A 56,577-nucleotide genomic window follows, 5' to 3' on the forward strand; every position below is an offset into this window, starting at 1 on the left:
TTGCCGATCGGCGCGCCGCTGGAACTGGTCACGGCCGTGCTGATTGCGGGACCGCTGGTGCCGGCCCTGTATTCGCTGGCCTGCTACAAGCGCCTGGAGGCTGCCGGTGAGTGAGCCGATCCTTGACACCCGGCCCCAGCTGCGCGTAGCGCTGCTGCTGGCGCTGTGCGGCGCGCTGGCCACCCTGGCCGTGCTGCCCTACCTGTTCGCGATGCAGCCGGCGCTGGCGTCGCGCATCCCGGTGCCGCTGCCGGTCTTCGCGCTCGCGCAGTTCGTGCAGGGCGGCGCCTTGCTCATTCTGCTGTCCTGGATCGGCCTGCGCTGCGGGAGCGCCGCCGGCCTCGATGCGCCGGTCTTCCGGGCCCTGGCCTGCCGCACCGCGATGCCCGCCTTCAGGGCGCGCACCTGGCTGCTCGCCTGCGCCGCCGGCCTGCTGGCGGGTGCGCTGATCAGGGTGCTCGACCTGGGATTCCAGGATTACCTGCCGCCTTCGGCCGTGCCGGCGCCCGAGGCGATCGCTTCCTGGAAGCGGGCGCTCGCGACTCTGTATGGGGCGGTCTCGGAAGAACTGATCTGCCGCTTGTTCCTGATGACGCTGGTGGTCTGGGCGGCCCTGAAGCTGTCCGGGCGCCGGGGTGCGCCGGGTATCGGCATCATCCTGCTCGGCGTGCTCGCCGCCGCGCTGCTGTTCGGCCTGTTGCACCTGCCGGCGACGGCCCAGGTCTGGCCCCTGACCCCGGTGGTGGTCTCGCGCGCCTTGCTGCTCAACGCCATCGGCGGCATCGTTTTCGGCATCCTGTACTGGCGTTACGGACTCGAACATGCGATGGCTGCGCACCTGTTTGCGGACATTGCGATGCACGTGCTGCCTGCGCCGGGCTGAGCCGGACAGTACCTCCGTATCAACGTTTCAAAACGCGTGGAGTCCCGACTCCACGCGTTCGCCGTCCTTAGAACACCCGGCTCCACGTCACGGCCAGGGTACGCCCGCGGCCCGCATACGTATTACCTGCATCCGTCGCCGCCGCCGATTGCGAGTAATAGCCGACATACTGCTTGTCGAACAGGTTCTCGATGCTCACGCCCACGCGGCCGTACGCGGTGTCCATGCTCGATGCCAGGTCGACCAGGGTGTACCCTTGGAAGTGCTCCTCGAGCTTGGTGGCGCCCACGTCGCGCCCGATGTTGATGTCGCGGTCGAACAGGTGGGTGGCCTGCAGGCGCAACTGGGTGCCGGCGAGCGGGCGCCAGTCGGTGCCGAGGACGGCCTTGTTCGGGCCCTGCGCACGCGCGCCGAGCGCGAGGTCGAGCGGGGCGCCCTGGGTGGCGGCCGTCTTGCCGTCCGTGCGCGCGTAGTTGCCGAACACCGACCAGTCCTTCGCCGGACGCCAGTCGCCGCTCACTTCCCAGCCCTTGACGACGGTCGGCAGGCGCTCGACCCGGCCGATGCCCGCCGTGACGCGCAGCACGCTGCCGAGCTTGGAGCGGGAGTCGTAGCGCGACAGGCCGAGCTGGCCGCGCTGGCCGCGCCAGTTGATGCCGATTTCGTTGTTGCGGGTGACGATGGGCTGCAGGCTGATCAGGCTCGCGACCGACTGGTTCGGGACGTTCACGCCGCGCAGCACCAGGCCGGCGTCGGGCAGGCCGAAGCCTTCCGAGCTGCCGGCAAACACCGACCATTCGGGGGCGAGGCGCCAGACGGCGCCGATGTTCTTGACCGCCTTCGAGAACTCGGTCGAGCCGCCCTGGACCAGCTGTCCGCCGTTGTAGGCGGCCAGGGTGGTGTAGGTATCGACCTCGAGCTTGGCGTTCTCGTGGCGCACGCCGCCGCGCACCGTCACCGGGCCGAATTCGTATTCGAGCTGGGCGAAGGGCGCTTGCGACTCGAACTTCAGTTCCGGCACCCAGGTACGGTTGGTGGTCGCGAGGCGCTGCAGCGTGTGGTCGCGCAGCAGGTCGAGGCCGACGGTCACCTCGAGGCCGGGCACCAGGGTGTCCGGGCGCACGTAGGTAATGCGCGAGCCGAGCTTGTCGGCGACGATGTGCGACTGGTCCCAGAGCGTGCCGGGCGAAATGCGCTTGTCCTGGAAGGTGGCGACGCTGGTCGAGCCGTACAGGGCTTCGAAGTCCTGCTTGAAGAACTGGGCGGTGAAGGCGCCGCCGGCCAGGTCGGCATGGCGGTAATCGAGGCTGGCGCTGGTCACCTTGTTCTCCGGCGGCAGGCCTTCCGGCGTGCCGGGTACGGAGCTGGTCGGCACCCCTTCGACCACGACGCCCGGCGCGTTCCGGTAGTCGCCGTTGCCTTCCATATTGAAGCGGTTCAGGGTCAGCTGGATGCGCTGGTGTTGCCCTTCGCCGAAGTTCTTGCCCAGCTTGACGAACAGGTCGTGGCCGCGGGTGTCGAGGGTGTCGCCCTGGACGTTGTCGATGCCCAGGCGGCGCCCGCGGCCGTCGTAGCTCATGCCGCGGCGCTGCACGCTGGCGTAGCCGAGCATGTCGAAGCTGTCGTTCTTGTGGGTGACCGAGACGCCGGTCTTCCAGTCGAGGTTATCGGACCGGAACTGGGTCGAGGCGCGCGCGTTGACGCCGACCTGGGTGCCGTTCGCCTTGGGCGACTTGGTGATGTAGTTGATGATGCCGCCGGTCGCGCCCATGCCCTGGACGGCCGAAGCGCCGCTGATGACTTCGATGCGCTCGATGATGGCGCTGTCGGCAAAATAGCCTTCGCGCATGCCGGCGCGCAGCGGGTTCGACTGCGGAATGCCGTCGAGCAGGATCAGCGGCTGGCGCCCGCGCAGCGATTCGCCGGTCGAACTCATCTTCTGGCGGCTGGGCGCGTAGCCGGGCACGAAGGTGGCCAGCGCGGCCGACGGATCGTCGGCGATCTGGTACTGGGTCGAGAGGTCCTTCTGGCCGATCACCGTCACCGCGCCCGGGATCTTGTCGACCGCCTTGGCACCGCGGGTGGCGGTGACGACCACCGACGCGACGTTATCGGCTTCGGCTTCGGTGGTCGATTCGGCTTGTTGTGCGAATGCGGGCAGGGCCATCAGGGAGCAGGCGAGGGCGACGGCAAGGGGCAGCGGCTTCAGGTTTGTCATTATTGTTCCAGTGATTTTCGTCCAGGGATGCAGCGATTTGCTAGTTTGCAATGTACAATCGCAAATGATAACGATTAACATTCGCAAATACAAGTTGTTGCGAACGATTCTCATCTGGTCACTTGCTCCATGAAACCACTTTTACGCACCGTCCACCTCTGGACCGGCCTGGTCTTCGGCACCATCCTCGTCCTGCAAGGCCTCACCGGCGCTGCCTTGAGCTGGGTGCACGAACTCGACGCGCTGCTTAATCCCGGCCTGCTGCACGTGGCGCCGCCGCCCGCCATGCGCGCCGGCGAACCGCTGCGCGTGCAAGCCGCCGATGCCCAGGCCGTGCACGACCTGCTTGCCAGCGACCGGCGCTACGGCAAGCCCTCGATGCTGATGCTGCCCGAACGGGCTGGCGACGTGTACGTGGCCTGGTACCGGCCGGGCAAACCGTCGTCCGGCTGGGAACAGGCGGTAACGCGCCAGGTGATGGTCGATCCGGCCACACTGGCCGTGTTGGGCGAGCGCAACTGGGGCGAGGCGGGGCTGTCGCGCCCGCTGCTGATGCCGACCCTGTTCCACTTCCACCGCTACCTGCTGGCAGGCGAGACGGGCAAGGTGGTGATCGCGGTGCAGGGCGTGGCCCTGGTCCTGATGACGCTCACGGGCATCGTGATCTGGTGGCCGCGCATGACGCGGTCGGCGATCGCGAACGCGCTCTCGGTGCGCTTCGGCGGCAACTGGCCGCGCTTCAGCTTCCAGCTGCACCGGTCAAGCGGCGCCCTGTGCGCGCCGGTGCTGCTCTTCCTCGGCTTCTCGGGCGTGCACTTCAACATACCCACCTGGACCACGCCGCTGGTCGGGACGGTGGCACCCGTCACGCCGAATGTGAAACCCGTCAACCTGAGCGAGGCCGGCCTGGCGCCGCTGTCGCTGGCCGGGGCCATGGCGGCAGCCCAGGCGCGCTTCCCCGAGGCCAGGATCGGCCGCGTGAATTTCCCGGCCGGCGCGAACCAGCCCTGGGAAGTACGGGTGCGCCAGCCGGGCGAGCTGCGCCAGGGACCGGGCGCCACCCGCATCAGCATCGACGCGCGCGACGGCCGCATCCTGCGCGTGGCCGACCCGCTGCGCGGTCCGGGCGGCGACCGCTTCCTCGCGGCGCTGTTCCCGCTGCACAGCGGCGAGGCCTTCGGGGTGGCCGGCAAGGTCTTCATCAGCTTCATGGGCATCACGCCGCTGGCCTTCTTCGTCACCGGGATCGTGGTGTGGCTGAAGTTCCGGCGCAAACCGAAAAAGAAGCCCAAGGCGTCGAAGCCGGCGGTGAAGCGCGAGGGCGCGCCGGCCTGACCGGAGGGGGTAGGGTGGACGGGTTTCCCGTCCACGCGTACGACGCACGTGTGCTATTCGAAACCATGGATTTTCATAGAATGGTTGAACGCGTGGACGGCGGAGCCGTCCACCCTACGAAGCTCAGGCGGCCGCGACCGCCGTCACGCCCTGCGCCAGCAGCGCCATGCACGCATCGGCCGGCAGCGGCCTGCTGATGTAGTAGCCCTGGATCTCGTCGCAGCCGTAGGCTTCGAGCGCGCGCAGGTGGCCGGCCGTTTCGACGCCCTCGGCGACCACCTTCAGGTTCAGGCTGTGCGCCAGGCTGATCACGGCCTTGGTGATGGCCGCGTCCTCGCTGTCGGCCGGCAGGTCGCGGACAAACGTGCGGTCGATCTTGAGGGCGTCGAGCGGGAAGCGCTTGAGGTAGGCCAGGCTCGAGTAGCCGGTGCCGAAATCGTCGACGGACAGGCGCATGCCCTGCGCCTTCAGGCTGCGCAGGATCGTCACCGCCGCTTCCGGGTCCGCCATCAGCATCGATTCGGTCAGTTCGAATTCCAGCAGGCCGGGGTCGACGCCGGCGCCCTGCACGATCGCACGCACCGTCTCGGCAAACCCCGCCTGGCCCAGCTGGCGCGCCGACAGGTTGATCGCCACCGGCGGCACGGCGAGCTCGCCGCCTGCCTCGGCCGACCAGGCGCGCAGCTGGCGGCAGACTTCGCCGATGACCCATTCGCCGACCGCCAGGATCATCCCCGTCTCCTCCAGGATCGAGATGAATTCCGCCGGCGCCACCAGGCCGCGCTGGGGATGGCGCCAGCGCAGCAGCGCCTCGAAGCCCGTCACGGCCCGGCAGGTCAGGCGCAGCTTCGGCTGGTAGTGCAGCTCGAATTCGCCGCGCTTGAGCGCGAGGTGCAGCTGGTGCTCGGTCTGCAGGCGCAGCGCGGCGTCGGCGTTCATCGCCGGCACGTAGAACTGGTAGTTGTTGCGGCCGCTGTTCTTGGCGCTGTACATGGCCGTGTCGGCGCTTTTCAGCAGGGCGTCGGCATCCATGCCGTCGTCGGGCCAGGCGGCGATGCCGACGCTGGCCGAGACGAACAGCTGCTGGCCCTGCAGCGTGAAGGGCTGGGCCAGGGCGTCGACGATGCGCCGGGCGACCGGTTCGGCCTCGAGGCGGTAGTCCGGCTGCGCGCCAAGGCAGGGCAGCACCACCGCGAATTCGTCGCCGCCCAGGCGCGCCACCACGTCGTGCGCGCCGACGCAGGCCTGCAGGCGGCGCCCGGCCTCGACCAGCAGCTGGTCGCCGGCGCTGTGGCCGAGCATGTCGTTGACGCTCTTGAAGCGGTCGAGGTCGATGAACATGACGCCGGCGCGGGCGTCGCGGTCCGCGGCGCCGGCGATCGCGTCTTCCAGGCAGCCCGCCAGGCGGCGCCGGTTCGGCAGCCCGGTCAGGGTGTCGAACTGGGCCAGCCAGGTCAGGCGGCTCCTGGCGTCCTCGCGCTCGACGGCGCTGGCCAGGATGTTGGCCAGGCTGTTGAGGAAGGCTTCCTCGTCTTCCTGGAAGGTGCGTTGGGCCGGCGCGTAGACGCCGAGGGCGCCGTAGAGGCGGTCGCTGCAGACGACGAAGGCCTCGATGCCGCTGCCGGCCCGGGTGGCGCCGAGCACGCGCGCGCTCCAGGCGCCGAGGCGGTCGCCCGAGGCCGGGCCGGCGGCATGGGCGAAGGGGACGCCGACGGCGCTGGCCGGGAAGCCGACGGCCGCGTGCGGCGTCGCGCTGCCGGTTGCGAGGTCGAAGCCGAACAGCGCGGCGTAGTACACGCCCAGGCCGTCGCAGGCGAGGCGGGCGGCCATCGCGAACAGCTCTTCCAGCGGGCCGGCTTCCAGGGCCTTGCGCCCGAGGCGGGCGAGCAGGCCCTGGCGCATGGCGTTGCGCACGATGGCGTCCTCGAACTGCTTGCGTTCGCTGATATCGAAATCGATGCAGATGTATTTCTCGACCCCGCCCGCGTGGTCGACGATGGGCACGATGGTGCGGTACCACTGGCACTCGCCGGCGGCGGCCGGCAGCGCCACCTCGCCGCGCCAGACCGTGCTGCTCGGGCTCCAGCCGCCGCCGAGGCGGGCCAGCGTACGGCCGACCAGCTGCTCGCGCGGGTAGCCGGAGCGGCGCACGAACTGCTCGTTGACGGCGGTCACGCGGCCGTCGCGGTCGAGCTCGCAGACGATCGCGGCCTGGTCCAGCGCGCGCTTGTGCTGGACCAGGGAATGCATCAGGGTGTCGATGCGCTGGCCGTACTGGTCGCGCATGCTGGCCGCGCTGCGGTTGACGGCCAGGATCGCCTCGCGGATCTCGAGCGGGGTGTCCCTGCCGACGACGTCGGCGCCGTCCTCGAGCGCGCCCGCCGTGTAGAAGCGCAGGCTGTCGAGCCTGTGCAGCCAGCGCGCCAGCAGCCAGCGCGACAGGGCCAGGGCCAGCACCACCGCGATGGCGGCCAGGCTGGACGTCTGCAGCGCGAGCCCCCACAGCTCGGCGGCCAGCTTGCGCTCGTCGAAGGCCAGGCGCAGCACGCCGTAGTCCTTGCCGCCGGCGGCGACCGGCCGCCTGATGTCTTCGAGCTCGCTGCCGACGCGGCGCACCAGCCATTCCGGCGCGCTCTGGCCGGCTTCCGGCTCGGCGTCGACGCCGATCACGCCGCCATTGAGGTCGGTGAAGGTGGCGCGCTTGAAGGGCGAGCGGATCATCATCTTCGCCAGCGTGCGCTCGACGGTGTCGTAGTCGCCGATCAGGGCGCCGTCGTCGACCGCCTGCGAGGCCACCTCGACCAGGGTGGTCGCATTGTCCTGGGTGTCGGCGACGTGCTGCATGAATTGCAGGCGGTAGAACATGCCCAGGCCGGCGCAGGCGAACACGAGGATGGACAGGCCGAACAGGGCGCTCACCCGGCCGGCAAGCGTACGCGGGATCAGGCGCAGGCGGGGGCAGAGGCTGGGCATGCGAACAGGCTCAGCGCTGGGCGAGCGCCGCGCGCCCGTGCGCGGATTGCGCGGATTGCGCGCTGTAGAAGCGGCGGTAGTCGTCGTAGTCGGCCTCGCCGGCGGCCACGAACGACAGCGGCGTGCGTGCATGCACCAGCGCCGCGGCCTCGGCCAGTACCTTGCGTCCCTGCGGATCGCGGTGCATGCCGAGGAAGGCGTCGGCCACCGCCTGCAGCTGGGCGCGCGGCACGCGGCTCGACGCCATCAGCGGCAGGTCGTTGAACGGGGGCGAACTCCACAGCACGCGGAAGCGCTTGTTCTCGCGCCCGGCGTAATGCTCCACCAGCTGCGAATGCGCGCCCGCCGCCTGCGCCCGCCCGCTGAAGAGCTGGGTGAAGGCGGCGTCCATGTTGCCGGCGAAGACGGCCTTGACCGGCTGGCGTCGGCGCTGCAGTTCGGCGTAGGGGACCAGGTAGGAAAGCAGGGCTTCCCGGCCGGGGAAGGCGAAGGTGGCGCCGGCCAGCTGGTCGAGACTGGTGACCGTGGAGTCGGCCGGCACCACGATCTGGGCGTGCACCGGGGCGCCGTCGCGGCGCGCGAAGACGCTCCAGCCGAGTTTCACGCGGTCCGGTCCGAACAGGTGGTTGGTGAAGGCGAAATCGACCTGGTTGGCGAGGATGAAGCCGGTCGTATCGGCCGAGGTGCGGCCGATCTTGAGGTTCAGGCGCACGCCGCTTTTTTGCGACACGTACGCCAGGATGGGGTTCCAGTAGCCCGCCGTCACCTTCAGGTTGTACTGGTTGACGGGCGAAAACTGGTAGACCGGGCCAGACGCCGATGCTGGAGAAGCCCATGACAGGGCAAGGAGCAGGGCAAGGCCGGCCCGGATGGTCGAACGCATGTTGTTGGAGGCGAGCGGAGGCGCGGTATAAGCGCAGGGAATGCAACTATAACATAATAAATGTAAAACAATTCCTCAGAGAAAGTTTACCTTTTGCCAAGGGAGGGCTGTCGTAGGGCGGACGCGCGATCAGAACTGCTCGTCCGCCGCCAAATACCGCCACTGCCCCACCGGCAGGTCGCCCAGCTTCACGCGCCCGATGCGCACGCGCTTGAGGCCGATCACCTTCAAGCCGACCATGTCGCACATGCGGCGGATCTGGCGCTTCTTGCCTTCCTTCAGGGTAAAGCTGAGCTGATCCTCGTTCTGCCAGCGCACCTTGGCCGGCAGCAGGGGCTTGCCGTCCATCCAGAGGCCGTGGTTCAGCTTCTTCAGGTCGCTGTCGGGCAGCTTGCCCGGCTTGGTGTACTGCACCCGCACCAGGTATTCCTTGTCGACGTCGGTGGTTTCGCCGATCAGCTGCTTGGCGACGCGCCCGTCCTGGGTCAGCACCAGCAGGCCCACCGAGTCGATGTCGAGGCGGCCGGCCGGGACCAGCGAGCGCAGCTGGGTCGGGTGGAAGTGTTCGGGCGAGGGGTCTTCGGCCCAGCGGTTTTCGGGCTTGATCAGGGCCACCGCGGGCGTATAGCCGTCCTCGGCCTGGCCCGACACATAGCCCATCGGCTTGTTGATGAGGATGGTCACGCGCTTGCTCTGCTCGGCCGCGGCCTGGCGCTCGACCGTGATGCGCTGGGTCGGCAGCACCTTGCTGCCCAGTTCGGAGACGACCTTGCCGTCGACGCGCACCCAGCCGCGGGCGATCCATTCATCGGCTTCGCGGCGCGAGCACAGGCCGAGTTCGGACATACGTTTGGAGAGGCGGAGCGGTTCGGTCATAGGAATTCAGGAAATAAGACGATGTGTTTCAGATTGCCAGCGCATCGAGCAGCTCGGTCTCGAGCTGCACCAGCGTGCGCGGGTTGTTGAGGCTGGACCCCTCGACGAGGAAGACGTCTTCGACGCGCTCGCCCAGGGTCATGATCTTCGCCGTGTGCACGTTGATGCGGTAGCGCGCCAGGACGCTGGCGATCGCATACAGCAGGCCGGTGCGGTCGTTGGCGGCGATCGACAGCAGGTAGTGCTGGCCGCGCTCGTCGGGCCGCAGCTCGACGCTGGGCGCGACCGGGAAGTGGCGCGACAGGCGCGACAGGCGCGCACGCGACGCTGGCGGCAGCGGCGCCTGGGCCTCCAGCAGGCCGGTCAGTTCGTGCTCGATCAGGCTGATGATGTCGCGGTAGTGGCGCGCGAAGTTTTCCTCGGTGACGAGGAAGCTGTCGAGCGCATAGCCGTCGCGCGTGGTATGGATCTTGGCGTCGAGGATGCTGAAGTTCTTGCGGTCGAAATAGCTGCAGATGCGCGCGAACAGGTCGGGCTGGTCCTTCACGTAGACGGCCACCTGCAGGCCTTCGCCGATGGGCGCCAGGCGCGCCTTGACGACCGGCCTGGCGCTTTGCAGCTTGTCGTGCAGGAAGCGCGTCTGCCAGGCGATGTCGGAAGCGTCGTGGCGCAGGAAGTAGACCACGTCGAGCTGGTTCCAGAGCGCTTCGTGCGCGTTGGCGGGCAGGCCGAACAGGCGCAGCGTGGCCAGGGCTTCCTGCTGGCGCATGCGCAGCTCGCGGTCGGCCGAATGCGGCTCGCCGCCCAGCACGCGCAGCGTGATGCGGTACAGGTCCTCGAGCAGCTTCGCCTTCCACGCGTTCCACACCTTGGGGCTGGTGCCGCGGATGTCGGCGACCGTGAGCAGGTAGAGGGCGGTCAGGTGGCGCTCGTCCTTCACCAGCGCGGCGAAGGCCTGGACCACGTCCGGGTCGGACAGGTCCTGCTTCTGCGCGACCTGCGACATGGTCAGGTGCTGCGCGACCAGGAACACGACCAGTTCGGTGTCGGCGTCGGACAGGCCGTGGTCGCGGCAGAATTCGCGCGCGTCTTCCTGTCCCAGTTCGGAATGGTCGCCGCCGCGGCCCTTGGCGATGTCGTGGAAGAGGGCGGCCACATACAAGAGCCAGCGGTCGCGGAAGTTGGCGATCAACTGGCTGCAGAAGGGGTATTCGTGCGCGTGCTCGCTCATCGTGAAGCGGCGCAGGTTACGCACCACCATCATGATGTGCTGGTCGACCGTGTAGACGTGGAACAGGTCGTGCTGCATCTGGCCGACGATGCGGCGGAAGTTCGGCAGGTAGCGCCCGAGGATGCCCATGTCGTTCATGCGGCGCAGCGCGTGCACCAGCCCGACCGGGGCCTTCAAGACACGCAGGAAGTGGGCGCGGTTGACCGGGTCGCGCCGGTAGGCCTCGTCGATCAGGTTACGCGCATGCCACAGCGCGCGCGTGGTGCGCGCGGTCATGCCCTTGATGTCGGGACGCTCGGTCATGGCCACGAAGATCTCGAGCAGCGCCGAAGGCGTTTTCTCGAAGGTGTCGTCGTGGGCGATGTCGATGAAGCCGTTGACGTCGTTGAAGCAAGCGTTGATGGGCACGGGCACCGTCGGCTGCGGGAACAGGCGCGCTTCGATGTTCTGCAGCAGGATGGTGTTGAGCTGGGTGACGGTCTTGGCCGCCCAGTAGTAGCGCTGCATCAGGTATTCGGAAGCGCGGCGTGCGCCTTCGCCCGGCGCGTCGCTGGTCAGGCCGAAGGATTCGGCAATCGCCGTCTGCACGTCGAACAGCAGGCGGTCTTCGCGCCGGCCCGTGTGCAGGTGCAGGCGCACGCGGATGTCCTTGAAGGCGCGCTCCTTTTCCATCAGCTGGCGCGCTTCCTCGTGGGTGATCAGTTCGCGCGTGGCGAACTGGCCCCAGGAATTGGCGAGGCCCGCCGCCTTGGCCACCCACAGGATCACCTGCAGGTCGCGCAGCGCGCCCGGGCTTTCCTTGCAGTTCGGCTCCAGCGAAAAGGCGGTGTATTCGTATTTCGCATGGCGCAGGCGCATCTCGGCGGTCTTGGCCTGGAAGAAGGCGCGCGGGTCGAGCGCTTCCTGGTAGCGCTGCTGGAGCTGCTCGAAGAGCTGGGCGTCGCCGGTGACCAGGCGCGCTTCCAGCAGGCTCGTTTGCACCGTGATGTCGGCCGCGGATTCGCTCATGCACTCGTCGACGGTGCGGATGCTGTGCCCGATCTCGAGTCCGAGGTCCCACAGCAGCTGCACCAGGCTTTCCAGTTTGGCCTGGGTGATGGCGTCGGGCCGCGCGCCGAGCAGGATCAGGAGGTCGACGTCGGAATGGGGGAAGAGTTCGCCGCGGCCGTAGCCGCCGACGCCGACCAGGGCCGTATTGGCGGGCAGGCGCGCGGCCAGCCAGGCCTCGCCGAGGATGTCGTCGACGAGTTGGCGCAGGCCGCGCAGCAGCTTCTCCGGCTTGCCGTCCTCGCGGAAGGCGTGGAACAGGGCCTGGCGCTCGGCTTTCAGCCGGGCTTTCAGTTCGGGCCTGGCCTGGTCCAGGAGGGCGGCGGACACCACAGCTCCTTATGCCGGGACGGCGTCTTTGGCGGCGCTGATGAAGGCGGGCGGCGGCGGGGCGCCGGCGGACGTGGTCAGCACTTCGTAGCCGGTTTCGGTCACGAGGATCATGTGCTCCCACTGCGCCGACAGGCTGCGGTCCTTGGTCTTGATGGTCCAGCCGTCCGGCATTTCCTTGATCTCGCGGCGGCCGGCATTGATCATTGGCTCGATGGTGAAGATCATGCCCGGCTCCAGCTTTTCCAGGGTGCCCGGCTTGCCGTAGTGCAGCACCTGCGGTTCCTCGTGGAAGACGCGGCCGATGCCGTGGCCGCAGAATTCGCGCACCACACTGTAGCCGTTCTTCTCGGCGTGCTGCTGGATGGCGTGGCCAATGTCGCCCAGGTAGGCGCCCGGCTTGACCTTCGAGATGCCGAGCCACATGCACTCGTAGGTCACTTCGGTCAGCCGTTTCGCCAGGATCGAGGGCTCGCCGATGAAGAACATGCGGCTGTTGTCGCCATGGAAGCCATCCTTGGTGATGATGGTGACGTCGATGTTCATCACGTCGCCGTTTTTCAGAACCTTGTCGCCCGGGATGCCGTGGCAGATCACGTCGTTGAGCGAGGTGCAGACGGCTTTCGGGAAGGGCGGGTAGCCCGGCGGCGCGTAGTTCAGCGGGGCCGGCGTCGTGCCTTGCACGTTGACCATGTATTCGTGGCACAGACGGTCGAGTTCGCCCGTGGTCACGCCGGCCTTCACGAAGGGCGTGATGTAGTCGAGCACTTCGGCGCCGAGGCGGCCGGCCAGGCGCATGCCTTCGATTTCTTCCGGGGTTTTGATGGAAATGGACATAAAGGATCGGTTCGGTTAGGTGATGCGCGCCGGGCCCGCATTGCTGCCGCGTGGTGCCCTTTGCAATATTCCCTGCATTATAAGGGATAGCCAAAGCCGTTGCCGGGGCGCTGCCTGGGCAATGCCCCGGTAGCGAAAGCCCAGGCAGCGAAAACGAAAGCGCCCGGCTGGATTGCGAACGCGACACTTGAAAAGCGGGTGAAATCCCGCTAGAATCTCGGGTTGCTTGGACTGAGGTCCGGCAATGTTGCAAAAGTAGTCCATTTTTATTTTATTCAAATCGCGAAATCGGCCTCAAAGGGTGCCCTCGAGGTGACTGGCCGATATTCAAGACTTAACCCTGGAGAATTACATGTCCGTTACTATGCGCGAAATGCTGGAAGCCGGTATTCACTTCGGCCACCAGACCCGTTTCTGGAACCCAAAGATGGCACCGTTCATCTTCGGTCATCGCAACAAGATCCACATCATCAACCTGGAAAAGACCATGGCGATGTACCAGGATGCGATGAAGACCATCAAGCAGATCTCGGCCAACCGCGGCACCATCCTGATGGTCGGCACCAAGCGCCAGGCGCGCGACATCATCGCCGCTGAAGCCCAGCGCGCTGGTGTTCCTTACGTCGACCAGCGCTGGCTGGGCGGCATGCTGACCAACTTCAAGACCATCAAGACCTCGATCAAGCGCCTGAAGGACATGGAAGCGCAAGTGGAAGACGGTTCGGTCGAGAAGCTGTCGAAAAAAGAAGCGCTGATGTTCCAGCGCGAAATGGTCAAGCTGCAGAAGTCGATCGGCGGCATCAAGGACCTGGGCGGCGTGCCTGACGCGATCTTCGTCGTCGACGTCGGCTACCACAAGGGCACCATCACCGAAGCCGGCAAGCTGGGCATCCCGGTCATCGGCATCGTCGATACCAACCACTCGCCAGAAGGCGTGACCCACGTGATCCCAGGCAACGACGACTCGTCGAAGGCGATCACCCTGTACGCACGCGGCGTCGCCGATGCGATCCTGGAAGGCCGTGCCAACGCCACCAACGAAGTCGTTGAGATGGTCAAGGCCGGCGGCGACGACTTCGTCGAAGTGTCCGAGCAGGCGTAATGCCGAAAGGGTGGGCCGCCTGGTCTGCCGCACGAAAAAAGGGGTGCCGAGCCAAAGCTGAGCACCCCTTTTTTTAAGCAAAGAATTTCATTAAAAGCATTAAAAATTAATGCGTGGGCGATATGAATGTCGTCCATTTCATGAATCACATTTAGGAGAGAAACATGGCAGCAATTACTGCAGCGATGGTTGGCGAACTGCGCGCGAAGACCGATGCGCCTATGATGGAATGCAAGAAGGCCCTGACCGAAGCCGAAGGCGACATGGGTCGTGCCGAAGAGATCCTGCGCGTCAAGCTGGGCGGCAAGGCATCGAAGGCGTCGGCACGCGTGACCGCCGAAGGCGTGGTCGCTTCGTACATCGCCGGCAACGTCGGCGCGCTGGTCGAAATCAACAGCGAAACCGACTTCGTCGCCAAGAACGACGAGTTCCTGGCCATGGCCAACCTGGCAGCCAAGCTGGTCGCCGAGCAGAACCCTGCGGACGTCGCAGCCCTGTCGGCACTGGACGTCGGCGGCCAGACGTTTGACCAACTGCGTTCGGCACTGATCGGCAAAATCGGTGAGAATATGACCGTGCGCCGCTTCCAGCGTTTCGAAACCACCGGCAAGCTGGCTTCCTACCTGCACGGCACCCGTATCGGCGTCATGGTCGAGTACGAAGGCGCGGACGAGCAGGTCGGCAAGGACGTCGCGATGCACATCGCCGCGATGAAGCCGGTCGCCCTGTCGTCGGAAGGCGTGCCTGCTGAACTGATCGAGAAAGAGCGTTCGGTCGCCCAGCTGAAAGCCCAGGAAGATGCGGACGCAGCCGCTGCCGCAGGCAAGCCTGCACAGTCGCCGGAAATCCTGGCCAAGCGCCTCGAAGGTTCGGTCCAGAAGTACCTGAAGGAAGTGTCGCTGCTGAACCAGACGTTCGTGAAGAACGACAAGCAGTCGATCGAGCAGATGCTGAAGGCAACCAACACCACGGTGAAGGCGTTCACGATGTACGTCGTGGGCGAGGGCATCGAGAAGAAGGTCGACGACTTCGCAGCAGAAGTTGCAGCACAGATGGCTGCTAACAAGCAGTAATGTGAAAGCGGGCCGGAAGGCCCGTTTTTTTAACCTGACGGTTTACGCCGTCGGGTTTCCGGCCTGCCGGCGACGGCGGTTGGCAACCTTGGCGCTTGCGCGCCGGGTTTCGTAGGGTGGGCACTTGTGCCCACGCGGTGCCCCTTGTGCGCATTGCGCCATCCGCAGGAGGCCTCGAGCGTGGACACGCGTTGCGTGCATCCGGACGGCCGGTGCCGCAGGCCGGCACCAACGCAGAGGCGTTCAGGTGCCCGGCGGCGTGGGCACAAGTGCCCACCCTACAAGGGCGAAAGACGGCGGGCCGCTTCGGCCGTGCGCGCTCTTTCGCCCGCCATCTGTACATTGTTGCAGATGAGGCCCAGGCTTCCACCTGCGGCCGGACCCGAATTCGACACAATACATAGGAGAGCGCTTCATCATGACAAAACCAGCCTACCAACGAGTCCTCCTGAAACTGTCTGGCGAAGCGCTGATGGGCGACGATCAGTTCGGCATCAATCGCGCCACCATCGACCGCATGGTCGCCGACGTCGCGGAAGTGGCCAAGGCGGGTGTCGAGGTGGCGGTCGTGATTGGCGGCGGCAACATCTTCCGTGGCGTGGCCCCGGGTGCGCAAGGCATGGACCGCGCCACCGCCGACTACATGGGCATGCTGGCGACCGTCATGAACGCGCTGGCCCTGGCCGACGCCATGCGCCACGTCGGCATCACCGCCCGCGTGATGTCGGCCATCGGCATCGAGCAGGTGGTCGAGCCCTACGTGCGCCCGAAAGCGCTGCAATACCTGGAAGAAGGCAAGGTCGTCGTCTTTGCCGCCGGCACCGGCAACCCCTTCTTCACCACCGACACCGCCGCTGCCCTGCGCGGCTCGGAAATCTCGGCCGAGATCGTCCTGAAGGCCACCAAGGTCGATGGCGTCTATACTGCCGATCCGAAGAAAGACCCGAATGCGACCCGCTACGAGTCGATCTCGTTCGACGAGGCGATCTCGAAGCAGCTGCAGGTGATGGACGCCACCGCGTTCGCCCTGTGCCGCGACCAGAAGCTGCCGATCAAGGTGTTCTCCATCGTCAAGCCGGGCGCCCTGATGCGGGTGATCATGGGCGAAGACGAAGGCACCCTGGTCCACGTTTAATCACCACCACTCACATCCAATAACAGGAGAGCAGCATGTCCTTAGCTGACGTGAAGAAGAATGCGCAAGAGCGCATGAACAAGTCCATCGAAACCCTGCGCGCCGACCTGGCCAAGGTTCGTACCGGCCGTGCCCACACCGGCATCCTCGACCACATCATGGTCGATTACTACGGTTCGCCGACCCCGCTCTCCGGCGTGGCCAACCTGACCCTGCTCGACGCCCGCACCATCGGCGTGCAGCCTTACGAGAAGAAGATGCTGAGCACCATCGAAAAGGCGATCCGCGATTCCGACCTCGGCCTGAATCCGTCGACCTTCGGCGAACTGGTGCGCGTGCCGACCCCGCCGCTGACCGAAGAGCGCCGCAAGGAGATGGTCAAGCTGGTCAAGTCGGAAGCCGAAGACGCGAAGATTGCCGTGCGCAACATCCGCCGCGACGCCAACGAGCAGCTCAAGAAGATGGTCAAGGACAAGACCGCCTCGGAAGACGACGAGCGCCGCGCCTCGGACGACATCCAGAAGCTGACCGACAAATTCGTCGCCGACATCGACAAGATGGTCGCGGAAAAGGAAAAAGAAGTCCTGACCGTGTAATATGCTGGCGCGCCCGGCATTGCCGGGTGCGGTCGGAAGCAAGTAGTACATCGAACAGCCTGCGCGCTCCTGCCGCGGGCGGTTTCGTTTTTTCTTCGGTATTCGCCGTCAAGGCAATGGATTTATGATCTTCAAGAGTTCGACGACTGCAGTTCCCGATGTGCCGGCCGTCCCGCGCCATATCGCTGTCATCATGGACGGTAACGGCCGCTGGGCGACCAAGCGCCTGCTGCCGCGCGTGGCGGGCCACGTCAAGGGTGTCGAGGCCGTGCGCGGCGTGGTCGAGGCCTGCGTGTTGCGCGGGGTGGAATACCTGACCCTGTTCGCGTTCTCGTCGGAAAACTGGCGCCGCCCGGAAGAGGAAGTCTCGCTGCTGATGCGCCTGTTCGTCACGGCGCTCGAGCGCGAAGTCTCGAAAATGCACGCGAATAACATCCGGCTGAAGGTCGTCGGCGACCTGTCGCGCTTCGATGCGAAGCTGCGCGAGATGATCGCCAACGCCGAGCGCCGCACCGCCGGCAACACCCGCCTGACCGTCACCGTCTGCGCCAACTACGGCGGCCGCTGGGACATCATGCAGGCGACCAGCAAGATGGTCGCCGCCAACCCGGGCGTGACCGAATTTACGGAAGACATGCTGGCGCCGCACCTGGCGATGGCCTATGCGCCGGAACCGGACCTGTTCATCCGCACCGGCGGGGAAGAGCGCATCTCCAACTTCCTGCTGTGGCAGCTGGCCTATTCCGAGCTGTACTTCACCGACACCTACTGGCCCGACTTCTCGGTCGAGTCGCTGGACGCGGCGATCGCGTCCTACCAGAGCCGCGAGCGCCGTTTCGGCCGCACCGGCGAGCAAGTAGCCAACAAAGCCAATAAGACAAGCTGATGCTGAAAACCCGGATCATCACCGCGCTCGTGCTGCTGGCAGTCCTGCTGCCGGTCCTGTATTCCAACAACTACACAGCCTTTGCGGTGGTGGCCACTGCCTTCTTCGGAGCGGCAGTCTGGGAAACCTTCCGCCTGTTTAACCCGAAGTCCGGCAAGGCGGCGCTGGTCGCCCTGTTCTGGACGGCCGCCTTTGCCTGGACCTTCTTCGTTGCCGATACCGGCAGCAGCCGCACCTTCTGGTTCGTGATCAGCGTCATGGTCTGGGTGCTGCGCTTCGTGCCCTCGCTGAAGATCGGCCTGCCGGCCCTGGACAGCAGCGCCAACACGCTGCTCAGCCTGACCTATGCGGTCTCGCTGGTGGGCTGCTTCGCCGCCATCGTGACCCTGTACGCCTACTCGCCGCTCTACCTGCTGTCGGTGCTGGCCATCGTCTGGTGTGCCGACATCTTTGCCTACTTCTCGGGCAAGGCCTTCGGCAAGCGCAAGCTCGCACCCTCGATCTCGCCCGGCAAGTCCTGGGAAGGCGTGTATGGAGGCTGCATCGCCGTGCTGGTCGTGGCGACGCTCGTCGTCCTGTTCGGCGGCGAGTCCCTCGCGAATACCTTCCCGGTCCGCGTGCAGGCCAGCCTCGGCTGGGCCGCCCTGTACGTCACCCTGATCCTGATCGTCGCCGCCAGTGTCGTCGGCGACCTGTTCGAATCCCAGCTCAAGCGCCGTGCCGGCATGAAGGACAGCAGCAACCTGCTGCCTGGCCATGGCGGGGTGCTCGACCGGATCGACGCCCTGGTGCCCGTGCTGCCGCTGGCGGCCCTGATCGGCGCCTGGCTGTAAGGAGTTTCACATGCAACGCATCACCATTTTGGGCGCCACCGGCTCCATCGGCGTCTCGACCCTCGACGTGCTCGCGCGTCACCCCGGGCAGTACCAGGTGTACGCACTGTCGGCGCACAGCCGCGTCGAAGAGCTGGCCGCCCAATGCCGCCAATTCCGCCCGCAGCGCGCCGTCGTCGGCAGCGCCCGGGCCGCCGACGAATTGGCGCGCTTGCTGGCCGGCCTGCCGGTCGATATCGCCTGGGGCGAAGCGGCCCTGTGCGAGATCGCTTCCAGCCCGGACACCGACACCGTGATGGCCGCCATCGTCGGCGCGGCCGGCCTGGCGCCCACGCTGGCCGCCGCCAGGGCAGGGAAGAAGATCCTGCTGGCGAACAAGGAAGCCCTGGTCATGTCCGGCCAGCTCTTCATGGACGCCGTGCGCGAGCACAAGGCGACCCTGCTGCCGATCGACAGCGAACACAATGCGATCTTCCAGTCGCTGCCCGCCACGTATGCGCGTGAGCCAGGCGCGGCCGGCGTCGCCAAGATCCTGCTGACGGCCTCCGGCGGCCCCTTCCTGGCGCGCGCCGTCGAGAGCCTGGAAGACGTGACGCCCGAAGAAGCCTGCAAGCACCCGAACTGGTCGATGGGCCGCAAGATCTCGGTCGACTCCGCGACCATGATGAACAAGGGCCTGGAAGTGATCGAGGCGCACTGGCTGTTCGGCGCGCCGGCCGACCTGATCGAGGTCGTGATCCACCCGCAAAGCGTGATCCACTCGATGGTCTCCTACGTCGACGGCTCGGTGCTGGCCCAGCTCGGCAACCCCGACATGCGCACCCCGATCGCCCACGCGCTGGCCTTCCCGGAACGCATCGCTTCCGGCGTCGCCCAGCTCGACCTGACGACGATGGGCGCGCTGCAGTTCTACCAGCCCGACTTCGAGCGCTTCCCCTGCCTGGCATTGGCGTTCGATGCACTGCGCGCGGGCGGCACCGCGCCGGCCCTGCTGAACGCCGCCAACGAGATCGCGGTCGAGGCCTTCCTCGAGCGCCGCATCGGGTTCCGCGACATCGACCGCGTGGTGCGCCGCGTGATGGACGAGGTGCCGCACGGCGCCGCCAGCGACATCGCCGCCGTGATGGCACAGGATGCGCAGGCGCGCAGCGCCGCCCGGCAGATCGTCGCCGGCGTGGTCCGCTGACGTTGCGCTAACCTCCTGCTAATTTCCCCTCACAGGGTTCGAGACACGCCATGAGTTTCCTCTATACCGCGGTGGCCTTCCTGCTTGCGCTGGGGCCGCTGATCATCTTCCACGAGCTCGGTCACTACTGGGTGGCGCGCGCCTGCGGCGTCAAGGTGCTGCGCTTCTCGCTCGGCATGGGCAAGGTCGTGTGGTCGCGCCGCTTCGGCCCCGACCAGACCGAATGGGCCGTTTCCGCGCTGCCGCTGGGCGGCTACGTGCAGATGCTCGACAGCCGCGATCCGTCGACGGCGCCGATCGACCCGAAAGATGCGGCACGCGACTCGCATCGTGACTTTGCGCGCCAGAACGTCTGGAAGCGCATCGCCATTGTCGCCGCCGGCCCGACCGCCAACTTCCTGCTCGCGATCGCGCTGTTCGCCGCGCTCTTCGTGCACGGTACCGAGGAGCCGGCCACCAAGCTGCGCCCGATGGCCGAGAACACCCCGGCGTATGCCGCCGGCCTGCGCGGCGGCGACAGCATCGTCGCCGTCAACGGCGAGCCGGTCGCGTCCTGGGGCGACCTGCGCTGGCAGATGACCCACCTGGCCATCGACAAGGACGAGGCCCGTTTCGACGTGCGCGCCGCCAACGGCAGCAGCTACGCGGCCACCATCCCGCAGGCCGAGATCGCGAAGACCAACCCGGAAGCCGACGTCATGGCCACCCTGGGCCTGGACGTCTGGATCGGCATGCCCGTCGTCGGCAAGCTGGTCGAGGGCGGCGCCGGCGAGCGTGCCGGCCTGCGTCCGGGCGACATCGTCCTCGGCGCCGACGGCAAGTCCTTCGCGCACGCCGCCGACTTCGTGCAGGCGGTGCGCGCCGCGCCAGGGCGCACCATGCAGCTGCAGGTGCGCCGCGGCAGCCAGACCATCGCCTTGCCGCTGACCCCGGCACGCGACCCGAAAGGGCAGGGCATCGCCGCCGTCCAGCTCGAGCCCGCGCTCGAACGGGTGACGGTGCAGTCCGGCCCGCTGGAGGCGGTCGAGAAGGGCGCGCGCCGCACCTGGGAGATGACGGTGCTGACCTTCAAGATGATCGGCAAGATCGTCACCGGCCAGGCTTCGCTCAAGAACATCACCGGCCCGATCGCCATTGCCGACTACGCGGGACAGACCGCGCGCCTCGGTCTCGCGACCTTTTTGGGCTTCATCGCGGTCGTCAGCGTGAGCCTTGGTGTAATGAATCTGTTACCAATACCCGTGCTCGATGGTGGCCATTTGCTGTATTATTCGCTGGAAGTTTTGACCGGGCGCCCCCTGCCCGAGCGGATCACCGCATTCGCACAGCGTGCGGGGGTGGCCCTGCTGTTCATGCTGATGGCGCTCGCCGTCTTCAATGACCTGTCGCAGCGGCTTTAAGGACACTGCGATACCGGCAGAATAGAGGGGACCTCGAAAGCCGTAGCGAGCGGCAGCAATGTTGGCCGAGCCCCCAAGGGGGTTGTGCTCACTGTACGACAAGTACAGCGAGCTATCACCTTGGTGGCACAGGCCGACAGTGCAACGCGCAGTAGGCTAGCGAGGTCTCCAAGAATATGTACGTTGTCCAATGACTGACCATTGATTTAGCCAATGAAATCACAACAAGATCGTTTTGCCCTGCCGTTCGTTCGCCGCAGCCTGATCGGCGCGGCTGTGCTGGCCCTGTGCGCCGGCCCCGCGCTTGCCGTCAATCCGTTCGTCGTCAAGGACATCCGGATCGAAGGCATCCAGCGCACCGAGGCGGGCACCGTGTTCAGCTACCTGCCGGTGCGTGTGGGCGAGACCTTCAACGACGAGAAGAGCGTCGCCGCCATCAAGGCGCTGTACGCGACCGGCTTCTTCAAGGACATCCGCCTCGAAGAGGAAAACGGCGTGCTGGTGGTGCTGGTCGAGGAACGCCCGGCGATCGCCGCCGTCGATTTCACGGGCACCAAGGAATTCGAGAAGGACATGCTGATCAAGGCCCTGCGCGACATCGGCGTGGGCGAGACCAAGATCTACGACAAGGCCTCGGTCGACCGCGCCGAGCAGGAACTCAAGCGCCAGTACCTGTCGCACGGCCTGTACGGCGTGAAGATCACGACCACCATCACCCCGATCGAGCGTAACCGCGTCAACGTCATGTTCAACGTCGACGAAGGCGACGTCGCGCGCATCAAGGGCATCAACATCGTCGGCAACAAGGCCTTCTCGGACAAGGAACTGCGCGACGTGCTGCAGCTCTCGACCTCGGGCTGGCTGACCTGGTATTCGAAGGCCGACCAGTATTCCAAGACCAAGCTGACCGGCGACCTGGAAGCGATCAAGTCCTTCTACCTCGACCGCGGCTACCTCGAAGCGAACGTCGAATCGACCCAGGTGTCGATCACGCCGGACAAGAAGGACATCTACCTCACGATCAACATCACCGAAGGCGAGAAGTACACCGTCTCCAGCGTGGCCCTGGAAGGCGAGACCTTCGGGCGCGAGGAGGAACTGCGCCAGCTGATCGTGCTCCAGCCGGGCAAGCCGTATTCGGGCGCGCTGCAGGAACTGACCAACAAGCGGATCGCCGGCCGCCTGGCCACCTTCGGCTACGCCTTTGCCAACGTCAACGCCAACCCCGAGATCAACCGCGAGAAGCGCGAAGTCGCCTTCACCTTCATCGTCGATCCGGGCAAGCGCGCCTACGTGCGCCACATTAACATCGCCGGCAACACCGTCACCCGCGACGAGGTGATCCGCCGCGAATTCCGCCAGTTCGAAGGCGCCTGGTACGACGCCGACCGCGTCAAGCTCTCGCGCGACCGCGTCGACCGCCTCGGCTACTTCAAGGAAGTCAAGGTCGACACGCCGGAGTCCCCGGGCACCGGCGACCAGGTCGACGTCAACCTGACGGTCGAGGAAAAGCCGACCGGTAACTTCATGATCGGCGGTTCGTTCTCGCAGGCCGAGAAGTTCACCTTCACGGCGTCGATCCAGCAGGCCAACTTCGCGGGCAGCGGCCAGACCGTCGGCATCGACCTGAACACCTCGAAGTACAGCCGCACGATCGCGTTCTCGAACACCAACCCGTACTTCACCGACGACGGCATCTCGCGCGCCTTCCAGGTCTACCTGCGCACGACCCGTCCGCCGCTGTCGAACATCGGTTCCTACACGGTGCGCCAGGCCGGCGGCAACATGACCTTCGGCGTGCCGTTCTCGGAAACCGACACCGTCTACTTCGGCGCCGGCCTCGAGCGCACCACGCTGACCACCGACGAGACCAGCCCGACCCTGTACCGCCAGTACGTGGCGCAGAACGGCGGGCCGAGCGAGCCGGGCCCGAACTTCGGTATCGGCACCGGCAAGAGTCTGGCGATCCCGCTGACCGTGGCCTGGGGCCGCGACAGCCGCGACAGCGCGCTGACCCCGAGCATCGGCCGCTACCAGCGTGCGAACGTCGAGATCGACGCGATCGGCGACGCCAAGTACTACCGCCTGGTGTACGAACACCAGTGGTACCGTCCGCTGACTTCCTGGATGACGCTGGCCCTGCGCGGCGAGCTCGATTACGGCAAAGGCATCGGCGGCGACGCCTACCCGGTCTTCAAGAACTTCTACGCCGGCGGCATCGGCTCGGTGCGCGGCTACGAGAGCTCGACGCTGGGCGTGGTCGACCCGGTCTACGGCGACGCCATCGGCGGCTCGAAGCGCGTGATCGGCAACGTCGAACTGCAGTTCCCGTTCCCGGGCAGCAAGGACCGCAGCCTGCGCTGGTTCACCTTCGCCGACGGCGGCCAGGTGTTCCAGGAGAAGTCGAAGATTTACCTGGGCGAGCTGCGCTACTCGGCCGGTATCGGCCTGTCGTGGATTTCCCCGGTCGGACCGCTGCGCCTGAGTTATGCTAAGCCCCTGAACGCGAAACCGGGCGACCAGCTCGAGCGCTTCCAGTTCCAGATGGGCACGGGCTTCTGACCGGCCCCGGCATTACCTTTTTACTCGGAGAATTATGTTGAAAACCCTGATAGCCTTGCTGCCGCGCACTGTATTGCTGGCGGCGCTGTGCGCCAGCGCGCTGCCCGCCATGGCGCAGACGACGGGCCGTATCGGCTTCGTATTCACCGAGCGCCTGATGACCGAATCGAAGATGGCCAAGGCCGCCGACGCCAAGATCCAGGCCGAATTCTCGAAGCGCCAGAAGACGACCGACGAGATGGTCTCGAAGTTCAAGCAGATGAGCGAGAAGTTCGACGCCGACGCGCCGCGCCTGACCGACATCGAGCGCACCCGCCGCGCGCGCGAACTGTTCGACATGGAAAAGGACGTGACGCGCATGCAGCGCGAATTCACGGAAGACCTGATGCAGCGCAAGGGCGAGGAACGCGCCGCCATCGCCCAGAAGGCCTTCAAAATCATCGAACAGATCGCCGAGCAGGAAAAGCTCGACGCCGTGCTGCAGGAAGCGGCGTGGTCGAGCCCGCGCATCGACATCACCGACAAGATCCTGAAACTGCTGGACAAGTAATATTTTGGAATCACGCGAAATCAACCCCAAGGGCGTGCGCCTGGGCGACCTGGTCGAGCGTTTCGGCGGCCAGCTGGCCGGCGATCCCGACCTGGTCGTCGCCTCGATCGCACCGCTCGACAGCGCCGGCCCGACCCAGATCAGCTTCCTCTCCAACAGCAAGCTGCGCGCGCTGGCCGCCCAGAGCGAAGCCGCCGCGCTGATCCTGTCGCCGCTGGACAATACCTCGGTGAGCGCCACCTACGCCGGCGCACGCATCGTCACCACCAACCCCTACGCCTATTTCGCCCGCGCCGCGCAGTACTTCGTGTCGCTGGAAGAAGAAGCCCCGGCGCCCGGCATCCACCCGAGCGCGGTCGTCGACGCGTCGGCCCAGGTCGACCCCTCGGCCCACATCGGCCCGCACGTGACGGTCGAAGCCGGCGCGGTGGTCAAGGCGGGCGCGGTCATCGACCACGGCTGCTTCATCGGCCGTGAAGCGACTGTGGGCGAGGGCACGCATTTCTTCGCCAACGTCACCTTCCACCGCCGCTGCGTCATCGGCGCGCGCGGCATCGTCCACTCGGGCGCGGTGATCGGCGGCGACGGCTTCGGCTTCGCCAGCGAGGCGGGCGTCTACATCAAGATCCCGCAGACCGGGCGCGTGCTGATCGGCGACGACGTCGACATCGGCTCGAACACCTCGATCGACCGCGGCGCCCTGGCCGACACCGTCATCGAAGACGGCGTCAAGCTCGACAACCAGATCCAGATCGGCCACAACTGCCACATCGGCAAGCATACCGCCATGGCCGGCTGCGTCGGCGTGGCCGGCAGCGCGAAGATCGGCAGCCGCTGCACCTTCGGCGGCGCGGCGATGGTCCTGGGCCACCTCGAGATCGCCGACAACGTGCACATCTCCTCGGGCAGCATGGTCTCGCGCTCGGTGCTCGAGCCGGGCCAGTACACGGGCTTCTACCCGCTGGCGAAGAACGCCGAGTGGGAAAAGTCGGCCGCCATCGTGCGCAACCTGAACGGCATGCGCGACAAGATCCGCGCGCTGGAAAAAACAATCAAAACGATTACCGAACCAAGCAAACCCGAAAATGACTGATACCCAAGCCAAGCGTACCCTCGGCATCACCGAGATCAAGGAATACCTGCCGCACCGTTACCCGCTGCTGCTGGTCGACCGCGTGCTCGACGTCGAAGTCGGCAAGCGCATCACCGCCATCAAGAACGTGACCGTCAACGAAGAATTCTTCAACGGCCACTTCCCGCACCAGCCGGTCATGCCGGGCGTGCTGATGATCGAGGCGATGGCGCAGACCGCCGCCATCCTGTCCTTCATGACGATGGACGTGAAGCCGGACGAGAATTCGGTGGTGTATTTCGTCGGCATCGACAACGCGCGCTTCAAGCGCCCGGTGGGTCCTGGCGACCAGTTGGTGATGGACGTCGAGATCCTGCGCGTGGCGCGCGGCATCTGGAAGTACAAGGCGGTCGCCAGCGTCGACGGCAAGGTCGCGGTCGAGGGTGAGCTGATGTGCACCATCCGCGCTAACGAGAATGCGCCGGCGGCAGCCGCGGCGGCAACCACGGCAGCGGGGCAGTAATGAGCAAGATTCACGCGAGCGCGATCGTCGACCCGAAGGCCGAGCTCGACAGCTCGGTCGAGGTCGGCCCGTACTCGATCATCGGCCCGAACGTGCGCATCGGCGCCGGCACCGTCGTCGGCCCGCACGTGGTCATCGAAGGCCACACGACGATCGGCGAGAACAACAAGTTCTTCCAGTTCTGCTCGATCGGCGCCGCGCCCCAGGACAAGAAGTGGAAGGGCGAGCCGACCCGCCTCGAGATCGGCAGCGACAACACCATCCGCGAATTCGTCACCATGAACCTGGGCACGGCCCAGGACGAAGGCGTGACCCGCCTGGGCGACGACAACTGGATCTCGGCCTACGTGCACCTGGCGCACGACTGCCAGGTGGGCAGCCACACGATCTTCTCGAACAATGCGCAGCTGGCCGGCCACGTCCACGTCGGCGACCACGCGATCCTGTCCGGCTACGCCGGCGTGCACCAGTTCTGCAAGATCGGCGCCCATGCCTTCATCGGCATGTACACCAGTCTCACCCAGGACGTGCCGCCATTCGTCCTCGTCTCGGGCAACCCGGCCGGCGCGCGCGGCGTCAACATCGAAGGCCTCAAGCGCCGCGGCTTCACCCGTCCACAGATCGACGGCATCCGCGCCGCCTACAAGCACATCTACCGTTCGAACCTGACGCTGGAAGAAGCGAAGGCGGCCCTCGAGCAGAGCGAAAGCGAGATGCCGGAAGCGGCTGCGGATATCCGCGCCATGCGCGACTTCCTCGGCGCGGCCACCCGTGGCATCGTCCGCTGAAGCCGGGTCCCCGGGCGTCTCGCTGGCCATGGTGGCCGGCGAGGTGTCCGGCGACATGCTGGCCGCACGCCTGATCGCGGGCCTGCGTCCCGCCTTGCCGGAAGCGCGCTTCCACGGCATCGGCGGCCCGCGCATGATCGAGCAGGGTTTCGTCTCCGACGTGCCGCTCGAGACGCTCACCGTGCGCGGCCTCTTCGAGATCATTCCCCGCTACCGCGAGATCAAGGGCATCCAGAACCGCCTGCGCGACCGCCTGCTGGCCGAGCGCCCGGCCGCCTTCATCGGCGCCGACTATCCGGGTTTTAACCTCGGCCTGGAAGAGCAGCTGCGCGCGCAGGGCATCCCGACCGTCCACTTCGTCGGTCCCCAGATCTGGGCCTGGCGCGGCGGGCGCATCAAGAAGATCCAGCGCGCGGTCTCGCACATGCTGGTGATCTTCCCCTTCGAGGAGCAGATCTACCGGGACGCCGGTGTGCCGGTGACCTATATCGGCCATCCGCTGGCGGAAACCATCCCGCTGGTGCCGGACGTGGCGGCGGCGCGTGCAACCCTGGGCCTGGCGCCTGGTGCGCGCGTGGTCACCGTCATGCCCGGCAGCCGCATGGGCGAACTGAAATACCTGGCCGAGCCGTTCGTGCGCGCCGCCGGCCTCCTTGCGAAACGCGATCCCGGCCTGACATTCGTCGTGCCGATGGCGGGCGAGCGGCAGCGCGCCTACTTCAACGAGATCGTCGCGCGGGCCGGGCTGCAGGACGTGCCTGTGCGGCTGGTGGACGATTCGCACACCGCGATCGCGGCAGCCGATGCGGTGCTGGTGGCCTCGGGAACGGCGACGCTGGAAGTGGCGCTGTTCAAGAAGCCGATGACCATCGCCTACAAGGTCATGCGCGCCTCCTGGGAGATCATGCGCCACATGGGCTACCAGCCCTGGATCGGGCTGCCGAACATCCTGGCGCGCGAATTCCTGGTGCCGGAGCTGCTGCAGCACGCGGCCACGCCTGAGGCGATGGCGGAATCGGTGTGGGCGCAGTTGAACGATGCCGCGCTGCGCGATAAGCTGGCGGCACGCTTCCTCGACATGCACCACAGCCTGCTGCGCAACAGCGCCCAGGAAAGCGCCCAGGCGGTCCTGCGCGTGATTGGCAGGAACTGAGCGGCCGGGCCTGAGCGACCCTACGTAACCAACCAAGCAACACCCACGCAATGAGCAAAAAGCGCGTCAATTTCTATCCCGGCCTGCCGCCCCGGCTGCGTCCGTTCACCGACCTCGACATCGTCTGCGGCGTCGACGAGGCCGGCCGCGGCCCGCTGGCCGGGCCCGTGTTCGCGGCCGCCGTCATCCTCGACCCGAAGCGCCCGATCGAGGGCCTGCGCGACTCGAAAAAGCTGACCGAGGCGCGCCGCGACGAGCTCGCGCCCCAGATCCGCCAATACGCGCTGGCCTGGGCCGTCGCCGAAGCCTCGTGCGAGGAAATCGACACCCTGAACATCCTGCACGCGACCATGCTGGCCATGCGCCGCGCCGTCGAGGCGCTGCAGACCCTGCCGACGATCGCCCTGATCGACGGCAACCGCTGCCCGCCGATGGAGATCCGCGCCCACGCGGTCATCGAAGGCGACGACAAGTGCCACGCCATCTCGGCCGCATCGATCCTGGCCAAGACCGCGCGCGACGCCGAGCTGGTGCGCCTGCACGCGCAATATCCCGAATACTGCTTCGACCAGCACAAGGGCTATTCGACCGCGCTCCACCTCGAGCGCCTGCGCCTGCACGGCCCGTCGCCGGTGCACCGCCGCTCGTTCGCGCCGGTGCGCAACCTGCTGCAGGTCGATTTGTTTGCGCCGGCGGTGGAAGAGGGCGTTGTCCTGGCATGAAGACCGTCACCTCGCGCGATAACCCGTTTTACAAGGAACTCAAGGCGCTGGCCGCCAGCTCGCAGGCGCGCAGGAAAGCGGGCCGTACGCTGCTCGACGGCGTTCACCTGTGCCAGGCCTGGCTGGACCTGCGCGGCGCGCCCGGCCACTGCGTAGTCTCGGAAGACGCCCTGCACAATCCCGAAGTGGCCGACATCGTCGCCCGTTGCGAGAGCCTGCGCGCCCACGTGACCGTGCTGCCCGACGCCCTGTTCGGCGCGGTCAGCCAGGTCGAGCACGGGGTCAACCTGCTGTTCGTGGTCGAGACCCCGGCACCAAGCCAGCCGGCGGCGATGCAGGTTTCCGCCGTGCTGCTCGACGGCGTGCAGGATCCGGGCAACGTCGGCTCCATCCTGAGGAGCGCCGGCGCGGCCGGCATCACCCAGGTGTTCTGCAGCCCCGGCACCGCCTTCTGCTGGTCGCCCAAGGTCCTGCGCGCGGCCATGGGCGCCCACTTCGTGCTCGAGATCTTCGAGAACGTGGACCTGGCCGCGCTGGTCAAGGCATCCGATATCGCCGTGCTGGCGATGAGCGGCTACGCCGAGCAGAAGCTGTACGAGGTCGACCTGCGCCAGCCGGTCGCCTGGCTGCTCGGCCACGAAGGGCAGGGCGTGGCCGCCGATCTGATGGCCCTCGCCAGCCACCAGGTGGTCATTCCGCACGGCGGCCAGGTCGAGTCGCTCAACGTGGCCGCCGCGGCCGCGGTCTGCTTCTTCGAGCAGCTGCGCCAGCAGGGGACATAGACGGCGGCGCCGCATGTAGAGTAATCTGGGGTACACGGTTTTTTGGAGTCGAGATGGACATCGCGCATTTGCACTTTCTGGTAGCCGAATCCGACAACGCGCAGCGCGCGGCGGCGGTCGAGATGCTGGGCCGTCTAGGGGCCAGCCGCGTGACCGACGTGCCGGACGGGCACATGGCCCTGCGCACCTTCCAGGCCGGCTTCACGCCGCGCGTGCATGTGGCGATTATCGACCTGGCCCTGCCCGGCATGGACGGGCTGGAACTGATCCGCAACCTGGCCACCCTCGACGCCGGCATCAGCCTGATCGTCACCGGCGCCCAGCCGGCCAACCTGCTGTTCTCGGTGGAGACCCTGGCCCAGGTCTACGGCATCGACCTGCTCGGGTCGATCAGCAAGCCGGTCACCGCCGCCAAGCTCAAGCCCCTGCTCGACAACTACGTGCCGCAAGCGATGCACGCGGTAGTCGACGACACGCCGCGCTTTTCCTTCGCCGAGATCGGCACCGGCCTGCAGAAGCGCCAGTTCGAACCCTTCTTCCAGCCGAAGATCGAGCTGGCCACCGGGCAGGTCAAGGGCCTCGAGACCTTCGCGCGCTGGCGCCATCCCGAGCACGGCCTGCTCGGCCCTTCGGCCTTCATCGACGCGCTCGAGCAGAACAACCGCATCGACTTCCTCGACTGGAGCATGATCGAGCTGTCGGTCGAGCGCTGCCGCTGGTTCCACGATCAGGGCACGCCGATCTCCATCTCGATCAACCTGGCGCCCGAGACGCTCGCCCATCCGGCCTTCCTGCGCCAGATCACGGCCTGCCTGCAGCGCCACACGGTGCTGCCGGACTACATCACCTTCGAGATGCCGGAGTCCTCGGTCCTGAACACCGACCCCAACTTCATCGAACGCCTGGTGCGCCTGCGCATGATGGGCTTCGGCCTGGCGATCGACGACTACGGCACCGGCCGCTCGAACCTGCAGCTGCTGGCCCGCATCCCGTTCACGGAACTCAAGATCGACCGCAGCTTCGTCGACGGCGCCTCCAAGCGGCGCCCGCTCGGGACCGTACTGCGCTCGTGCATGAGCCTGGCCCACAGCCTGGACCGCATGTCGGTCGCCGTCGGCGTGGAGACGCGCCAGGACTGGGACTTCCTGCAGGGGCTGGGTTGCACGTATGCGCAGGGTTACCATATCGCCAATCCGATGGAAGCCACGGCGTTCCCGGGATGGCTCGAAGACTGGCGTCACTTCTTTTAAACAGCGCCGCGGGCATGTTAGTATAAATACATGGACCGCACAGATAGACGAAGCGACTACAAGACCGCACTGCTGATCGACGCAGCCATCCGCAGACCCGCTGCCGACAGCCGCGCCTCACCGGCGCGTGGAGTGGCACGTGAGCTGGCCGGTCTCGGCGTGCCATTCGATACCGCCAAACGCGTGCTGACCAAACCCGCCGAACGGCGCCATGCGCCGCCCACCGCGGCCGACCTCGCCGCCGTGCGCGTGCTCGACATCCCGGAGTAGGCCATGGCCCTGACGCTGCGCTGCGACTGCGGCAGACTGCAAGGGGAGGTCGACCCGGGCGGCGTTGCGGCGCGCGCCGTTTGCTATTGCCACGATTGCCAGGCCTTTGCCCGTTTCCTCGGCCGCGAAAGCGACGTGCTGGACGCCGCCGGCGGCACCGAGGTCGCGGCCACCCTGCCGTCGGCGGTGCGCTTCACATCCGGGCTCGAACACCTGGGCTGCATGTCGCTCAGCCCGCGCGGGCTGTACCGCTGGTATGCCACCTGCTGCCGCACGCCGATCGGCAACACGCCGCGCGAGCTGACCACGCCCTATGTCGGCCTGATCCGGGCCTGCCTCGATGCGCCCGACGAGGCCCTGGCCCGCCAGCTCGGCCGTTCCCCCATCATGGTGCAGACCGGCTCGGCCCTGGCGCCCGTCAAGTCCACCCCGCTGCGCACCGTGTGGGCGGTGGCGAAGATCGGCAGCAAGCTGCTGCGCGCGCGCCTCGGCGGTGGATACCGCGACAATCCCTTCTTCCAGCCCGGCGGCAGCGCACCCCTGCGCGAACCCCGCGTGCTCACGCGCGAAGAGCGTGCCGCGCTGACGCGCTGATCTTCAATTCCCAAAACCCGTGGGGTCAAGATTCCGGTGAAGCCGTGGAGGAGGCCACTGGCCTCCTCCACCCCTACGCACCGCGCCAGATGTAGGGTGGAGTCCCGACTCCACGCGTTTCTGCGCTCGCGGTACGGCTGCACATGCTTTCGGCTAGCTGCTCCAATTGCTAGGTATAAGCAATAAATGCTTCCGTTAAATATCTGCCTAGTGCTATCCTCCAGAACATGGTTGTTCCAACAACACGAATAATTCATTTCTGGAGACTAGCTTATGGTATCGCCGCGTCCTCGTTGTCTGTCCTTCCTCATCGCCACACTGTGCTCCCCGGCCTACGCCCAGGAGGTCCCACCCGCACCTATCCAGCAGGTAGAGGTACGAGCAAGCGCTGAAGCCTACAACCCGCGCCGCGACGACACTGCCAGCCGCATCGTCATCAAGCGCGAGGAAATCCTGCGCTACGGCGACACCTCCCTGCTCGACGTCGTCAAGCGCATCCCCGGCGTCACCGTGACCACCGGCGCCGGGCGCAGCCAGGAAATCCGCATGCGCGGCCTGGGCGCCGGCTATACCCAGATCCTGGTGAACGGCGAGCGCATGCCGGCCGGCTTCGCGCTCGACTCGCTGTCGCCGGAACTGATCGAGCGGATCGAGGTGCTGCGCGTCGCCACGGCGGACATGTCGACGCAGTCGGTCGCCGGCACCATCAACATCGTGCTGCGCAGCAGCGGGCCCAAGGCCGCACGCAAGCGCGAGCGCGAGGCCAAGCTGGGCTATCTCTACGGGGAGCTCGCGCGCGGGCCGTCGGTGAGCGTGCAGCTGGGAGACCGTGCGGACCGCTCGTCGTGGTCGGTCTCGGCCAGCGCCAGCGACGAGCGCTTCGACCGTACCGCGTCGGGCTTCGAGGAAAACCTGCGGCCCGACGGCGTGGTGGACCTGTTGCGCACGACGCGCATTCCGGAGAAGGGCGGCGACCGCCGCATCAGCCTCAGCCCGCGCCTGGGCTGGACGCTGGCCAATGGCGACACGCTGACCTGGGAAAACATGTTCACCGCCTTACAGTTCCGGAACCGCACGCACCTGCAGGTGAGCACCGCGCTCGGCGCCGCGCCGCCGGTGCCCGACCTGCGCACCATGGCCGAGATCGAGAATGCGACGCTCAAGTCCGACCTGCGCTGGACCCGCAGCCTGGCCTCGGGCGCGAAGCTCGATGCCAAGCTCGGCGTCGAGGGCAACCGTTCGGACGACCTGTATCCCCGGGTCGGTCTCGACAGCGCGGGGCGTCCCGCCACCGATGGCAGCGTGCGGGCCAGGGTGCGCGGCAAGGGCGCCAGCAGCACCGGCAAATACACGCGCAAGTTCGATGCCGGCCATGTGCTGGCGCTGGGCTGGGATGCGGGCGTCAACGCCAGCGATCAACGGCGCGTCGAGCGCGACGCCGTGCGCGTGTTCCCGGCCGGGCAGCTGCTCGACGAGACCTTCGACGCCACGATCGCGCGCCTGGCGGTGTATGCCCAGGACGAGTGGGAGCTGACGCCGCAGTGGTCGGTCTACCTGGGCGCCCGCTGGGAGGGCATCCGCACGCGCGTGCACGGCAACGCGGTCGAGGATACGCGGGTGGAGTCCAGCGTCCTCAGCCCGGTGTTCCAGACCCTGTACAAGCTGCCGGGGGCGAAGGGCGACCAGTTGCGCCTGGCCGTGAGCCGCACCTACAAGGCGCCCGGGCTGAACAGCATCGTGCCGCGGCGCCAGGCCTGGGAGAACAACAGCCCCACCGAGGCCGACTACCAGGGCAATCCGGCGCTCGAGCCGGAACTGGCCTGGGGGCTCGACGCGGGCTGGGAGCACTACTGGGCCGAGGGCGCGATGGTGTCGGTGGGCGGCTCGATGCGCCGCATCGACAACTACACCAGCGGGCGCGTCTATTTCGACGGCCTGCGCTGGATCTACATGCCCGCCAACGAAGACCGCGCCACGCTGCGCAGCCTGGAGCTGGAGACGAAGTTCCCCCTAAAGTCGCTGTTCGCGGGAGCGCCGGCGATCGACCTGCGCGCAAGCCTGAGCCGCAACTGGTCGCGCGTCGCCTCGGTGCCCGGGCCGGACAACCGGATGGAGCGGCAGACGCCGCTCAGCGCCAACCTCGGGATCGACTACAAGGCGGGCGCGCTCACGGCCGGCGCGAGCGTCGCGCACCGCAGCGGCGGTTTCGTGCGGGTCGCGGCCAACCGCAGCTACTACAGCCATGCGCGCACCGATCTCGAAACCTACGCGGTTTGGAAGTTCGGCCCACGCGTGCAGCTGCGGATGGCGGCGTCCAATCTGCTCAGCGAGGACAACCAATGGGAGATCAGCTACACCGACCCGGTCACCGGGCGCGAGAAGCGCGGCTGGAATTTCCGGGACGGCGCCAAGCTGCGCACGACCCTGGAGATGAAGTTCTGAGGGAAGGGCGGCCGGAGCGCCGGCCTTACAGCTCCGCTTTACAGCTCAATAATGAGGTCGGGCCGGAAGCCCTCCTGCTCGCCCTTGCTCAGGTAGCCCAGCGGATTGGCGACGACGCGGCACGACCAGGAACGCCCGTCCTCGACGCCGGTTACAAGGTAGTCGTTACGGCAGTGTAGATGGCCGTGCATCCAGATGTCGGCCAGCGGGAACAGCTCGTCGAGCGCGTTGCAGAAGCCCGCCGTGCCCGGCGTGACCCCGTAGCGCGGATCGGCGCTGCGCAAGCTGGGGGCGAAATGGGTGACCGCCACCGTGGGGCCGTCGAAGGGCACGGCCAGTGCGCCGCGCAGCCATTCCTGGCAGGCCAGCGACATCGCGCGCCAGCCGTCGGCCAGCACCGGTTTCCCATCGCGCAATGTGGTGTTCTTGCCGAGGTAGTAGTTGGCAGCGCGGATCGCCTTCTGGTGCAGCTGCTGCTGTTTCAGCGGGTCGTAGCCGGCGGCGAGGGCGTCGAAATCGGCCCACAGCGTGGTGCCGACGAAGCGCACGCCGTCGACGATGACCGTTTCGCGGTCGAGCCAGGCAATGCCCAGCCGCTCGCAGGTAGCGCGCAGGCGGGCATGGGCTTCGTCGAATTCAAGCCCGTCGTACTCGTGGTTGCCCGGCACGTAGAGCACCGTCGCATCGGTCGCGCCCAGCGCCGGCGCGAAGCGTTCGAGCCCGAAATCGGTGCCGCCGAGGCGCGAGCCTTCCTGGTAGGAGCCGATGTCGCCGGCCAGCACGATGAGATCGATGCCGGGCGCGATCCGCGGCTGGAAGGCCGGATAACGTTCGAGGTGGAGGTCGGAGAACAGCTGGATGCGCATGGTCTGCGCAGTATAGCCGCTCGCGCCGTCGAAGTGGCGGCCGGCCTCGCCGCCCATCGCCTGTCCCTGGAGTGACCCGAAAAGCTGTGTGAATCGATCCGCCTCTGTGCGCATGCGCACAGAGGCGCGGATTGCCGGACGCTAGGGTAGGCAATCCATGTCAGGGGAGGGCGCCATGAGCGAGGAAACACGGAAACTGCGGGTCGAGAAGCCCGACATGCCGGCCGGCGGCTGGGGTTCGGTGGGGGAAGTCGCCCACATCCTGTTCGACCAGCGGGCGGTCGCGAAGGACGCGGCGCTGCTGCTCAAGCAGAACAAGACCGACGGCTATGCCTGCGTCAGCTGCGCCTGGGCCAAGCCGGCCAACCCTCATCCTTTCGAATTCTGCGAGAGCGGCGCCAAGGCCACGGCCTGGGAGACCACCAGCAAGACGATCGGCGCCGACTTCTTCGAGCGCCATACCGTCACCGAGCTGGAATCCTGGAGCGACCACAGCCTGGAAGACCAGGGACGGTTGACGGTGCCGCTGCGCTGGGACGCCGCCAGCGACAAGTACCGCCCCGTGTCCTGGGAGACGGCATTCGCCGAGATCGGCGCCGCGCTGCGTGCGGCGGAGCGCGAGAACGTCGTGTTCTACAGCTCGGGACGAGCCTCGCTCGAGACCTCCTACATGTACGGCCTGCTGGCCCGCATGTACGGCAACAACAACCTGCCGGACAGCTCGAACATGTGCCACGAGAGCACCTCGGTGGCGCTGCAAAAGACCATCGGCGTGGGCGTCGGCACCGTGGTGCTGGACGACTTCGAACGTACCGACTGCATCTTCTTCTTCGGCCAGAACGTGGGCGTGAACAGCCCGCGCATGCTGCACCAGCTGCAGGAAGCGCGCCGGCGCGGCGTGCCGATCATCACCTTCAACCCGCTGCGCGAGCGCGGTTTGGTCAGCTTCACCAACCCGCAGTCGCCCGCCGAGATGCTGACCAAGTCCGAGACGCCGATCAGCACCCAGTACCACCAGCTGATGCCGGGCGGGGACACGGCCGCCATCATGGGCCTGTGCAAGGCGGTCTTCGACCTCGACGATGCTGCCGTCGCCGCCGGCCGGCCGCGCGCGCTCGATGCCGCCTTCATCGCCGGGCACACGGACGGCTTCGCGGAATTCGAGGCGGCGGTGCGCGCCTGCCCCTGGCGCGACATCGAACGGGAATCGGGCCTGGCGCGCGCCGAACTGGAACGCGCCGCCGGCGTCTATGCGCGATCCGAGGCCGTCCTCGGCGTCTACGGCATGGGCCTGACCCAGCACCGCAACGGCGTGCAGAACGTGGCCATGGTCGTCAACCTGCTGCTCCTGCGCGGGAACATCGGCAAGCCCGGCGCCGGAGTCTGCCCGGTGCGCGGCCACTCGAACGTGCAGGGCCAGCGCACGGTGGGCATCACCGAAAAACCGGAGCTGGCGCCGCTCGACAAACTGAAGGAACAATACGGCTTCGAGCCGCCGCGCAAGACCGGCATGAACACGGTCGAGGCCTGCGAAGCCATCCTGGCGCGCAAGGTGCCGGCCTTCGTCGCGCTGGGCGGGAACTTCCTGCGCGCCGTGCCCGAGACCGCGCTGATGGAGGCGGCCTGGCGCGAGATTCCGCTCACGGTGCAGGTGTCGACCAAGCTCAATCGCAACCACGTCATCCACGGCAAGGCTTCGTACATCCTGCCTTGCCTGGGGCGGATCGAGGTCGACCGCCAGCAGGGCGGCGAGCAGGCCGTCACCGTCGAGGACAGCACGGCCTGCATCCACGGCTCGCGCGGGATGGCGCAGCCGGCCTCGCCCGACCTGCTGTCCGAACCGGCGATCGTGGCCGGCATCGCCAAGGCCACGCTGGACCCGAACCCGCGCCTGGACTGGGACGCCTGGGTCGCCGACTATGGCCGCATCCGCGACGCCATCGAAGAGACCTATCCCGACATCTTCCATGACTTCAACGCCCGCCTGTGGACGCCGGGAGGTTTCCGCAAACCGATCGGCGCCGCGCAGCGCAAATGGGAGACCGAGAGCGGCAAGGCCGGATTCACGGTGCCCGAAGAATTGCCGGGTGATCCGGACCTCGCCGGGGGACCGGCCTCGCTCCGTTTGTTCACGGTGCGCAGCGATGGCCAGTTCAACACGACCATCTACAGCTTCGACGACCGCTTCCGCGGCGTGTACGGCTCGCGCATGGTTCTGTTTATGGGCGAGGCCGACATGGCGCGCCAGGGCCTCGCCGCCGGCGACACTGTCAGCCTGCGCTGCGCGACGGACGACGGCGTCGCGCGCCGCGTCGACGGACTGGTGATCGTCCCCTACGATATCCCCGAGGGCGCGGTGGCCGGCTACTTCCCCGAATGTAATCCGCTGATCCCGCTCTGGCACCACGCGAAGGAAAGCAAGGTGCCGGCGGCGAAGGCGATCGACGTGCTGGTCGAGCGCACCGGGAGCGCGCGATGAACGCGGCCGAACCCTTCCTGGGCACGGTCCCGGACGCGGCGGCCTTCGTAAGCGCCAGCCGCTGGGACGGCGTCCAGTGCGCCGAGGGCAGCGAGCTGGTGGCCGAGGAGGTGCCGGTGGCGCTTGCCTACAACGGCATCACCCACGCGGTGATGCTGGCCTCGCCCCTCGACCTGGAAGACTTCGCGCTCGGTTTTACCCTGAGCGAGCGCATCGTGCGCCAGCGGCGCGACGTCTACGACATCGAGGTGGAGCAGGGCTGCCGCGGAATCGTCGTCTCGCTGCGGATCGCGTCGGGCGCGATGGCGCGCCTGAAGGGGACGCGCGCCGCGCGCCTGGGCAAGACCGGCTGCGGCCTGTGCGGCGTCGACAGCCTCGATTATTTCGAGCGCGAAGCCTGCCTGCCGGATGCCGCGCCGGCCCCCGGCATCCGTATCGATCCGGCCGCGCTGCACCGGGCGATGGCGGCGATGGCCGCGCGCCAGCAGCTGCACCAGGCCACCGGCGCCGTGCACGCCGCCGCCTGGGCCGACCTCGAAGGCCGGATCGAATGCCTGCGCGAGGATGTCGGCCGTCACAACGCGCTCGACAAGCTGGTCGGCGCACTCGCTAGTGCCGGATCGGCGCCGCACCCGGGCTTCGCCGTGGTCACCAGCCGGGCCAGCTTCGAGATGGTGCAGAAGGCGGCGCGCGCCGGCTTCGGCCTGCTGGCGGCGATCTCGGCGCCGACCGCGCTGGCGGTGCGCATGGCCGAGGAATCCGGACTGACCCTGGCCGGCTTCGTGCGCGCGGGCAGGCACGTGGTGTACAGCCATCCGGAGCGCCTGCTGGCGTGAATGCTGCCACTCCCTCAACGAACACGAAAGGTCCCGCATGAACCGTTTTACCGACAAAACCGTCCTCGTCACCGGCGCCGCTTCCGGCATCGGCCTGGCCACCGCCCGCCGCTTCCTCTCCGAAGGCGCCCGCGTCGTGATGCTCGACATCGACGCAGCCGGCCTCGAAAAGGCCGCCGCCGGACTGCCGCAGGACCGTGTCCTGGTCCAGGTCGGCGACACCGCCGACAAGCAAACCGCCACCGCCGCAATCAAGGCGGCCATCGACCGCTTCGGCGGACTGCACATCCTGGTCAACAACGCCGGCATGGCGGTCGAGGGCGACATCATGCAGACCAGCGAAGACGACTTCGCACGCATCATGGCCGTCAATGTGGCCGGCTACTTCCACATGGCCAAGGCGGCGATGCCCGAACTGGTGAAAGCGGGCGGCTCCATCGTCATGACCTCCTCGGTGTCGGGACTGGGCGGCGACTGGAATACCTTCGCCTACAACACCTCGAAGGGCGCCGTCAGCAACATGGTGCGCGCGATGGCGCTGGACGCGGGCAAGGACGGCGTGCGGGTGAACGCGGTCAACCCGAGCTTCACGAAGACCAAGATGACCGAGGACATGCTGGCGGATCCCGAACTGGTCGCCAAGTTCAAGGAACGCATGCCGCTCGGCGCGCCCGAGGATGCGGACGGCGTCGCGGCGGCGATCGCCTTCCTGGCGAGCGAGGATGCGCGGCTGATCACGGGCGTCAATCTGCCGGTGGATGCGGGGGTAACGGCGTCGAATGGGCAGCCGCCGATGTAGGGCTTGTTGTCCGTCCCAGAACGGTTCTTCGCGATCGCCAGTGGCCGTCGCGTTGACGGTTTTGTTGAAGCATGGACGAGGGGGCGGTGCGATATCGGGTTTTGGGTGGAGTAGTGCGCCGGGAGACCTGCTGTTCGAACGGCCGCTCGCAGCCATTGCAACTTATTGCCGCGTCCGCTTACGACTTGAAGCAGACGTTCTCCCATCAATAGTGATCAGCGATTCTGTCTACAGCCGAAACCTTGCATCCCTTGGGACAAAATATCGTCAGAGTCTCCGAGTGGTGGTTCACCGACCCCCATTCGCGCGTTATTTTCCAGCTCGGTAGTTCATCGGAATCTTCGCTCCCCGGGCTGACAGCAAACGACCAATGTCCTGAATAAAATGCATGGAGCAGAAGAGCCGGTTCACCCTGAGCAGTTTGGATTTCTAACGTGGCTACATATCCTTGCTGTGCCAACTTTGGATGACTGGTGGTGTTGAACTCGTTCGTCTCCCCTCCAATGCCTTTGCAACAGATCATCCGGTCACTTGCCCCCCAGAAGACTGCCGCGACGGTATCGTTCGACGTTTCTACGCTCTTGCTTTTCTTAAAAAAACACGTCATTCCTCTCAAATTAGGCGCACTTGATGGATGTCCGCTTGTCGCCGGTAGCGGACCTATTGTAGCGTCCGCTAACGACCCAAAGCAGCCGTTGTCGGAGTTGGGCACAGGCCTAATTGTTGAGCCTGTAAATTCGCTCGATTTCTGCAGCAGAGAGTCTTGATAAGCTGGCCTCAACGACTGCAGGAGTGACACCGAGCGGGAAGTACATGGTGACAATTTCTCCACCGGGCCGCTCCCTGCTAATTCGATACTCGTACGACAAATCGCACTCCTCGCCAAGGAAGTCTTCAACGAAGTCGAAAAGCTCATAATCCGCAATAGCGACAATGCACCGATCTCCGTCGTCTAACCCAACGCTGATATGCGGAAGAATCTGCTTCACGAATGCCCCTTAGTACTACGCTGAGTGTCCGCTCCTGGCCGAAAGCAGACCTATTGTAGCGTCCGCTACCGACCCAAAGCAGACCTTGGAGAGCCAAAGGTCACTCGACGAGCTCCCCGATATATACCAGAGAATATTTTCCAGAGCTGGCTTCAAACTCGGCAACAACTTGTATGGTAGGACACGAAACGGACAGCATTGCTTTTATGTACCGCCCGTTTGCCGCCACTCTCAACGGAACCAAAACCCCAGTTTTCGACCATAAGCAATCCTCTATCTTTTTTTGATAAGCAGGACTGGAGAAGCCCGAGAGGCCACATTTTTCGATGTCATCTGGATAATTTTTGTTCTTTACGCACGCGAGCTTGGCACTTAAGTCTTCGCTCGCGCCGGGCAGCTTTTTCAGTAACTTCAATTGCGTCGTGCCAACTTCCGCAGCGGTCCATGCCGACACCGTAAAACACAGGAGAAAAACAAGCGATTTTATGCACTGCACGGGTTGCTCCATAGTTCGTTGGAGTGATAGCGTCCGCTTCTGGCCGATTGCAGACCTTCGGAACGGCTCAGTGTACGTCCTCAACGCTCCGGCGACAATAATAGGTTTTGTTAGGCGTATTAAGTCCGCAAAACAGTTTCCTAAGCAGACTAGGCCAATCCGCGCATCTGCTAAACAACCGCAGCACTGAACGATTCGGGCCGCCGCGCAAGTAGCTGAGACAACCGCTGCAACCCCGCCCGCAAGCGTCCACGGTCCTTGATGCTGCCCAGAGAGATCCGAATCGCATTGGCGGATCCGCTGCCAGTCGCGAATGCCTCCGCCGGCGTCACCGCGATGCCCTCGCTGTCCGCCGCACGCGCAAGCTGCGAGGAATTCCAATACGCCGGCAGTTCAAGCCATACATGCAGGCCGTCACCAGAGCCGCTGTACCGCCCCGCCAGGACATCCCGGGCCATCCGGTGGCGTAGGCGCGCTTCCTTGCGTACGCCTTCCAGCAGTCTGTCGGCCGAACCGTCGAGGATCCACTGGGTGGCCAGTGCGGCCGTCAGGGGAGCGGCCATGAGCGCAAACGATCTAAGCGCGGCCAGGAAACGTTCGCGTTCGTGCGGATCGCGTATCAGCACGAAGGCGACACGCAGGCCGGGCGTCAGGCATTTCGACAGGGTCGAGATGTAGTAGACATGGCTCGGGGCAAACGTGGCAATGGGCGGTGGCGGGGCATCGGCAAGCAGCCAGTAGGGATCGTCCTCGACGATGCGTACATTGCAGCGCGTCGCGATGCCGGCGAGCTCCTTGCGCCGGCGGTCCGGAATGGTAGTGGCGGTCGGGTTTTGCAAGGTCGGATTGAGGTAGACCAGCCCGGGCTTGTGCCGGCGGCAGGCTTCCTCGAGGCTCTCGGGCAGCATCCCGTGCCTGTCCGCTTCCACTGCAATGAGGTGCCGGCCGAACTGGGTCGCCGCGGCGCGCAAGCCGGGATACGTCGTCGGCTCGGCCAGGATGATGTCGCCGGGATTCGTCAGCGCAAGGATCAGTGCTGCGATCGCCGCTTGCGCACCCGGACAGACGACAACATCCCGCGAATCCGGTTGTCCAAACATCGGTGCGAGCCATGTGGCACCAGCCTTGCGGTCGGAGTCGCTTCCCCCGCCCAGGTGGTAAGTCATCAGCGATGCATTGTCTGCCCTCATCAGTACCTGGGACAAACCCTGTTTCAACAGGTCGTCGAAGTCCACGCCACCCGGCGGCGGCGGGGTATTCATGCTCAGGTCGAGGATCGAAGTCAGTTCGACTTTCGGCGCCGCGACATAGGTGCCACGCGCGCCGCGGCCCTCCAGCAGGTTGCGGCGCCTGGCTTCGTCGTATGCGCGCGTAACCGTCGTCAGGTCGACATCCAGCTGTGCCGCCAGCCGGCGCTGCGGAGGCAGGCGGTCGCCCGGCCTCAAGGATCCGTCCGCCACCGCCGCCTGCAAGGCATCCGCAATTTGCAGGAAACGCGGCCCCTTATTCCCGGCCAGGCGCGGCAACCAGTTGGGCACAGGTTCATCTTGTATGGCTTTCAACTGGGACATTTTGTCTCGATGTATGGAAATTGCTTTTAGGTAGAATGCCTCAGAACGTGCAGCAGCACCATCCTTGCATGGCAACCGCTGGCGTTTCCTCCTCTCTCATCTGCAATCGGCTCAACATCATGGATTGGTTCCCTATCGTCGCCGTCACGTTCAAGGTTCTCGTGTTAGGCATCGGCATGTTCTTCGCCGTCAAGTGGCATTTCGATCAAGGGCAGAAGGAGAAGGCGATGGACAAGCGCGCGGTGATACGCGCGGCCGCCAAGGTCGCGGCCATCTTCGTGCTGGCGCTCTTGGGCGTGGGGCTGTTCGCCTTCTACCTGGTCAGGACCTTCGGTCTGGACTTGAGTTGAGCGCCGATGCGGACGGCCGGCATGGCCCGGTTCGCCCGCTGCCAGGGCAAGCACATGGTGTTGCCCGGCGCGCTCAGTCCTCGTCCTCGCGCAGCTTCTCGAAGCAAGCCAGCGCCGCCTCGTTCAGCCCCTCGGTCACGAAGGCATCGTCCGGCTGGAACACGGCGCCATCCACCAGCAGGCGCAGCTTGGCCAGGCGGTCGCCGAGCGCCAGCGCCTGTGCCGTCGGCGGCGCGGCCGTGCGTCCCGCTGCTTCGATGGCGGCCGTGACCGCGGGCGGGAAGTCCCACAGCGCGGCGATGCGCGCCGACAGCACCCGCGCCTGCGCGAACAGGGCGGCGATGAAGTCGCCTGAATAGGGCAGGGTCTCGCCGGGGCAGACCTGGTCGACGATGCGGAAGGCGACCACCAGGCCCACGTTTTCCATCAGGCCGGCCAGGTAGGCTTCGAAGGGATTGGCGCGCAGGCCGGGCGCGAGCTGGCTGGCGGCCAGCGCGCACAGTTCGGACTGGCGCCAGATGGCGGGCGCGATGCGCTTCGTGTGGCGTCCGCTGCCCATGCTGATGATGGGCCGGAACGCTACCCGCGCCAGCAGCATGCGCATGCCGTTCTGGCCGAGCAGCATGATGGCCGACTCGATGCTGTTGACCGGCGGCCCGGCATGGTAGCGCGGCAGGTAGGCCGGCCGGTTCGCCTCGCGGAAGACCTCTGCGACCAGCACCACGTCGCGCGAGAGCTGGCGCGACAGCTCGGCCGCGTTCATGTCCTCGTCGCGCAGGGTGCGCATCAGTTGCGGGATGATCTCGGGCATGCGCGGCACCAGGGCCGCGCCGGCGATCGGCGCGCTCGCCAGGCGTTCGAGCTCGTCGAGCACGCGGCGCTCGCGCTCGGGCGGCGCGTAGGGAGGCAGGGCGGCGGTGAGCCAGCGGTAGTAGACGGCATCGATCTCCGCAGCGTGCGCAATATGTGCTGCGGAGCCTGCTTCATCGACCTGCAGGTGCGACCCGGCCGCCGGCGCGGCCTTGCCGGCCTGCTCGCCACCCAATAGTTTGCCCAGCCACCCCATGTCTTGCCGCCTCCAGAAGTCGTGGCAGCGATTCTACATGATGCCCCGGGGCGCCGGCCTTCAGGCCCGGGCTGCGCCCGTCATTGCGTCCAGTAATCGACCACCAGCGAGCGCTCGAGGCAGGCCCCGAGGGTGGCGACGAAGTCCTGGTGCGCCGCATGGACGAGATAGCCGTCGCGCGCCTCATTGCTGGCGAAAGTCAGCGTGAAGCAGTGGGTGAAGCCGTCGTTCAGGCCTTCAGGGCTGACGTTGGTCCCCCACTCGTAGGCCTCGATGCCGGGAATGGCTTGCTGCAGCGTGCCGAAGTCGGCCACGACGCGCTCGACTTGTTCGCTGCTGGCGCCCGGCTTGAAGGCGAACAGGACGACGTGGCGCAGGACGGAGGATGGGTTGGCAGGCATGGCGCTGGAGGTGAGTTGGTGGTGTGCCAATGTTACCCCTGCCTGCCGGAAGGGCGCGCCCGCGTCGAAGGCAGGTCAAAAGCGGTGCTGGATGCCCAGCAGGACGCTCGCCTGGGAGTCGCCGTGACCGATCTCGTCGCGCGCCAGGCTGACGCGCGCGCCGCCTTTGGAGCGCGCGCGCGCGCCCACCGCGTACAGGTCGGTGCGGCGCGACAGGGCGTAGCGCAGGCGCGCGACGGCCATGGTGGCGTCCCCCGCCTGTGCGCGCAGCTCCTGGTGGTAGAGCGCGCCGGTGAGCGTGAGGGCCGGGGTGAGCTGGTAGTTGACGCCGGCCCAGGCCAGCCGCGCACGCGTGGCGGCCGGATCCGCGGAGGAGGCGCTGCGGCGCCAGTCGCGCACGGCGGCCTGCAGCTTCCAGGGGCCGTGGCTGGCCATCGCGCCCAGGTGCCAGACGGTGGTGGCGGGGCGTGGGCCGCCCTCGGCCGGGCGCGCTTCGTTCACGCGTTCCGCCGAGGCGACGAACGACACCGGCCCCAGCGCATAGCTGGCCGCCACCGAGCCTTTCGCGCCGTCGCCGGTCGACGCCCCTTCGCCTGCGCCGTAGCTGGCGCCGTAGCTGGCGCCAAAGCTCAGCGGCCCGGCCTTGCCCGCATACTTGATCATGTTGTCGTAGGCGAAGGTCATGCCGTACTTGCCCGGTCCGCTGCCGTGGGCGGCGGGCGCCCACGAGTAGGCCGGCGCATAGCCCATCGGGTCGTAGGTCAGCAGGAAATCGTAGGTGGTGGTGAAGGCGCGGCCCAGCAGCACGCTGCCGAAGCGTCCTTCGAGGCCGACCGTGGCCTGGCGCTTGAAGAGCGGGCTGTCGGCTACGCCGGTGTCGGCGGCGATGCCCATCTCCAGGCCGTAGACCGCCTTCAGGCCGTCGGCGATGGTCTCGCTGCCGGAGAATCCGAGGCGCGAGGTGTTCATGCCGCCGGAATTGACGCGGAAGGCGCCGCCTTCGGGAGTGACGTGGGTGGTGTGGCCGAAGTTCAGGTCGACCAGGCCGTAGACGACGGGGCCGTTCTGGGCGCGGGCAGCGCCGCAGGCTACGGCGAGGGCGCACAGGGACAACTGCAAGATGGGTTTGCTCATGGTGTCTCCGGATACGGTGTACGAACGCGCGCCTCCCCGCGCCGGGCGGGCGGCGGATCGAGGGATGCGGCGTGAAGAAGGAGGAGGCTGCCGCTGGGCTGCGGCAGCCGGGCTGGCTGGATTAGCGGTCGACCATCTTGCGCGGCACGAAGGCCAGCAGCAGGGCGCCGAGCAGCAGGGCGCCGGCGGTGAGCCACAGGCCCGCGCCCTGCTTGCCGGTGAAGTCGTTCAGCCAGCCGACCAGCGAGGGGGAGAAGAAGCCGGCCAGGTTGGCGATGCAGTTGATGGTCGCGATGCCGGCGGCGGCCGTCATGCCGCCCAGGAAGGCGGTCGGCAGGGCCCAGAACTGCGAGGTGGCGCAGATCGCCCCGGCCGCGGCGGCGCTGAGCAGGGCCAGCGCGCTTGCCACGCCGTCGGTGAAGGGCAGGGCGAACAGGGCGGCGGCGGCGACCAGCATCGGCACGCCGCAGTGCAGGCGCCGCGCCAGGGTGCGGTCCGAGCTGCGGCCGACCAGGGGCAGGCAGAGCAGGGCGACCGTGTAGGGAATCGCCGCCAGCAGGCCGACCGTGCCGATGCCGTCGACCCCGGCGTTGCGGACGATGGCAGGCAGCCAGAAGGTGATGCCGTACTGGCCCATCACGATGCAGAAGTAGACGCCGGTCAGCAGCCACAGGCGGCGGTCGGCGAAGAAGGAGCCGATCGAATGGTGGGCGACCTTGTCGCCTTCCTCGGCGGCGATGTTGCGCTTGAGGACAGCCTTTTCTTCCGGCGTCAGCCACTTGGCGTCGTCGATGCGGTCGTCCAGGTAGAACAGGATGGCGATGCCGAGCAGGAGCGAGGGCAGGGCCTCGAGCGTGAACAGCCACTGCCAGCCCGCCAGGCCCTGCACGCCGGCGAAGGCTTCCATGATCCAGCCCGACAGCGGGGCGCCGACGATGCTGGCCAGCGGGATGGCCATGAAGAAGATCGCCATCACCTTGGCGCGGCGCGCCGACGGGAACCAGTAGGTGATGTAGAGGATGACGCCCGGCGCGAAGCCGGCTTCGGCCACGCCGAGCAGGAAGCGCAGGATGTAGAAGGCGGTGGGCGACTCGACGATGCTGAAGCTGGCCGAAATCATGGCCCAGGTGATCATGATGCGCGCGAGCCAGCGGCGGGCGCCGAAGCGGTGCAGGATCATGTTGCTCGGCACCTCGAACAGGAAGTAGCCGATGAAGAAGACGCCGGCGCCGAGGCCGTACACGGTGTCGCTCCATTGCAGGTCGCTCAGCATCTGCAGCTTGGCGAAGCCGACATTGACGCGGTCGAGGTAGGCGCCGAGGTAGCACAGCATGAGGAAGGGAACCAGGCGGCGCACCACCTTGGCGTAGGCGCGCGATTCGAGGTCTTGCGAGGCGTCGGCGCCGGCGAGGGCGCCTGCCGAAGATACGGTCTGCGATTTCATGTTCGTCTCCAATGATCGTTGCGGTGCCGTTTCCCGGCACTCTGCCGCGCGGCGGAAGGTCTCTGCCTTCTCGCCCGCCGCGCGGCGTGTCTTGTCGCTGCCCCGTCCGCTCAGCGCAGCCAGGACTTGATGGTCGCCGCCATCGTCTCGGCCGAGATGCCGTAGCGGTCGTGCAGCGTCGGCAGGGCGCCCGCGTCGAGGAAGGCGTCCGGCAGCGCGACCTGGCGGAAGGCCGGCGCCACTCCGGCGCGCAGCAGCGTGCCCGCCACCGCTTCGCCCAGGCCACCGACGATCGAATGGTTCTCGGCCACGACCACCAGGCGGCCCGGCTTCAAGGCTTCGCGCACGATGGCCTCGATGTCGAGCGGCTTGATGGTCGGCGTGTGCAGCACCGCGACACCGATATTATCCGCACGCAGGCTTTCCGCCACTTCCAGCGCCCGCATCGTCATGATGCCGCTCGAGATGACCAGCACCTCGCGCCCGTCGCGCAGCAGCTTCGCCTTGCCGAGTTCGAAGCGGTAGTCGTACTCGTCGAGCACCAGCGGCACCTTGCCGCGCAGGAGGCGCATGTAGACCGGGCCCTGGTGTTCGGCGATGGCGCGCGTCGCCTGCTCGGTGTCGAGCGCGTCGCAGGGATCGACGATGGTCAGGCCCGGCACGCCGCGGAAGATCGCGATGTCCTCGGTCGCCTGGTGGCTCGGCCCGTAGCCGGTAGTCAGGCCGGGCAGGGCGCAGACCATCTTGACGTTCAGGTTTTCCTCGGCGATCACCTGGTGGATGAAGTCGTAGGCGCGGCGCGCGGCGAACACGGCGTACGTCGTCACGAAGGGCGTGAAGCCTTCCTTGGCCATGCCGCCGGCCGCGCCCATCAGCAGTTGCTCGGCCATGCCCATCTGGAAGAAGCGCTCCGGGTACTCCTTCGCGAACAGGTGCAGGTCCGTGTATTTTGCCAGGTCGGCGCTCATGCCGACGATGTCGGGGCGCTCGGCGGCCAGCTGCACCAGGGCGTGGCCGAAGGGGGCGCTTTGCGTGCGCTGGTTCTCGCCGGCGATCGAGGCGATCATCGCCGAGGTGGTGAGGCGGGGTTTGGTGGCTGCCTGGTTCATTTCGTGTCTCCTGCATGGGCGGCGTCGAGGATCGCGATGGCCTGCTGCCATTCGTCGGCCTCGACCCGGATGAAGTGGTTCTTGTCGCGCTCTTCCAGGAAGGGCACCCCGCTGCCCATCAAGGTGTCGCACAGGATCACGCGCGGCTGCGGGCCGGGGTGGGCGCGGGCGGCGTCGAAGGCGTCGCGCACCGCGCCGATGTCGTTGCCGTCCACGCGCAGCACGAACCAGCCGAAGGCGGCCCACTTGTCGGCCAGCGGCTCGAAGCCGAGGATCTTGCTGGAGGGGCCGTCGGCCTGCTGGTTGTTGATGTCGACCAGGGTGATCAGGTTGCCCAGGCCATGGTGGGCGGCCGAGAGCGCTGCTTCCCAGGTCGAGCCCTCGTCGAGTTCGCCGTCCGACATCGAGTTGTAGACGAAGGCCGGGTTCTTCTTCTGGCGCAGGCCGAGCGCCATGCCGACCGCGATGGTCAAGCCCTGGCCCAGCGAGCCGCCCGAGATTTCCATGCCGGGGGTGTAGGTCGCCATGCCCGACATCGGCAGGCGGCTGTCGTCGCTGCCATAGGTGTCGAGTTCCTCTTCCGGGATCACGCCGGCTTCCAGCAGGGCGGCGTAGAGGGCGATGGCGTAGTGGCCGTGCGAGAGCAGGAAGCGGTCGCGGCCTTCCCACTTTGGTTCGTCCGGACGATAATTCAGCGCGTGCCGGTAGGCGACGGCGAGGATGTCGGCCATGCCCAGCGCCTGGCCGACATAGCCCTGGCCCTGGACTTCGCCCATGCGCAGGGCGTAGCGCCGGATGCGGTAGGCCGCCGCGCGCAGGGCGGGCAGGCTGTCTTGATGCTCCATGTGTGTCTCCGTTGGTTGAATGAATCGCCGTCTCTGGCAGCGCTTCGGTGTTCCAGTGCGAGACCAGTGTATAAATGCAGACATGAACCGTATAGCGAGTATTTCTTACCAATAGATGAAACCAGTTCAGCGATACCGCGCCCTGCGCAAGGCTTCCCTCAAGGGCCTGCAAGCCTTCGAGGCGGCCTACATGCACCGTTCCTTCGCCAGCGCGGCGCAGGAGCTGTCGATCACGGCCTCCGCCGTCAGCCACTCGATCCAGACGCTGGAAGAAGCGCTCGGCACGCTGCTGTTCGAGCGCGCGCGGCGCGGCGTGGTGCCGACCGAAGCCGGCGCCCGCCTGTTCGAGGTGATCCGGCGCTCTTTCGGCGACATCGACGACGAGCTGCGCACCATCCTCGACCGCAGCAGCAAGCAGCAGGTGGTGACCATCCAGTGCGCGCCCAGCTTCGCCGCGATCTGGGTGATGCCGCGCCTGCCGGCTTTCCTGCGCGCCCATCCCGAGATCGACGTGCGCCTGTGGGCCGTGCACCAGGCGCCCGACTTTTCGCACAGCGGGGTCGACGTGGCCGTGACCTACGGCCGTCCGCCCGCCTCGGCCGGCGTGCACGTCGAGCCGATCTCGCAGCGCGAGCGCTACCTGCCGGTGTGCAGCCCCAAGCTGGTCGACGGCTGGACCCTGCCGCTGCCGGCGAACGACATCGAGAATTTCTACCTGATCCAGAACGACGTCTCGCTGACCTCCTGGGACGAGTGGATCGCACGCTTCGCGCCCGGCTGCGGCAACCCGGTGCGCGGGCTGCGCCTGGACCGCGCCTTCATGACGCTCAGCGCGGCCGAGAACGGCCTGGGCATGTGCATCGAAAGCAGCGTGCTGGTGCAGGAATACCTGGAGCAGGGGCGGCTGGTATGCCCCTTCGGGGAGCTCGCCATCGAGGCGACCGCACACTACCTCGCCGTGCCGAAGAGCCGCGAGGGCCTGCAGGCGGTGCGCACGGTGCTGGAGTGGATCCGGGGGATGGTGGAGGGGTGAAGCAGGGCCGGGGACCGATGCCCGGCCCGGCCGGCAAAGGCCGCCTCAATGAATCAACATGCCGCCATTGACGTCCAGCGTAATCCCCGTGCAGTAGGCCGACAGATCGCTCGCCAGGAACACGACCGCGCCGCCGATGTCCGCCGCGCGGCCCAGGCGCGCCAGCGGGATGTCCTGCGCGATCTCGCCCTTGCGCTCTTCGGTGAGCTTGCCCTTGATGATGTCGGTGGCGATCAGGCCGGGCGTGATGGCGTTGACGCGGATGCCGCTGGGGCCGAATTCGCGCGCCATCGCGCGGGTCAGCCCGAGCACGCCCGCTTTCGCCGCCGAATAATGCGGCCCGCCGAGGATGCCGCCGCCGCGCTGGGCCGACACCGAGGAGGTCGAGATGATGCTGCCGCTCTCCTGGCGCTGCATCGCCGGCAGCACCGCCTGCGACATCAGCAGGGTGCCGCGCAGGCTGACGTCGAGCACGGCGTCGTAGTCGGCGGCGGTGATGTCGAGCGTCTTCTTCGCCTGGGTGATGCCGGCGTTGTTGAACAGGATGTCGATGCGGCCGTAGCGCTCGAGCGCCGCCGCGGCGGCGGCCTCGCACTGTTCCTTGTTCGTGACGTCGGCCACCACGCCCAGGTGTTCCGGCCCGAGTTCGGCCGCGGCCGCCGCGGGATTGGCGCCGGCCAGGTCGGTGATGACGACCTTCGCGCCGTGCGCGGCCAGCATGCGGGCGGTGGCAAAGCCCAGGCCATTGACGCCGGCGCCGCCGGTCACGATTGCCACGCGATCTTTGAGTAACATGTTCCGTCTCCATGCGAGTGTGATTGTGCTCGCATGGTGCGGGAGGCCGGCGGCGCGGGCAAACGAGGAAAACTCAGGCAGGGGCGAAATCAATTCATGCCAGGCTTGCGCCGCCGATCCGCGCGGCATGGCTAGAATGGGCGATTGAAGACAAACGAAAGTATACGATGAAAAAAACCGACCTGGCCAAGGCCGACGCCAAGAAGATCATGAACCAGATGGGCGCGAAGGTCGCCGCCTTCGGCGTCGCGGCAGCGCCGGCAATCGACAAGCGCGAGCAGCGCGAACGCGACCGGGCGGCGGGGCTGGTGCCGTTTGCGATCAAGCTCAATGGGGAGCTGGTGAAGGAGTTGCAGGGGCGTGCCGCCAGCGAGGGGCGCGATTTGAACGAAGTGGTGGCGGAGTTGTTGAAGAAGGGGATGGGCGGGTGATTTTTTGAGCCGGGGTTCCGCAAGCGTCGAACGCGTGGAGTCGGGACTCCACCCTACATCTGGCGCGATGCGTAGGGTGGAGTCCTGACTCCACGCGTCAGGAACCTTTGCGCGGCCGTACCGTCCGGACTAAGCCAAACGGCAGTCAATACTCCCGCCGGTCCGGCTTGATCTCCTGCAGGATCGTGGTCGAGATCTCCTCGATCGACTTGGTGGTCGAGGACAGCCAGCGTATCCCCTCGCGCTTCATCATCATCTCGGCCTCGTTCACCTCGTAGCGGCAGTTCTCGATCGACGCATACTTGCTGCCGGCGCGGCGTTCCTCGCGGATCTGGGCCAGGCGCTCGGGCGTGATCGTCAGGCCGAACAGCTTGTGCCTGAAGGGCGGCAGCGAAGAGGGCAGCTTGCCGCGCTCGAAGTCGTCGGGGATGAGCGGGTAGTTGGCCGCCTTGATCCCGTACTGCATGGCGAGATACAGGCTGGTCGGGGTTTTCCCGGAGCGCGAGACGCCCACCAGGATCACGTCGGCCTCGGCCAGGTTCTTATGCGACTGGCCGTCGTCGTGGGCCAGCGAGAAGTTGATCGCCTCGATGCGGCTCTTGTATTCCTCGGAGTCGACGATGTTGTGGGTGCGGCCGATGGTGTGGGTCGACTTGACGCCCAGCTCCATCTCGAGCGGCGCGACGAAGGTCTGGAACAAATCCATGTGCATGCCGTTGGCCGCGCGGATCACGCCCGACAGGTCGTGCTTGACCAGGGTCGAGAACACGATCGGGCGCTGCTTGTTGTCCGCGTTGTAGACCTCGTTGATGCGCCGCGCCGCGTCGCGCGCCTTGTCGAGCGTGTCGATGAAGGGAATGCGGATCTGGCGGAAGCGCATCTCGAACTGCGAGAGCACCGCATGGCCGAAGGCTTCGGCGGTGATGCCGGTGCCGTCCGACACGAAAAACACGGTGCGCGTGGGCGGGGGAAGCGGGGTGCGGGCATCAGGCGTCATGATATTTTTTTAACTATTGCTGTCAAGTTTGCAGTGTTGTGCGCTGTGAATCCGGGATTCGCGGGGTAGAATGCTCGGCAACGGATTTTTGCATTGTGCTGCACGGCCCCCAGAATAACAAGAATAGCGGCCCGCACGCAGCCAACAGTGCTCCATCAGGTTTCTATCTCAAAGTAAGGTGCTTTACCATGACTAACCTGTCCCATGCAGTACTGACGGATCCCGAACAAGGCGCGGCAGTATACGTTGCTCCGTTCGAAAACCTGCGCATGACCGATGTCGAATCGGTCGGCGGCAAGAACGCCTCGCTCGGCGAAATGATCAGCCAGCTCGCCGAAGCCGGTGTGCGCGTGCCGACCGGCTTCGCCACCACGGCCCAGGCCTTCCGCGACTTCCTCGAGCATTCGATCGATGGGGGCGCCCCGCTGGCCGAGCGTATCGCCACGCGCCTGGAAGGCCTCGACATCGACGACGTGCGCTCGCTCGCCGCCGCCGGCGCCGAGATCCGCCAGTGGATCATCGACACCCCGTTCCAGCCGCGCCTGGAACAGGAAATCCGCGGCTACTACGAGCGCCTGGTCGCCGACTCGACCGCCGAGATGTCCTTCGCCGTGCGTTCCTCGGCCACCGCCGAAGACCTGCCGGACGCCTCCTTCGCGGGCCAGCAGGAGACCTTCCTGAACGTGGTCGGCATCGACAACATCCTGGAGGCGATGAAGCATGTCTTCGCCTCGCTCTACAACGACCGCGCAATCTCCTACCGCGTCCATAAAGGCTTCACCCACGCCGAGGTCGCGCTGTCGGCCGGCGTGCAGCGCATGGTGCGCTCCGACGTCGGCGCGGCCGGCGTCATGTTCACCATCGACACCGAATCGGGCTTCAAGGACGTGGTCTTCATCACCTCCAGCTACGGCCTGGGCGAGACCGTGGTGCAGGGCGCGGTGAATCCGGACGAGTTCTACGTCCACAAGCCGATGCTCCAGCAGGGCAAGTCGCCCGTCATCCGCCGCAACATCGGCTCCAAGCTGATCAAGATGGAGTTCACCAACGAAGCCAAGGCTGGCCGTTCGGTGAAGACCGTCGACGTGCCGATCGAAATGCGCAACCGCTACTCGCTGACCGACGAAGAGGTGGTGGAACTGGCGAAGTACGCCGTCATCATCGAGAACCACTACGGCCGCCCGATGGACATCGAATGGGGCAAGGACGGCCGCGACGGTAAGCTCTTCATCCTGCAGGCGCGTCCGGAAACCGTCAAATCGCAGCAGAAGGCGACCGACGCCCAGCAGCGCTTCAGCCTGAAGGGCACCGGCACCATATTGACCAGCGGCCGCGCGATCGGCCAGAAGATCGGCGCCGGCCCCGTGCGCGTGATCACCGACCCGTCGGAGATGGAACGCGTGCAGCCGGGCGACGTGCTGGTCGCCGACATGACCGACCCGAACTGGGAGCCGGTCATGAAGCGCGCTTCGGCCATCGTCACCAACCGCGGCGGCCGTACCTGCCACGCGGCGATCATCGCCCGTGAACTGGGCGTGCCGGCGGTCGTCGGCTGCGGCGACGCGACCGAGATCCTGAAGGACGGCACCTTTGTCACCGTCTCCTGCGCCGAAGGCGACGAAGGCAAGATCTACGACGGCCTGCTGGAAACGGAAGTGACGGAAGTGTCGCGCGGCGAGCTGCCGCCGATCCCGACCAAGATCATGCTCAACGTCGGCAACCCGCAGCTGGCCTTCGACTTCCAGTCGGTGCCGAACGGCGGCGTGGGCCTGGCCCGCCTCGAGTTCATCATCAACAACAACATCGGCGTGCACCCGAAGGCCATCCTCGAGTACCCGAACATCGACGCCGACCTGAAAAAGGCGGTGGAGTCGGTCGCCCGCGGCCATGCTTCCCCTAAAGCCTTCTACGTCGACAAGCTGGCCGAAGGCGTGGCGACCATCGCCGCCGCCTTCTGGCCGAAGCCGGTCATCGTGCGCCTGTCCGACTTCAAGTCGAACGAGTACAAGAAGCTGATCGGCGGTTCGCGCTACGAGCCGGACGAGGAAAACCCGATGCTGGGCTTCCGCGGCGCCGCGCGCTACCTGGCCGAGGACTTCGCCGAGTCCTTCGAGATGGAATGCCTGGCCATGAAGCGCGTGCGCGAAGAGATGGGCCTGACCAACGTCGAGCTGATGATCCCGTTCGTGCGCACCCTGGGCCAGGCCGAGAAGGTCATCGAGCTGCTGGCCAAGTACGGCCTCAAACGCGGCGAGAACGGCCTGCGCGTCATCATGATGTGCGAAGTGCCGTCCAACGCCATCCTGGCCGAGCAGTTCCTGCAGTACTTCGACGGCTTCTCGATCGGCTCGAACGACCTGACCCAGCTGACCCTGGGCCTGGACCGCGACTCCGGCATGGAGCTGCTGGCCAAGGACTTCGACGAGCGCGACCCGGCCGTGAAAGCCATGCTCTCGCTGGCGATCAAGGCCTGCCGCGCGCAGGGCAAGTACATCGGCATCTGCGGCCAGGGGCCGTCGGACAATCCCGACTTCGCCCAGTGGCTGGTGGAGCAGGGCATCGAGTCGATGTCGCTGAACCCGGACTCGGTGATCGATACCTGGCAGAAGCTGGCGAAGATGTAAGCAGGGCGGCCTGAGGCCCCCGGCGAACCGCGCTCCTTACCGGGGCGCGGTTTTTTTACGTCCGCGCCAGGGCGGCGGCCCCAATGAAAAATGCCAGTCAGCCTAAGCTGACTGGCATCAGGACATGCCCCCGTATTGTTAGGTCAGGCGATGGTCAAGCCTTCTTTGCAGCGCGCTTGCGGCTGGCGAAGCCGGCGCCCAGCATTGCGATGCCGAACAGGGCCAGCGAGCCTGGCTCCGGCACTTCGGCCAGCTTGAACTGGCCGTTGTTCGACACGAAGAAGTACTGGCCAGGCGCGTTGGCGTAGGCGGTGCCGTCGCAGCCGGCGCCGGTGAAGCCGGCGTACTGGCAGGCCACTTCCGACACCAGGTTAGGCGTAGCTTCGCTGTTCGGGTTGGCGATCGGGTTGGCGTTGGTGAACGCGAACGCGAGGATTGATTCCAGCGACAGGTCCTGGCCGTTGCTGCGGAAGAAGTAGCCTGGTTCCATGCTGGTGGCGCGGGCGAACACGCTCACCTGGCCGTTGGCGATCGGGCTGCCGCTCGCATCGACTTCGCCGCCGCCGCCGGCGAGGACGTCGAACATGGCGATCTCGGTGCCCAGGTTGGCGCCGTAGATGCCTTCGGTGCTGCCGTATTCGCCGTCGGTCGGGTTCTGGAAGATGCGGATGGTGCCGCCGCTGAAGGTGAACGAACCGTTGGCCGAGCCGGTGCCGAAGGTGCCGTTACCGAAGCCTTCGAACATCGCCGTGATGTTGCCGCCTTCGAAACGGTCGTTGAATTGCTGGCCATTGCTGTCGGCCTGCAGGATATTGAACACCGCGTGCTCGACGAAGGTGAAGCTGTTCGTGCCGGACGGCGTCAGCTGGATGAACGAGTTGCCGTTCACGTCGAGGTATTCGCCGATGACCTGGGCGTTATCGAACCCGCCGCCGTTCGGGTTGAAGCGCCAGTCGGTCAGGATGGTGGCCGCGTTGGCGGCACCAGCGAAGGACATGGCGACAGCGGTAGTGCAAGCCAGTTTTTTCAACAGTTTCATGATTATGGTCCTCTGGGTGAGTGGAACGATAAACAAGTAACAAGTGCACCCAAGTACACGCAAACACCGTGCCAATTTGATTTAAATCAGAAAAAACAGAGACTTACGCAACGAAGGCTGGGAGAGCCGGACCGGATTGTAAAAAATTTCGACTTGCTTTTTTCAAAAATATGTGCCTATTGGAATTAAAGGCATTGAGGCAACAAGTAGCATTGAGGCAACAAATAGGTTGACTCCATAACGGAACACGCTACACTGGACATATTGAATGGCTGACAAAAACAAATACCATCAAAAACACGGCAACTTCATATCAAACCCTCGTCGCCTTTGCTGGTAACGGGGGTTTTTATCTTTTTGAACGGGCGAGAGGAGAACGGGATGTCTGACTGGATGAACTGGATGGTGGGCGCCGGCATATTGGTCGTGGCCGAGTTGTTCACGGGAACCTTTTACCTGCTGATGATCGCCATCGGCCTGGCCTGCGGCGGCATCGCGGCGCTGTTCGGCCTGTCCGGCCCGCTGCAAACCCTGGTCGCCGCGGCCACCGGCCTGGCCGCCACCGGCGTCCTGCACCGCAGCCGTTTCGGCCGCCCGGCGAAACTGGACGCCACGCGCGACCAGAACGTCAACCTCGATATCGGCGGGCGCGTCACCGTCCATGCCTGGAACGAGGGCCGCGCGCGCGTGATGTACCGCGGCGCCCTGTGGGACGTGGAACTGGGCGGCGGCGCATTGCCCGAGGCCGGCGACTTCCGCATTGTCGAAGTCAAGGGCAACCGCCTGATCGTGGCGAATTCATAAGACAAACAGATACCGCTAACTCATCTATAAGGGATGCTCATGGAATTTTCGTTCGAAATCGTGGCGCTGGTGATTTTCGTCATCGCGATCGTCTTCGTCTTCAAGACGATCAACGTCGTGCCCCAGCAGCACGCCTGGGTGGTCGAGCGCCTCGGCAAGTACCACGCGACGCTGGCGCCGGGCTTGAACATCGTGATTCCCTTCATCGACCGCATCGCCTACAAGCACGTGCTGAAAGAAATCCCGCTCGACGTGCCGCCCCAGGTCTGCATCACCAAGGACAACACCCAGCTGCAGGTGGACGGCATCCTCTACTTCCAGGTGACCGACGCCATGCGCGCCTCCTACGGCGCGTCGAACTACATCCAGGCCATCACCCAGCTGGCGCAGACCACGCTGCGCTCGGTGATCGGCAAGATGGAGCTCGACAAGACCTTCGAGGAGCGCGACCACATCAACACCACCATCGTCAACGCGATCGACGAGTCGGCCGCCAACTGGGGCGTCAAGGTGCTGCGCTACGAGATCAAGGACCTGACCCCGCCGGCCGAGATCCTGCACTCGATGCAGCGCCAGATCACGGCCGAGCGCGAAAAACGCGCCTTGATCGCCGCGTCTGAAGGCCGCCGCCAGGAACAGATCAACATCGCCAGCGGCGAACGCGAAGCGGCGATTGCCCGCTCCGAGGGCGAGCGCCAGGCGGCGATCAACCGCGCCCAGGGCGAGGCCAGCGCCATCGTCGCCCTCGCGGAAGCGAGCGCCTCCGCGCTGCGCCAGGTCGGCGCCGCGATCCGCGAGCCGGGCGGCGACGAGGCCATGAACCTGCGCGTGGCCGAGCACTACGTCGACGCCTTCGGCAAGCTGGCCAAGACGAATAACTCGATCATCGTGCCGGCCAACCTGGGCGAGATGAGCGGCTTGATCGCCAGTGCGATGC

The 56,577-nt window shown here is 66.4% G+C and carries 51 protein-coding genes (2 of these 51 only partly in view); 32 read left to right on the forward strand and 19 right to left on the reverse strand.

Going from position 1 to position 56,577, the window contains the following annotated elements:
- Together ACWCIA_RS07140 and ACWCIA_RS07145 are read left to right on the forward strand one after the other, a co-directional pair.
- A protein-coding gene (locus tag ACWCIA_RS07140; protein ID WP_454161897.1) for an SdpI family protein crosses the window boundary here: on the forward strand, positions 1-114 show its 3' end. Its footprint begins 537 nt before the window's first position; only the last 114 of its 651 coding nucleotides appear in the window; the start codon falls outside the window, past its left edge; the stop codon is at positions 112-114.
- Positions 107-883, forward strand: a complete 777-nt coding sequence (locus ACWCIA_RS07145) for a CPBP family glutamic-type intramembrane protease (RefSeq protein WP_454161898.1) — start codon at positions 107-109, stop codon at positions 881-883. The genes ACWCIA_RS07140 and ACWCIA_RS07145 overlap by 8 nt, the downstream gene beginning before the upstream one ends.
- Positions 884-950: 67 nt before the next feature.
- Here the strand turns inward: ACWCIA_RS07145 and ACWCIA_RS07150 are convergent, their stop codons facing one another.
- Positions 951-3,101 (reverse strand): TonB-dependent receptor, encoded by a 2,151-nt coding sequence (locus ACWCIA_RS07150; protein WP_454161899.1) that lies wholly within the window; start codon positions 3,099-3,101, stop codon positions 951-953.
- Between the two features lie 129 nt (positions 3,102-3,230).
- On the opposite strand from ACWCIA_RS07150, the gene ACWCIA_RS07155 reads away from it, so the two are divergent.
- A complete protein-coding gene (locus tag ACWCIA_RS07155; RefSeq protein WP_454161900.1) occupies positions 3,231-4,436 on the forward strand; it encodes a PepSY-associated TM helix domain-containing protein in 1,206 nt (401 codons plus the stop codon).
- A 123-nt stretch (positions 4,437-4,559) separates the two neighbouring features.
- Here the strand turns inward: ACWCIA_RS07155 and ACWCIA_RS07160 are convergent, their stop codons facing one another.
- The 5 genes from ACWCIA_RS07160 to map all read right to left on the reverse strand — a co-directional run bounded on the left by ACWCIA_RS07160 (position 4,560) and on the right by map (position 12,613).
- The gene (locus tag ACWCIA_RS07160) at positions 4,560-7,409 is read right to left on the reverse strand and encodes an EAL domain-containing protein (protein WP_454161901.1); all 2,850 of its coding nucleotides are present in this window, start codon (positions 7,407-7,409) and stop codon (positions 4,560-4,562) included.
- A 10-nt stretch (positions 7,410-7,419) separates the two neighbouring features.
- Positions 7,420-8,292, reverse strand: coding sequence for a phosphate/phosphite/phosphonate ABC transporter substrate-binding protein (locus tag ACWCIA_RS07165; RefSeq protein WP_454161902.1), 873 nt, complete (start codon positions 8,290-8,292; stop codon positions 7,420-7,422).
- Positions 8,293-8,421: 129 nt separating this feature from the next.
- The gene (locus ACWCIA_RS07170; protein ID WP_454161903.1) at positions 8,422-9,168 is read right to left on the reverse strand and encodes a pseudouridine synthase; all 747 of its coding nucleotides are present in this window, start codon (positions 9,166-9,168) and stop codon (positions 8,422-8,424) included.
- Positions 9,169-9,196: 28 nt separating this feature from the next.
- Positions 9,197-11,779 carry a [protein-PII] uridylyltransferase gene (locus ACWCIA_RS07175; protein WP_454161904.1) on the reverse strand — a complete coding sequence of 861 codons (2,583 nt, stop codon included), beginning with the start codon at positions 11,777-11,779 and terminating at the stop codon, positions 9,197-9,199.
- A gap of 6 nt (positions 11,780-11,785) precedes the next feature.
- A complete protein-coding gene (gene map, locus ACWCIA_RS07180; protein WP_454161905.1) occupies positions 11,786-12,613 on the reverse strand; it encodes a type I methionyl aminopeptidase in 828 nt (275 codons plus the stop codon).
- A gap of 352 nt (positions 12,614-12,965) precedes the next feature.
- On the opposite strand from map, the gene rpsB reads away from it, so the two are divergent.
- The 20 genes from rpsB to ACWCIA_RS07280 all read left to right on the forward strand — a co-directional run bounded on the left by rpsB (position 12,966) and on the right by ACWCIA_RS07280 (position 33,532).
- Entirely contained in the window at positions 12,966-13,715 is a 750-nt protein-coding gene (gene rpsB, locus ACWCIA_RS07185) for a 30S ribosomal protein S2 (RefSeq protein WP_454161906.1), read from the forward strand.
- 164 nt (positions 13,716-13,879) lie between these two features.
- Positions 13,880-14,788, forward strand: a complete 909-nt coding sequence (tsf, locus tag ACWCIA_RS07190; RefSeq protein ID WP_454161907.1) for a translation elongation factor Ts — start codon at positions 13,880-13,882, stop codon at positions 14,786-14,788.
- A gap of 418 nt (positions 14,789-15,206) precedes the next feature.
- A complete protein-coding gene (gene pyrH / locus ACWCIA_RS07195) occupies positions 15,207-15,923 on the forward strand; it encodes a UMP kinase (protein WP_454161908.1) in 717 nt (238 codons plus the stop codon).
- 35 nt (positions 15,924-15,958) lie between these two features.
- On the forward strand, positions 15,959-16,519 hold the full coding sequence (frr, locus tag ACWCIA_RS07200) for a ribosome recycling factor (RefSeq protein WP_454161909.1): 561 nt from the start codon (positions 15,959-15,961) through the stop codon (positions 16,517-16,519).
- A 124-nt stretch (positions 16,520-16,643) separates the two neighbouring features.
- Complete coding sequence (uppS, locus tag ACWCIA_RS07205) at positions 16,644-17,405, forward strand: polyprenyl diphosphate synthase (RefSeq protein WP_454161910.1); 762 nt, start codon at positions 16,644-16,646, stop codon at positions 17,403-17,405.
- On the forward strand, positions 17,405-18,238 hold the full coding sequence (locus tag ACWCIA_RS07210; protein ID WP_454161911.1) for a phosphatidate cytidylyltransferase: 834 nt from the start codon (positions 17,405-17,407) through the stop codon (positions 18,236-18,238). Before uppS ends, ACWCIA_RS07210 begins: the two co-directional genes overlap by 1 nt.
- Positions 18,239-18,248: 10 nt before the next feature.
- Positions 18,249-19,424, forward strand: a complete 1,176-nt coding sequence (gene ispC, locus ACWCIA_RS07215) for a 1-deoxy-D-xylulose-5-phosphate reductoisomerase (protein WP_454161912.1) — start codon at positions 18,249-18,251, stop codon at positions 19,422-19,424.
- Between the two features lie 50 nt (positions 19,425-19,474).
- Positions 19,475-20,824, forward strand: a complete 1,350-nt coding sequence (gene rseP, locus ACWCIA_RS07220; protein WP_454161913.1) for an RIP metalloprotease RseP — start codon at positions 19,475-19,477, stop codon at positions 20,822-20,824.
- Positions 20,825-21,037: 213 nt separating this feature from the next.
- Positions 21,038-23,386: an outer membrane protein assembly factor BamA gene (gene bamA / locus ACWCIA_RS07225; protein WP_454161914.1), complete on the forward strand. Its 2,349-nt coding sequence runs from the start codon at positions 21,038-21,040 to the stop codon at positions 23,384-23,386.
- A 34-nt stretch (positions 23,387-23,420) separates the two neighbouring features.
- Positions 23,421-23,936, forward strand: coding sequence for an OmpH family outer membrane protein (locus tag ACWCIA_RS07230; protein ID WP_454161915.1), 516 nt, complete (start codon positions 23,421-23,423; stop codon positions 23,934-23,936).
- A 4-nt stretch (positions 23,937-23,940) separates the two neighbouring features.
- A complete protein-coding gene (gene lpxD / locus ACWCIA_RS07235; protein WP_454161916.1) occupies positions 23,941-25,029 on the forward strand; it encodes a UDP-3-O-(3-hydroxymyristoyl)glucosamine N-acyltransferase in 1,089 nt (362 codons plus the stop codon).
- Complete coding sequence (gene fabZ / locus ACWCIA_RS07240) at positions 25,022-25,531, forward strand: 3-hydroxyacyl-ACP dehydratase FabZ (RefSeq protein ID WP_454161917.1); 510 nt, start codon at positions 25,022-25,024, stop codon at positions 25,529-25,531. The genes lpxD and fabZ overlap by 8 nt, the downstream gene beginning before the upstream one ends.
- Positions 25,531-26,319, forward strand: coding sequence for an acyl-ACP--UDP-N-acetylglucosamine O-acyltransferase (lpxA, locus tag ACWCIA_RS07245; RefSeq protein WP_454161918.1), 789 nt, complete (start codon positions 25,531-25,533; stop codon positions 26,317-26,319). Before fabZ ends, lpxA begins: the two co-directional genes overlap by 1 nt.
- Entirely contained in the window at positions 26,303-27,472 is a 1,170-nt protein-coding gene (gene lpxB, locus ACWCIA_RS07250; protein ID WP_454161919.1) for a lipid-A-disaccharide synthase, read from the forward strand. The genes lpxA and lpxB overlap by 17 nt, the downstream gene beginning before the upstream one ends.
- Positions 27,473-27,522: 50 nt before the next feature.
- Positions 27,523-28,194, forward strand: coding sequence for a ribonuclease HII (rnhB, locus tag ACWCIA_RS07255; protein ID WP_454161920.1), 672 nt, complete (start codon positions 27,523-27,525; stop codon positions 28,192-28,194).
- Positions 28,191-28,976 (forward strand): TrmH family RNA methyltransferase, encoded by a 786-nt coding sequence (locus ACWCIA_RS07260; RefSeq protein WP_454161921.1) that lies wholly within the window; start codon positions 28,191-28,193, stop codon positions 28,974-28,976. The genes rnhB and ACWCIA_RS07260 overlap by 4 nt, the downstream gene beginning before the upstream one ends.
- A 53-nt stretch (positions 28,977-29,029) precedes the next feature.
- Positions 29,030-30,226, forward strand: coding sequence for an EAL domain-containing response regulator (locus ACWCIA_RS07265; protein WP_454161922.1), 1,197 nt, complete (start codon positions 29,030-29,032; stop codon positions 30,224-30,226).
- A 132-nt stretch (positions 30,227-30,358) separates the two neighbouring features.
- Positions 30,359-30,496: a hypothetical protein gene (locus ACWCIA_RS07270; RefSeq protein ID WP_454161923.1), complete on the forward strand. Its 138-nt coding sequence runs from the start codon at positions 30,359-30,361 to the stop codon at positions 30,494-30,496.
- A gap of 3 nt (positions 30,497-30,499) precedes the next feature.
- The gene (locus ACWCIA_RS07275; protein WP_454161924.1) at positions 30,500-31,090 is read left to right on the forward strand and encodes a DUF6151 family protein; all 591 of its coding nucleotides are present in this window, start codon (positions 30,500-30,502) and stop codon (positions 31,088-31,090) included.
- A 273-nt stretch (positions 31,091-31,363) separates the two neighbouring features.
- Positions 31,364-33,532, forward strand: a complete 2,169-nt coding sequence (locus tag ACWCIA_RS07280) for a TonB-dependent receptor plug domain-containing protein (protein WP_454161925.1) — start codon at positions 31,364-31,366, stop codon at positions 33,530-33,532.
- A gap of 38 nt (positions 33,533-33,570) precedes the next feature.
- Here the strand turns inward: ACWCIA_RS07280 and ACWCIA_RS07285 are convergent, their stop codons facing one another.
- Positions 33,571-34,398 (reverse strand): metallophosphoesterase, encoded by an 828-nt coding sequence (locus ACWCIA_RS07285; RefSeq protein ID WP_454162079.1) that lies wholly within the window; start codon positions 34,396-34,398, stop codon positions 33,571-33,573.
- A gap of 175 nt (positions 34,399-34,573) precedes the next feature.
- Here ACWCIA_RS07285 and ACWCIA_RS07290 point away from each other — a divergent pair, with 175 nt between their 5' ends.
- From ACWCIA_RS07290 to ACWCIA_RS07300, 3 genes are read left to right on the forward strand one after another with little or no spacing between them, the layout of a single operon-like run.
- The gene (locus ACWCIA_RS07290; RefSeq protein WP_454161926.1) at positions 34,574-36,877 is read left to right on the forward strand and encodes an FdhF/YdeP family oxidoreductase; all 2,304 of its coding nucleotides are present in this window, start codon (positions 34,574-34,576) and stop codon (positions 36,875-36,877) included.
- Entirely contained in the window at positions 36,874-37,713 is an 840-nt protein-coding gene (gene fdhD / locus ACWCIA_RS07295) for a formate dehydrogenase accessory sulfurtransferase FdhD (protein WP_454161927.1), read from the forward strand. Before ACWCIA_RS07290 ends, fdhD begins: the two co-directional genes overlap by 4 nt.
- Positions 37,714-37,750: 37 nt before the next feature.
- Positions 37,751-38,512, forward strand: a complete 762-nt coding sequence (locus tag ACWCIA_RS07300; protein ID WP_454161928.1) for an SDR family NAD(P)-dependent oxidoreductase — start codon at positions 37,751-37,753, stop codon at positions 38,510-38,512.
- Between the two features lie 716 nt (positions 38,513-39,228).
- Here the strand turns inward: ACWCIA_RS07300 and ACWCIA_RS07305 are convergent.
- The 3 genes from ACWCIA_RS07305 to ACWCIA_RS07315 form a co-directional block, all read right to left on the reverse strand.
- Complete coding sequence (locus ACWCIA_RS07305) at positions 39,229-39,501, reverse strand: hypothetical protein (protein ID WP_454161929.1); 273 nt, start codon at positions 39,499-39,501, stop codon at positions 39,229-39,231.
- Positions 39,502-39,601: 100 nt separating this feature from the next.
- Entirely contained in the window at positions 39,602-40,009 is a 408-nt protein-coding gene (locus tag ACWCIA_RS07310) for a hypothetical protein (protein WP_454161930.1), read from the reverse strand.
- Positions 40,010-40,167: 158 nt separating this feature from the next.
- A complete protein-coding gene (locus ACWCIA_RS07315; protein WP_454161931.1) occupies positions 40,168-41,568 on the reverse strand; it encodes an aminotransferase-like domain-containing protein in 1,401 nt (466 codons plus the stop codon).
- Positions 41,569-41,684: 116 nt separating this feature from the next.
- Between ACWCIA_RS07315 and ACWCIA_RS07320 the strand changes: the two genes are divergently transcribed.
- Positions 41,685-41,918 (forward strand): hypothetical protein, encoded by a 234-nt coding sequence (locus tag ACWCIA_RS07320; protein WP_454162080.1) that lies wholly within the window; start codon positions 41,685-41,687, stop codon positions 41,916-41,918.
- Between the two features lie 73 nt (positions 41,919-41,991).
- Here ACWCIA_RS07320 and ACWCIA_RS07325 read toward each other — a convergent pair whose 3' ends face one another.
- From ACWCIA_RS07325 to ACWCIA_RS07350, 6 genes are all read right to left on the reverse strand, one after another.
- Entirely contained in the window at positions 41,992-42,984 is a 993-nt protein-coding gene (locus tag ACWCIA_RS07325; RefSeq protein ID WP_454161932.1) for an HDOD domain-containing protein, read from the reverse strand.
- Between the two features lie 80 nt (positions 42,985-43,064).
- On the reverse strand, positions 43,065-43,415 hold the full coding sequence (locus ACWCIA_RS07330) for a Dabb family protein (protein WP_454161933.1): 351 nt from the start codon (positions 43,413-43,415) through the stop codon (positions 43,065-43,067).
- 45 nt (positions 43,416-43,460) lie between these two features.
- Positions 43,461-44,519 carry a porin gene (locus tag ACWCIA_RS07335; protein WP_454161934.1) on the reverse strand — a complete coding sequence of 353 codons (1,059 nt, stop codon included), beginning with the start codon at positions 44,517-44,519 and terminating at the stop codon, positions 43,461-43,463.
- Positions 44,520-44,640: 121 nt separating this feature from the next.
- Positions 44,641-45,963: an MFS transporter gene (locus ACWCIA_RS07340; RefSeq protein WP_454161935.1), complete on the reverse strand. Its 1,323-nt coding sequence runs from the start codon at positions 45,961-45,963 to the stop codon at positions 44,641-44,643.
- Positions 45,964-46,073: 110 nt separating this feature from the next.
- Positions 46,074-47,072 carry a transketolase family protein gene (locus ACWCIA_RS07345; protein WP_454161936.1) on the reverse strand — a complete coding sequence of 333 codons (999 nt, stop codon included), beginning with the start codon at positions 47,070-47,072 and terminating at the stop codon, positions 46,074-46,076.
- The gene (locus ACWCIA_RS07350; protein WP_454161937.1) at positions 47,069-47,917 is read right to left on the reverse strand and encodes a transketolase; all 849 of its coding nucleotides are present in this window, start codon (positions 47,915-47,917) and stop codon (positions 47,069-47,071) included. The genes ACWCIA_RS07345 and ACWCIA_RS07350 overlap by 4 nt, the downstream gene beginning before the upstream one ends.
- Positions 47,918-48,032: 115 nt before the next feature.
- On the opposite strand from ACWCIA_RS07350, the gene ACWCIA_RS07355 reads away from it, so the two are divergent.
- Positions 48,033-48,950, forward strand: a complete 918-nt coding sequence (locus tag ACWCIA_RS07355; protein WP_454161938.1) for a LysR substrate-binding domain-containing protein — start codon at positions 48,033-48,035, stop codon at positions 48,948-48,950.
- A gap of 45 nt (positions 48,951-48,995) precedes the next feature.
- On the opposite strand, the gene ACWCIA_RS07360 is transcribed toward ACWCIA_RS07355, so the two are convergent.
- The gene (locus ACWCIA_RS07360) at positions 48,996-49,745 is read right to left on the reverse strand and encodes an SDR family NAD(P)-dependent oxidoreductase (protein ID WP_454161939.1); all 750 of its coding nucleotides are present in this window, start codon (positions 49,743-49,745) and stop codon (positions 48,996-48,998) included.
- 167 nt (positions 49,746-49,912) lie between these two features.
- On the opposite strand from ACWCIA_RS07360, the gene ACWCIA_RS07365 reads away from it, so the two are divergent.
- Complete coding sequence (locus ACWCIA_RS07365) at positions 49,913-50,176, forward strand: hypothetical protein (protein ID WP_454161940.1); 264 nt, start codon at positions 49,913-49,915, stop codon at positions 50,174-50,176.
- Positions 50,177-50,321: 145 nt separating this feature from the next.
- Here ACWCIA_RS07365 and ppsR read toward each other — a convergent pair whose 3' ends face one another.
- Positions 50,322-51,173: a posphoenolpyruvate synthetase regulatory kinase/phosphorylase PpsR gene (ppsR, locus tag ACWCIA_RS07370; protein WP_454161941.1), complete on the reverse strand. Its 852-nt coding sequence runs from the start codon at positions 51,171-51,173 to the stop codon at positions 50,322-50,324.
- 188 nt (positions 51,174-51,361) lie between these two features.
- Between ppsR and ppsA the strand changes: the two genes are divergently transcribed.
- The gene (gene ppsA, locus ACWCIA_RS07375; RefSeq protein ID WP_454161942.1) at positions 51,362-53,797 is read left to right on the forward strand and encodes a phosphoenolpyruvate synthase; all 2,436 of its coding nucleotides are present in this window, start codon (positions 51,362-51,364) and stop codon (positions 53,795-53,797) included.
- A gap of 154 nt (positions 53,798-53,951) precedes the next feature.
- Here ppsA and pepA read toward each other — a convergent pair whose 3' ends face one another.
- Positions 53,952-54,836, reverse strand: a complete 885-nt coding sequence (gene pepA, locus ACWCIA_RS07380) for a flocculation-associated PEP-CTERM protein PepA (protein WP_454161943.1) — start codon at positions 54,834-54,836, stop codon at positions 53,952-53,954.
- A gap of 381 nt (positions 54,837-55,217) precedes the next feature.
- Here pepA and ACWCIA_RS07385 point away from each other — a divergent pair, with 381 nt between their 5' ends.
- Together ACWCIA_RS07385 and ACWCIA_RS07390 are read left to right on the forward strand one after the other, a co-directional pair.
- A complete protein-coding gene (locus ACWCIA_RS07385) occupies positions 55,218-55,640 on the forward strand; it encodes an NfeD family protein (protein WP_454161944.1) in 423 nt (140 codons plus the stop codon).
- Between the two features lie 39 nt (positions 55,641-55,679).
- Positions 55,680-56,577: the 5' portion of an SPFH domain-containing protein gene (locus ACWCIA_RS07390; RefSeq protein ID WP_454161945.1), read on the forward strand. Its footprint extends 23 nt past the window's final position; only the first 898 of its 921 coding nucleotides appear in the window; the start codon lies at positions 55,680-55,682; the stop codon falls past the right edge of the window.

Source organism: Massilia sp. SYSU DXS3249, from assembly GCF_053668055.1.

Excerpts from the sequence above, each read along its gene's own strand:
- ACWCIA_RS07150 (WP_454161899.1), bottom strand. The coding sequence starts at position 3,101 with ATGACAAACCTGAAGCCGCTGCCCCTTGCCGTCGCCCTCGCCTGCTCC.
- ACWCIA_RS07155 (WP_454161900.1), top strand. The coding sequence starts at position 3,231 with ATGAAACCACTTTTACGCACCGTCCACCTCTGGACCGGCCTGGTCTTC.
- ACWCIA_RS07160 (WP_454161901.1), bottom strand. The coding sequence starts at position 7,409 with ATGCCCAGCCTCTGCCCCCGCCTGCGCCTGATCCCGCGTACGCTTGCC.
- ACWCIA_RS07165 (WP_454161902.1), bottom strand. The coding sequence starts at position 8,292 with ATGCGTTCGACCATCCGGGCCGGCCTTGCCCTGCTCCTTGCCCTGTCA.
- ACWCIA_RS07170 (WP_454161903.1), bottom strand. The coding sequence starts at position 9,168 with ATGACCGAACCGCTCCGCCTCTCCAAACGTATGTCCGAACTCGGCCTG.
- map (WP_454161905.1), bottom strand. The coding sequence starts at position 12,613 with ATGTCCATTTCCATCAAAACCCCGGAAGAAATCGAAGGCATGCGCCTG.
- rpsB (WP_454161906.1), top strand. The coding sequence starts at position 12,966 with ATGTCCGTTACTATGCGCGAAATGCTGGAAGCCGGTATTCACTTCGGC.
- tsf (WP_454161907.1), top strand. The coding sequence starts at position 13,880 with ATGGCAGCAATTACTGCAGCGATGGTTGGCGAACTGCGCGCGAAGACC.
- pyrH (WP_454161908.1), top strand. The coding sequence starts at position 15,207 with ATGACAAAACCAGCCTACCAACGAGTCCTCCTGAAACTGTCTGGCGAA.
- frr (WP_454161909.1), top strand. The coding sequence starts at position 15,959 with ATGTCCTTAGCTGACGTGAAGAAGAATGCGCAAGAGCGCATGAACAAG.
- uppS (WP_454161910.1), top strand. The coding sequence starts at position 16,644 with ATGATCTTCAAGAGTTCGACGACTGCAGTTCCCGATGTGCCGGCCGTC.
- ACWCIA_RS07210 (WP_454161911.1), top strand. The coding sequence starts at position 17,405 with ATGCTGAAAACCCGGATCATCACCGCGCTCGTGCTGCTGGCAGTCCTG.
- ispC (WP_454161912.1), top strand. The coding sequence starts at position 18,249 with ATGCAACGCATCACCATTTTGGGCGCCACCGGCTCCATCGGCGTCTCG.
- rseP (WP_454161913.1), top strand. The coding sequence starts at position 19,475 with ATGAGTTTCCTCTATACCGCGGTGGCCTTCCTGCTTGCGCTGGGGCCG.
- bamA (WP_454161914.1), top strand. The coding sequence starts at position 21,038 with ATGAAATCACAACAAGATCGTTTTGCCCTGCCGTTCGTTCGCCGCAGC.
- ACWCIA_RS07230 (WP_454161915.1), top strand. The coding sequence starts at position 23,421 with ATGTTGAAAACCCTGATAGCCTTGCTGCCGCGCACTGTATTGCTGGCG.
- fabZ (WP_454161917.1), top strand. The coding sequence starts at position 25,022 with ATGACTGATACCCAAGCCAAGCGTACCCTCGGCATCACCGAGATCAAG.
- lpxA (WP_454161918.1), top strand. The coding sequence starts at position 25,531 with ATGAGCAAGATTCACGCGAGCGCGATCGTCGACCCGAAGGCCGAGCTC.
- rnhB (WP_454161920.1), top strand. The coding sequence starts at position 27,523 with ATGAGCAAAAAGCGCGTCAATTTCTATCCCGGCCTGCCGCCCCGGCTG.
- ACWCIA_RS07260 (WP_454161921.1), top strand. The coding sequence starts at position 28,191 with ATGAAGACCGTCACCTCGCGCGATAACCCGTTTTACAAGGAACTCAAG.
- ACWCIA_RS07265 (WP_454161922.1), top strand. The coding sequence starts at position 29,030 with ATGGACATCGCGCATTTGCACTTTCTGGTAGCCGAATCCGACAACGCG.
- ACWCIA_RS07275 (WP_454161924.1), top strand. The coding sequence starts at position 30,500 with ATGGCCCTGACGCTGCGCTGCGACTGCGGCAGACTGCAAGGGGAGGTC.
- ACWCIA_RS07280 (WP_454161925.1), top strand. The coding sequence starts at position 31,364 with ATGGTATCGCCGCGTCCTCGTTGTCTGTCCTTCCTCATCGCCACACTG.
- ACWCIA_RS07285 (WP_454162079.1), bottom strand. The coding sequence starts at position 34,398 with ATGCGCATCCAGCTGTTCTCCGACCTCCACCTCGAACGTTATCCGGCC.
- ACWCIA_RS07290 (WP_454161926.1), top strand. The coding sequence starts at position 34,574 with ATGAGCGAGGAAACACGGAAACTGCGGGTCGAGAAGCCCGACATGCCG.
- fdhD (WP_454161927.1), top strand. The coding sequence starts at position 36,874 with ATGAACGCGGCCGAACCCTTCCTGGGCACGGTCCCGGACGCGGCGGCC.
- ACWCIA_RS07300 (WP_454161928.1), top strand. The coding sequence starts at position 37,751 with ATGAACCGTTTTACCGACAAAACCGTCCTCGTCACCGGCGCCGCTTCC.
- ACWCIA_RS07310 (WP_454161930.1), bottom strand. The coding sequence starts at position 40,009 with ATGGAGCAACCCGTGCAGTGCATAAAATCGCTTGTTTTTCTCCTGTGT.
- ACWCIA_RS07315 (WP_454161931.1), bottom strand. The coding sequence starts at position 41,568 with ATGTCCCAGTTGAAAGCCATACAAGATGAACCTGTGCCCAACTGGTTG.
- ACWCIA_RS07325 (WP_454161932.1), bottom strand. The coding sequence starts at position 42,984 with ATGGGGTGGCTGGGCAAACTATTGGGTGGCGAGCAGGCCGGCAAGGCC.
- ACWCIA_RS07335 (WP_454161934.1), bottom strand. The coding sequence starts at position 44,519 with ATGAGCAAACCCATCTTGCAGTTGTCCCTGTGCGCCCTCGCCGTAGCC.
- ACWCIA_RS07340 (WP_454161935.1), bottom strand. The coding sequence starts at position 45,963 with ATGAAATCGCAGACCGTATCTTCGGCAGGCGCCCTCGCCGGCGCCGAC.
- ACWCIA_RS07345 (WP_454161936.1), bottom strand. The coding sequence starts at position 47,072 with ATGAACCAGGCAGCCACCAAACCCCGCCTCACCACCTCGGCGATGATC.
- ACWCIA_RS07350 (WP_454161937.1), bottom strand. The coding sequence starts at position 47,917 with ATGGAGCATCAAGACAGCCTGCCCGCCCTGCGCGCGGCGGCCTACCGC.
- ACWCIA_RS07355 (WP_454161938.1), top strand. The coding sequence starts at position 48,033 with ATGAAACCAGTTCAGCGATACCGCGCCCTGCGCAAGGCTTCCCTCAAG.
- ACWCIA_RS07360 (WP_454161939.1), bottom strand. The coding sequence starts at position 49,745 with ATGTTACTCAAAGATCGCGTGGCAATCGTGACCGGCGGCGCCGGCGTC.
- ACWCIA_RS07365 (WP_454161940.1), top strand. The coding sequence starts at position 49,913 with ATGAAAAAAACCGACCTGGCCAAGGCCGACGCCAAGAAGATCATGAAC.
- ppsR (WP_454161941.1), bottom strand. The coding sequence starts at position 51,173 with ATGACGCCTGATGCCCGCACCCCGCTTCCCCCGCCCACGCGCACCGTG.
- ppsA (WP_454161942.1), top strand. The coding sequence starts at position 51,362 with ATGACTAACCTGTCCCATGCAGTACTGACGGATCCCGAACAAGGCGCG.
- pepA (WP_454161943.1), bottom strand. The coding sequence starts at position 54,836 with ATGAAACTGTTGAAAAAACTGGCTTGCACTACCGCTGTCGCCATGTCC.
- ACWCIA_RS07385 (WP_454161944.1), top strand. The coding sequence starts at position 55,218 with ATGTCTGACTGGATGAACTGGATGGTGGGCGCCGGCATATTGGTCGTG.